The sequence below is a fragment of the Streptomyces sp. NPDC101160 genome, assembly GCF_044768205.1.
Lineage (GTDB): Bacteria > Actinomycetota > Actinomycetes > Streptomycetales > Streptomycetaceae > Streptomyces.
The window spans coordinates 687819-743099 of sequence record NZ_JBIWPJ010000003.1; the positions used below are offsets into that span (position 1 = coordinate 687819).

Below are 55281 nucleotides of genomic sequence, written 5' to 3' on the forward strand. Positions count from 1 at the left end.
GGCAACGGCGAAGGAACACATGGACCGGGTGCGTACGGAACTCCTCGGCGACATCACGGAGGAGGAGTACGCGACGGCAGTCTCCGTGCTCCAGCGCGTCACCGACAACCTCGCCCAGGGGCTGTCGTGAAGGCTGGTCACTGCCATTCGTTGATGGGCGAGACCAGCACGGTCGCCTCGTAGCGAACGGCAAGCTTGTTGTATCTCGTTGCCACCGCACGGTGGCGCTTGAGTCGATTGATCCCGCATTCAACCCCACGGCGCTCTTTGTAGTCGGCCTTGTCGAACGTGGGCGCTCGACCGCCGCGGTAGCCGAGTTTCTTGCGGTTGCGGATCTGATCGGCCTTCTCAGGGATGGTGCAGCGGATGCCACGTCTGCGCAGGTAGGCGCGGTTCGCGCGGGAGCCGTATGCCCTATCGGCGCGGACCTTGTCCGGCTTGTTGCGTGGCCGGCCCGGGCCGATACGGGGCACGCGGATGCCCTCCAGGACCGGCTGGAACTGCGGGCTGTCGTGCCGCTGACCGGCGGTGACAAGCAGGGACAGCGGCTTCTGCCCCTGCTCGACCGCCAGGTGCAGCTTCGTTGCCGGCCCACCGCGCGAGCGCCCGAGGGCGTGGTCGTCGGGTTCGCTGCCGACACCACCGGGAGGCTCCTGCTGCAGATCCCCCTATTTACGCGCCCGGGCGGCGTGCTGGTGGGCCCGGGTGATCGTGGAGTCCACGCTCACGTCCCATGTGATCAGTCCTTTCGTATCGACTTCGGATTGAAGCTGCTCGAAGAGCCGCTGCCAGGTGCCATCGCGCTGCCAGCGCCGGAACAGGTCGTAGGCCCGGTCCCACGGGCCGTATCGCTCCGGGAGATCGCGCCACGGCGCGCCGGTCCTGGTCCGCCACCGTATGCCGTCGATCAGCTGCCGCCGCGTCCAGACCGGCCGTCGGCCCGGCTTCCTGCCCATCGGCAACAGCGGCTCAAGCCGACCCCTGCTGGCCGTTCGTCAGATCACCACGCCTCACGGCCGTTGATCATTTACAACCTTGATTCACTTTCGCACAGCAGGTTGGACATCCAGTAACTGGTGGGGGCGGCCTTGCCGGCCGGTCATTCCACCAGCACGGTCCGGACCGGCAGCACTCCGACAACGACGGCGGCAACTGCCTCGAAGTCGCCGGCCACCTCCCCCTCGTCCCTGTCCGCGGCTCCAAGAACCCCACCGGCCCCGCCCTCGTCTTCGAGGCCGCCGCCTGGTCCTCCTTCGTCGCCGGGGCCAAGGGCGGGCAGCTCAACGCTGAACCGTCCGACCCGCCTCGGGCCGCCCCCATCGCGCTCGGCACGAGCGCCTCTCCCCTCGGTCCAGGTATGGACGGGGAGTTGGTGGAACGGGCCGCCGCCCGAGCTCGCACGGTGGGGGCCTTGATGATCGTGCTAACTTCCGTGGCGAGCAGGCCGCCGGCCATACGGCGGCCCAAGAGACAACGGGGACGATTCATGCGGAAGAAGACTGCCTTCATGCGCCTGGCCGGGGCTGCCCTGGCAGCGGGTGCGCTGGTCACGACCGTTCAGGTGCCGAGCGCGAGCGCCGCGAGCGGGTGGACGCTCCAGAACATCAACAGCGGCAAGTACCTGGAGATCGGCGGCTGGTCCACCGCCGACGGCGCGACCGCCAACCAGTGGGACGTGACCGGTGGCCCGAACCAGTCGTGGGAGCTGTTCTACGCCACGACGCAGACGGGGCTCACCATCAGGAACGTGCACAGCGGCAAGTGCCTGGAGATCGCCGACTGGCGCACGGACAACGGCGCGCCCGCCCGTCAGTGGGAGTGCACCGGTGGCAAGAACCAGCAGTGGGACCACGTATGGCTCAGTGACACCAGCAACCTCACGCTGCTCAAGAACCGCAACAGCGGCAAGTGCCTGGAGATCGCCGACTGGCGCACGGACAACGGCGCGCCCGCCCGTCAGTGGGACTGCCACGGTGGCAAGAACCAGCAGTGGAACCAGCAGTAGGAGCGCGATCGGGTTCGCCTCTGCCCAGCACGTCTTCTCCATGAGTAGACCGGTGAACGACCCGTCCGGACCATCACGACAAACACCGTTGCCGTACTAGGGCCTGTCCGGCCTGATCCGCCGGACAGGCCCTGGCCCGGACGGGCAACCAGAGACGCGAGCGATGCCCGTAACGCAGCGCACGTCCCCGCGGCTCGCCGCGCGAGCTGCGGGGACGTGGCTGCCACTCCTGAGTCGCGGACTCGACCGCTACGACCAGCCCCACATGGGGGGCGCCAGGCCGGGCCGAACCCGACGATCACGCGCTCGGCCGCTCCCGCGGCGGCCTGAGCACAAAGGTCCACCTCGCCAGTGATAGCCACGCACGGCCCTTGACCCTCCGCATCACCGCAGGCCAAGCAGGCGATGCACCGGCCTTCGAAGCCGTCATGGCAGGCATCCGTGTCCCACGAAGCGGTCCTGGCAGACCGAGGCGCCGACCCGATGCCGTCCTGGCAGACCGCGCGTATTCGTCCCGCGCGATCCGAATGCATCTCCGACGGCGCGGGATCCGCGCTGTCATCCCTCAGCCCTCGGACCAAGTCGGCCATCGACTGCGTCGGGGCCGTGCCGGAGGCCGCCCGCCCGCCTTTGATGCCGCGGCTTACAACAGCGGAATGCCGTCGAACGGTGCATCAACCGACTGAAGCAGTGGCGTGGCTTGGCCATGCGAGCGGACAAGCTCGCCATTGCCTACCAGGCTGCCCTTCACCTCGCTTCCATCCTCATCTGGGCTCGGCGGTAACCAGCACGAGAAGTCAGCCAGCCTGGAGCCGCTTCCTGCGGCGCCGCCGGACGTCACGCACGAGCTGCCATACAGTCGCGACCTGAAGCAGCGCCGCCCAAGCGAGGAACCATCCTGAATCGTCTCCGTTCAGATACGCCTGCATCGCTCCGGCGACGAGCATGAGGGAGACCAAGACTCCCACCATCGATATAGCCAAGCCGATTCGATCAGTCACCTGCAAAGTGTCATGGCCGATCTCCTTCCTGGCTACCCGTGCGACCAAGTTCCAAGGGCCTGTGTTGCAGCCCTACCTCAGGACATGGCCGGTGTCTCCTTCGATCACCTTGAAGTGCAGCGGTAGGCGGGCGATACAGTGCGCGCCGTGGACATACCTGACTGGTTCGACTGGATCGCCCTCGGCCTGGCCGTCCTGCAGTGCCTCTCCCTCGTCCCCGTTAGCCGTCGGCTGCGCGGACCCGACCCCTCGGTGCGCTCCAAGGCGCGTCTCGACCTGCTGGAGACCGTCGGCACCCTGCTGCTTCTCAGCGGCCTGCTGTTGAGCGTCTTCGTGGCGGAACCCTTGATCTGGCTCGCCCCCGTCGGCTTCGCGTTCCTGACCGCCGCCTACGCCGTGAAGGGCGTCCACCGGCTCCGCGCCCGCCGCCGCCCCACGGCGTGATCCAGGAGACAGGCCCTGGGTCCAAGGTCGTGGCCGTCTACGCCTTGGGCCTGATCATTCTGTGCGAGGCGACGGCATAGCGTGCTGCTTCCGGGTCGTCCGTCTAAGGGGAGAGAGCATGAGCACTGCTGCACCGGTTTCGCTGGTCACGGGCGGCAACAGGGGTATCGGCCGTGAAACCGCGCGCCAGCTCGCCGGACTCGGTCACGTCGTCCTGCTCTCCGCCCGCCGCCTGGAGGACGCCGAACGGGCCGCCGCTGATCTGGCCCCCGGCGTGTCCGGCAGGCTGCTGCCATGCCGGCTGGACGTGACCGACGCCGACGACATCCACGCCCTCGTCCGGCGCGTGGAGGAGGAGTTCGGACGCCTCGATGTCCTGGTCAACAACGCGGCCATCAACTACGACACCTCCCAGCGAGCTGTCTCCGCTGACCTCGACGAGGTCCGCCGGACCCTGGAGACCAACCTGTTCGGCGCCTGGCGGACCGCGCAGGCGTTCTTGCCGTTGCTGCGCCGCTCAACGCATCCCCGAGTGGTGAATGTTTCCAGCGAATCCGGTTCCCTGGAGTCCATGTCCGGCGGTACCCCTGCCTACGGAGTTTCGAAGGCCGCCCTCAACGCCCTGACCCGCAAGCTCGCCGACGAACTGCGCGCCGAGCGGATTTTGGTCAACGCTGTCTGCCCGGGATGGATCGCCACCGACATGGGCGGCCCGGGCGGTGACCCCGTCGACCAGGGCGCGGCCGGCATCGTCTGGGCTGCCACCGTGCCCGACTCCGGTCCCACCGGCGGCTTCTTCCGGAAGGGCGAACCCCTGGCCTGGTAAGGAAGTCCGGCGGTCCCGCCACGAAAGCCCCAAGAGATCGTCTTCACTGGCTTGGTGGCCGAGACCGTGGAGCGGACGGCGGCCTGGCTCGCCGGCTCGAGCGGCCGGCAGCGGGCGAGGCGCTGGCGGTGCACGTCGGGGACGGCGCTGACGCGCAGGGCGCACCGCTGCCCCCGCGCCGTACGCGCACCCCTGCTCGAGCGCGGCCCGCGCGGCGGGCTCCAGCTCGGCGGCGCGGAGGAAGTCGGCGACCTTGCCCGGCATGTCGAGGGTGACCGGAAGCTCCGGAGCCTGGACCCCTTCCTCGGTGGCGGTGTGGTCGGGCAGGAGGTCGCCGATGACCATGCGGATCGCGCCGCCGTCGGCGCCGTGGTCGCGGGTGGTCGCGGTGAAGGACGTCGAGCACGTCGAGGATGCGCCCGGTGCGGTCGACACTCGCTTGCAGAGCAGGTTGGCCACGTCGCTCCCGTTGTGATGGTCACCTTCGACCCTGCTCCCTGCTGTCAGCAAACCCAGTCATCAGCCGCCATCGGATCTGATGGGATCGGCCCCGCCGTCGGGCCCGGAAAGCTCCGGCCCCCAAAAGCTCTGGCCCCGGAAAGCTCCGGTTCATTGGACGGCCACCGCGTCTGTCGTCATTCATCGATTGCCGACAGGCAGCCGACGCGTCCGGGTGACGAGTCGGGACAGACTGCTGTCTGCCATCGGTGAACACCACGCCGAGCGGGCGCAAGGGTCACTACCGTCCAGTCGCATGACGACGGTCACCACCCGTACGGTCGAATACCCGGCCGACAACCTGACGATGATCGGATACCTCGCGCTCCCGGCCGGTGCCGAGCGCCGACCCGCAGTCCTGATCGGACCCGAGGGGATGGGGCTCAGTGATGTCGAGCGCCGGCGGGCCGAGGCTCTGGCCGAGCTGGGGTACGTGGCGCTGGCCTTCGACCTCCACGGCGGACGCTATTTGGAAGACCCGGAGGAAATGCTGGCCCGTTGCATGCCGCTGCTCGCCGATCCCGAACGCATGCGAGGAATCGGTCACGCCGCGCTCAACGTGTTGCGTGCCGAACCACGGGCCGATCCCGACCGGACCGCCGCCATCGGCTACGGCACCGGGGGCGCAGTCGCACTCGAACTCGGTCGCGCCGGCGTCGACCTGCGCGCGATTGGGACCGTCAACGCACTCACCACGGGCCGACCGGGCGAGGCGGCACGCATTCGCTGCCCGGTATGGGCCGGGGTCGGGTCGGAAGACCCGATCATGCCGCCCGCGCAACGGGAGGCGTTCACCGCAGAGATGCAGGCCGCGGGCGTCGACTGGCGCCTCGTCGTCTACGGAGGAGCCCTTCACGCCTTCCACCACCCTACGGTCGACCACGCTGTGCCTCCCGGCGTCGGCTACCACCCACGGCACGCACAGCGAGCCTGGCGCGAGATCGTCGCCCTGCTCGCCGAGTGCCTGCCCGTCACGGATTGATCCGATCGGCTCCTGATACTCACTCCTGCCCGCCGTCATCGTCTTCGTCCAGCTCCGGGGCATCCGGGTCGCGCAGCACGCGCAGGGTGCCGGCGGCCGGAGTCGAGGCGGTGAAGCTGCAGCGGCCGATCAGGTTCAGGTCGCGGTGCTCGAGCGGGGAGAGCCGTGCGATGTCCTCGTCCCGGATCTCGTGGTGCTCCGACTTCAGCTGGGCGACGGTGGCGTCGATGCAGCGGGTCGTCCGGAGCACGATGGCGTTGAAGACCAGGCCGAGCGCGCCGTCGCCGAGGTGGACGAAGGCGCCGAGGAAGCCGGTCCAGGTGTTCACCTCGAACAGCAGGTCGGGCCCCTCCGAGTGGGGCTCGTCCAACAGGCAGGCGCGCGGGGTGGACCAGCGGTCCGACGGGCGGCGAAGACGTCGCGGTTGTTCAGGGCCCGGAGCCTCTATACGCGACTCCAGAGCATGCGGGCATCCCGTCCGAGGCCGGAGTACTCCGACACCGGAGCGCAGCCTCTGCCTCCGCCTGGCACACCACCGTGTGCCGCGCTACGACCCGGACCAACGGCCATGTCGCCAGGGGGAACCGTCCGACCGGCGCAATCGTCGGTTACGGATGTGACTGAAGTGACGCCCACGCTGCCTGCCGACCACCGCGAACTGATCTCCGACCTGTCCGGGATTGTCAGCGACTACCCCTCTGCGGATCCCGAAACGACCCTCGCCGCCCTCGTCGACGACGCGGCGGAGGCGCTCGGCCGCGTAGCCACCCCGGAGGGCCGCCGGGAGCGGACCGGGTACACGATCCTCCTCCATGCCACCTGCTGGTACGTCTCGGCGCGCATCTTCAGCAAGTCCCTGTTCGCATCGTACGTACGGGCCTTGGAGGGGTTCCGTGCGCACTTGGACCGGGCCTCCTGCACGTGCCCGGCCGGCGCCCACCCCGCGGAGCTGGACTCGGAGTACGAGGTCGAGGCTGGGGTGAGCATGCTGACCGAGGCGGGACGGGTCGCATTCGCCGAAGACTACGGTCTCGATGACGAGGAGTCGGCGGCATTCGACTGCGAGGGGTTCCTCGCGGACCTCGCCGATGAGGCCCTGGGCCGCTTGCGCGAGGCACACGAGGAGCTCTTCGGCGGCATCGATGTCTCCCATCTGGACGCGCGGTTCGTCCGGGACGACGGCCGCGTCGACGTCGTCGCCATGCAGGAGGCGATCAGTCGTACCTGGGAGGACAACACCGGCCCGGTCGCCCTGTGGTCCGCACGCCGCTGGCTCACCAGGCAGGTGCGGGACGAGGAGCGGATCGGCGTGTTCCTGTGCCTGTGGATGGGCATCGCCCAGTCGTACGGGGGGCTGCCGCCCTCGTACGCACGCGACCTTGCCGCCGCGCTTGCCACCATCGACCTGGACGTGTCCTGCGAGCATCCGCAGCATCCCTGGTCCACCGCCGATTCCACCGTGCAGTCCCGGTACCGCGCGGTGGTCCACCTGTACGCGCCGGACGACCACCCCGACACCCCGGTCCCCGCTGAACTCTCGGCGCGCGAGCTGTGGGAGTGCCCTGTGCAGTACGCCCAGTTGGCGCGGAAGGCGTTGGATGACCTGGCGGGATGGCGCATCATGCGCGGCGGCGATGACGAGGACTGGGAGAACTGAGCGTACGGGCGCCGCTGCGGCGGCGCCCGTCATGCTTCCAGTTCAGCAGTGGCGTACGCATCCGCCGCCGGCGAGGTGGGTCAGTCAGGTGGGCCGTCTCACCGTCTCTGACTGGCAAAGCCGAGTGAATACCGAGCGCGACGACGACCAGCAGCGCCCCGACGCCCCACAAGCGGGGGACCCGTATGGGTGCCCGCAACCGGTCGCTGGGCAGCCGTCCATGGCTCCTTCCGCGCAATCACCCGCCGGTCCAGCTGACCCTGGATTCTTCGTGCATCTGGTTTCCGCGGAGTCCACGAGGGGCCGTGGTCACCAGGGGACGACGCCGTCGTCCTCGAAGAACGAACCGGTCGGGCCGCCGTCGGGCAGCGTGGCCAGCCGGATCGCTGTGGCCGCGCCCTGTTCGGGGGTACGGGATCCGTGGAAGCCGGTGAAGTCGGTGGCGACCAGGCCCGGGCAGGCCGCGTTGATCAGGATGTTCGTATCGGCGAACTGCCGGGCGTACTGCACCGTGAGCGCGTTGAGGAAGGACTTCGACGGTGCGTAGGCCGCCATGACCGGGCCGATCTCGGTGTCCGGGTCCGACTGCCGGGTCAGGGAACCGACGCTGCTGGAGACGTTGACGATGCGTGGCGAGGCCGAGCGCCGCAGCAGCGGCAGCATCGCATTGGTCACTCGGACGACACCCATGACGTTGGTATCCACGACCGTGCGGAACACCTCCACGTCGAGCGCGGTCGGGTCCTGCTCCCACCCCGGGCCCATCTCGCCCGAGATGCCGGCGTTGTTGACCAGGGCGTCCAGGCGCCCGGCCAGCCTTTCGATCAGTTCCGCGGCACCGGTGACGCTCTGGTCGTCGGTCACGTCCAGCGGGACCTCGAACGCGTCCACGCCGAGGGCGCGCAGCTTCCCGACGGCGGTTTCGCGTCGGGACTCGTCGCGGGCTCCCACGCCCACGCGGTACCCGAGGCTGCCCAGCCCTGCCGCGATCTCGTATCCGATGCCCTTGTTCGCGCCGGTCACCAGCGCGATCTTCGTTTCGTTCATGCTGATGATGTTGGCTCGCGGACGAGTGGCGCCGCCAACACCGATCCGGTGCCCTGTGATACCTGCCAGGTATCACCGCGTATGCTGCGGCCGTGGACACCCTGGACACCCTGGAAACCCTGGAGACCCGCGAGTTGAGGTATTTCGTGGCCGTCGCCGAGGAACTGCACTTCGGGCGCGCCGCCGAGCGCCTCGGCATGGCCCAGCCGCCGCTGTCGCGGGCGATCCAGCAGCTCGAACGGCGCCTCGGGGTCTGCCTGCTGCAGCGCAATCGCCGCGGTGTCCGCCTGACCGGTGCCGGAGAGGTGCTGTTGCACGAGGGCCGGGCTGCCCTCGACGCGACCGCTGCCGCCGCTCGCCGCACCCGGCGTGCCGGCGGTGCCGAAAGCCCTGGCGGCCCCCGCAATCGACTGGTCCTCGCGGTGAAGGCCGCCGCATCGCACGAACTGCTGCGGAAACTTCTCGACGCCTACGCGGCCGAGCCCGACAGCGCCGAGATCGAGGTGCTGCTGTGCAGTGTGGGCGAGCAGGAAGAGCTGCTGCGCAACGGACGTGCTGACGTCGCGCTCATGCACACGCCGTGGAACTCCCTCGCCGGATTCGACAGCGAGGCACTGACGACCGAGAGGCAGGTCGCCGTTCTGCCGGCGGGGCACCCCCTCGCCGCCCGCGAGACCTTGTCCCTGGCCGATGTCAGGGACATCCCGGGTCTCCCGCTCGCCCGCTGGCCCACCCGCGGCGCCTACGCGCCCGGCCCTGGCCCCGAGATCCACAACCAGACGCAACTGGCCCAGCTGATCGCCCTCGGACGCACCGTGGCGGTCGTCCCCGACTCCGCCCGCTCCTGGCTGTGGGCCGAGCACACGGCCGTCCCCCTGACCGACGCACCTGCCGTCGTGACCCACATCGCCTGGCCCGCGCACAGCCGCTCCCTCGCCCTGGCCGGCCTGGTCCGCACGGCCGCACGGCTATGACCAGGACCCGCCGGCCCTCATCGGCCACCACCCAGGACGCTCGGACACCATCGGGGCCTGCGGCTCGGACACCATCGGGGCCTGCGGCTCGGACACCACCGGGGGCTGCGGCTCGGACACCACCGGGGGCTGCGGACCGGACACCACCGGGGGCTGCGGACCGGACAGAAAACGGCCGGCGGCGGGCAGAACATGGCCTCGACGGCTCGGCCGGTCATGGCTCACGCAGTCGAGGTCGGCCAGACCACAGGTGAGCTCGGTCTGCCGTCCGCTCTGACTGTCCTCCAGCTCGAAGACGGAGCCGAGGTACAGGCCGCCGACGCAGGGAGGCGCCGCGTGGAGGCCGGGTTTCGGGAGGCTGCCAGCGCGCCCCGCGGTCTCACGACGGTCTGTGCGGTGAAATGCGAGCGTGGTCAGGTCCTCCGATGCCCAGTCGAGTGTCGTACGACGGCTTCACCGCGCTGCCCGGCGGGGAGCGGCGGCGCGCAGTCGGCGACGCCAAAAGGCCACCCGTATCGAAACAGGGTCGGCCGGCCGCCACAGCTGGGCCGGGCTGGCGGTGAGCGCCCTGCCCGGTCTGGCAGCGGTGATCGCGGTGCTCTTCACCTGGATCTCGGTCGGGCAGGCGAAGGAAGAGCTACGGATCAGTCAGGAAGGACAGATCACCGGCCGCTACACGGCAGCCGTGACCAACCTGGGATCACAGAGTGCGGATGTGCGGGTCGGTGGCATCTACGCACTGGAACGCATCATGCGCGACTCTCCGCGTGACAACACCACGGGCCTGTCGGTACTCGCCGCGTACCTGCGGGCCCACGCCCGCCTCCCTGCTGCCGGTGCTGCCGATATCGAGCGAGCCGAAACCACCCTCGCATCCGCTTCTGTCGAACCCCTGGCCGTCGACCTCCAGGCGGCCATGACTGTGCTGGCCAACCGCCCCGTCAACGATGAGGATCGGACGATCCTTCAGCTCCGCTACGTCAACCTGAGAGGGCTGGCCGACATGGGCGAACTCGACCTTGCCCGGGAAGACCGCACGCCCGGCGTGTCCAGTGGCCATGACCGGGTTCCGAGCGGAGTCAGAGCCAACCTCTCCGGGGTTGACCTGACAGGATCGGACCTGAGCGGAGCGCAGCTGTACAAGGCCACGTTCTCGCGCGCACTCCTCCCGGGCGTGGTTCTTCGCAGGGCCTACCTCGCCGAGACGATGTTCGTCGGGGCGGTCCTGACCGGTGCCGACCTGCAGGACGCTCACCTTCAGGGCGCCGATCTGAGCGCCCCTTCCGTCGGATCACGCGAGGGGTTGCTGCGGGCCGACCTGCGACGCGCCGACCTCAGTGGTGCCAAACTCGTCGGTACCAACCTGCGTCTCGCGAACCTCGGCAAGACAGAGGCCGAGGAGGCGGACTTCAGCGGCGCCGATCTGCGGGGCGCGGACCTCCGGGGCGCCAATCTGAAGAACGCGGATCTGCGCGGTGCGAACCTGGTCGGAGCCAAATTCAGCAGAGCGACCAACCTGACTGGAGCAGACCTCAAGGACGCAATCTTGGAGGAGACGGAGATCGCGGGAGGTGGAGGGCCGCAACGCTCCTTCAAACGGCGCTAGGAATCAGCGACAACTGCTGTGGTGCTACGCCGATCGGGCCCGTGCCAGATGAACGCCTCCTCCTCGTCCTGGTGCCCCCGTCTGTTACCCGTGTCCGCGGGAACGTCTTGAGTGGCCGAGCGCACCCGTTCGCGCGCCCCATGCTCCCGTGCCCGTGGGTGACCCCAGGAGCGCAAGTGCCCGCCACGCGGAACCGTCACGCCTCATTCGCACTCTGCCTAAGCGACAGCAGAGCATCGTGAAGGGGGGCCGCTATGAACCGGCGCGCACTGCTTGCGGCGGGTACCGGCTACGCGGCGGCCGTCGCCTGGACGGTGGATTGGGGCAGCGGTCAGGCGGGGGCCGCGCCCAGCGGCGGTTCTGCTCCCGCTACCAGTGGACAGCGGCACCCGGGCTCCGCATCCGCCGTGGTCGGCAGCCGCGCGGTCGCGCCTCGCGCCGCTGACTGGTCCGCGCTCGACCGGGGCCTCCAGGGCGGTCTGATACGTCCGGGCGATGCCGACTACGCCATCGCCCGCCAGCTGTACAACACACGCTTCGACGGTCTGCGTCCCGCCGCCGTCGCCTACGTGGCCAACACCGCGGACATAGCCGAGTGCCTGGCCTTCGCACGCCGCCACGGGACCCCCGTCGCCATCCGCAACGGCGGTCACTCCTACGCGGGTTGGTCCAGCGGCAACGGACGCCTGGTCATCGACGTCTCCGCGCTGAAGTCCATTCGTAGTGGCTCCGGCACTGCCGTCGTCGGGGCCGGCGCCAAGCTCATCGACGTCTACACCCAGCTCGGTGCTCGAGGCGTCACCATCCCCGGCGGATCCTGTCCCACGGTCGGCATCTCCGGCCTGACGCTCGGGGGCGGCCACGGTGTGGTCTCGCGCGCCTATGGGCTCACCTCCGACAGCCTCACCGGCGCCCGCATCGTCACCGCCGACGGCCGGACCCTCGACGTGTCCAAGGACCGGGAGACCGACCTGTTCTGGGCACTGCGCGGCGCAGGAAACGGAAACTTCGGTGTCGTCACCGAGCTCCGGTTCCGCACCCACAAGGCCGCCGACGGCGTCACCGCGCACATGACCTGGCCCTGGTCCAAGGCCGCTGCCGCACTCCGCTCCTGGCAGGAATGGGGACCCGCCCAGCCCGACGAGATCTGGTCGGCGCTGCACCTCTCCGCCGTGGCCGGCCGGACTCCCACCATCTCCATCAGTTGCTTCTCACTCGGCACGTACGGCGCTCTGCAGAACGCCGTCGACCGGCTCGCGGACCGCGCCGGCGGCCCCGGCGCCGCCTCCCGCATCACCATGCGGCGCCGCGGCTACCTCGACACCATGCGGATGTACGCGGGCTGCGCGACGCATACCACCACTCAGTGCCATCTGCCCGGTACGATCCCGGGGCGGCAGCCCGCCGGCATGCTCCAGCGAGAGACATACGCGGCGCGCTCGGACTTCTTCAACCGCTCGCTGAGTACCGCCGGCATCCGGTCGCTGCTCGACCAGGTCGAACGCTACGGGCGCAGCAGCGGCGGCGGCGCCGTCTCCGTAGCGCTCACCGCCCTGGGCGGCGCTGTCAACCGCGTCTCCCCGCAGGCGACCGCCTTCGTGCACCGGGACTCGCGCTTCCTCGCGCAGTACACCGCGTCCTGGCCCGCGGGTCATAACGCCGGGGCGGCGACGGCCTGGCTGGACGGCACCCACACCGCGATGCGCCGGTACGCCTCAGGTGCGGCGTACCAGAACTACGCGGACGCGAGCTTGAGCAACTGGCGCTCCGCGTACTACGGCTCGGCCGCATCCCGGCTGGCTGAGCTGAAGAGGCGTTACGACCCGGGCAGAGTTTTCGACTTCCCTCAGGCTCTGTGAGCCGACGCGGGGTGTCTTCACGCAGCGGCGGTGCGGAACACTGCTCCACGGTGGGTGCGCCGGGATCGTGGTGCAGGGTCAACCAGGGGTGATGGGGGCGACCGCCTGGTTGGCTGCGGGCGGCCACGCGGTCCTCAGGCCCGCCGTCAGTGCCTTGCCCGCATTGGCCCGGACCAGGAAACCGGCGCAGGTCGGTCCGGTCTCGTCGGGCAGGTCCTCGGTGTAGGCGATCCGGCTGTGGTCGTCGAGGGCGGTATGCAGACAGGCGTATCCGGCGCCGTTGGCCCGGTCCTTGTGCGGGCTGCCGGCCGCCCGCCCAGACGAAGACGCCCGGTCTCGGCCAGCGGGCCATCACGGTGGGGCACCAGGGCCTCCTCGGATCGGTGCGGATGTCGCGATTCACACCGAACCCGGAGGCTCTCACCCGTTCAGAACCCAGCACGCGTGTCACCAACGTTGCCGGACAGCACACCTAGGCCCCGTGGGTGACGGGCTGCCCGGCGGTGCGCTCGGACTCATCCTGCACAAGGAGGGACAGGAGCGAGGCGAGAGGAAGGCCGGCTTCGGCGGGATGCCGAAGGACCTTGCCCGGCTCGATCCGGTATGTATTCGTGCGCCCTTCCCGAGTATGGGAGAGGTAGCCGCCCACCTCAAGGTCGGCGATGATCCGCGAGACGGCGCGCTCGGTGAGCCGACAGCGGGCAGCGATATCCCGGATGCGGACGTTCGGGTTGTCTGCGATCGCGGCCAGGACACGCGCGTGGTTCGTGATGAACGTCCATCCAGTGTGCGATTCAGAGGATCCAGCCATGGCCTGGATTTTACGGGACCCAGGTTGCCAGACCATAAATGCATGACATAAATTTCCGGCATTAGATGTCGCATCTTCCCTCCTAGGAGGGATCGCCGGAGGGAGTCGAGCATGCCCTGGCCTCACACAGCCGCGCCCACGCTGCTGACCACGTCGGGTTGCGACCGAGCTCCGCGGCCGGCCGGCGAATCTCCGGCGTCGCAGAGCGCAGTGCTCCGGTACGAGCGCGGACAGGCGCAGGTCGTCGAGGCCCGCGGCGCCTACGACTTGCACACCGTCGGCCTCCTGGCCGACGCGCTGAAGGCCGCCGCCGAGACGCACCCCAAGGTCGTCCTCGACGCCTCCGGGGTCACCTTCGCGGACTCGGCCTTCCTGAACCTGCTGATCCTCACGCACCGGACGGGGAAGCTACGCGTAGCCGCACCCTCGGAGCGGGTCCGGCGACTCTGCGAGATCACGGGTGCCGGCGACGTCCTGCGGATCCTGGACACGGTCGACGCCGCCGCCGACTTGTGAGGAGACGCGTCGGCCTGCCCGACTGGCTGGCGTCTCTGGGCCTGTACCGGGCCGTGGCGCTGAGGATGTCGCAGAAGTCAGTGACGCGGGCATTCACCTATGCGTGGGGTGTCGAAGGCTGAGCCTTTGCGCGTGGAGACGTCCACGGGGTTGCGGATGCGGCAGTTCGAGCGGCTGCGGAAGGTCGTACGGGAGCGCGGCGGAAACGGCCTGGCGGTGGGCTGCCGTGGTGACTGCCATTGGCGAGCGAGGCCCGGCAGGTAGGGCTGCGGCTGCCCGTTCGAGTCCTCACCGAACTCGGCACGCTGCGGTTGCAGGCGCAGTTGGCTCGAGCTCTCCGACTCGAACAAGCCTCCGCAACCGTCTGTCCCCTCGCCACGAACGCCCGGGCCCTTTCGACCCTGCCTGTGAACCCCGGTACGCCCCGTCCCCCCTGTTCATGGCCCGCGGAGGACGGCGGACACCGACGCGATTCTGCCATTCCCCAGCTATGCACCGATGAGTGCAACTCTTGCACCAGGCAGTGCATGTGATGCACTATCGAGTGCATCGCAAGGCTCAGACTAACTCCCCCACGCGAGAACGGTGGTGGTCATGTCCGAGGTCAACCTCCTCTCCTTATCGGGCAGTTCGCGAAAGGTGTCGTACAACACCGCTCTGCTGCTGGCCGCTCAGCAGCCGGCTCCAGCGGGGACAGCGATCCGGCTGCTGTACGGTGAACTGCGGGCTCCTCCTCTCGTTGACCAGGACCTGGACACCGCATCGCCGCCAACTTCCGTGCTCGACCTGCGGCGGAGCATCGCCAAGGCCGACGCCCTGCTGACAGCCACGCCGGAGCACAACACCTTGACTCCGGCCGCCTTGAAGAACGCGATCGACTGGGCCGGCACAGGGCCGAACGCCGTTTTTGACCGACAAGCCGATCGCCATCGTCGGCGCCCCTCCCGGAGCCCTTCGGGTCCTCCCGCGCCCAGCTGGGACTGCGCCAGATCCTTGGCTCGATCGGCTCCGACCTCGTCATCAAGCCCGAGGTGGCCGTCGTCCGTCGCCACGAGCGATTCGACACGGACGGCACCCTCACGGACTCCTCCTCCAGCAGCTGCTGTCCGAGCTGCTCGAAGCCCTTGCGGCCAAGGTCCACAACACAAGGCCAGTGGCCTCCAGGGCCGCCCAGGGTGGGCCGGCGCGGGTCCGAGGTGATCCCGTCATGTGTTCAGGGAAAGGACTCTCACCATGTCCGGTGCGGTACCCAGTACGTCAGGCGGCCTGCCCGAGAAGCGCCGGGCGATCTCCCAGGCCGCGCGTCGAGTCTTCGGACGCGAGGGGTACGCCCGCGCCAGCCTCGATGTGGTCGCCGCCGAAGCCGACGTCGCCAAGCGCACCATCTACAACCACTACACCAGCAAGGAGCAGCTATTTCTCTCGGTGGCGATCGAGGGCGCCGACGCGGTCACCGAGGCTGTCCGTGTGCTGATGGAGCGACATCTCCGGAAGATCGTGGACCTGGAGGAGGACCTGACCGCCTTCTGCCTGGACCGGGCCAGAGCGGTGACGGAGTTCCCCGAGCACTTCGCTCTCGTCCGCACCATTCACGCGGAGGTGACCCGGCTGCCCGATGCCGTCCTGGAGAAGTGGATGGCCCACGGCCCGCCCTCCGCCCATCAGCGACTCGCTCCGTACCTCCAGAAGATCGCCGACCGCAAGCTGCTGGAGTTCGACGATGCGGAGAAGGCCGCGAACCGGCTCAACACGCTCACCATGAACGACGTACTGATCCGCTCCTTCTACGGAGCCGTCCCACTCCCCGAATCCGTGGTTGAAGAGATCATCACAGAGGGTGTCCAGGCGTTCTTGTGCCTTTACTCTCCGTCGTCGGCCGCACTCCAGCAACAGAACTGAGGAGTCCGCGTGTCTTTTCTGTCCCCCGACTATCCCGAGATCATCTACCCCGGCAACGAGGGCGAGGTATCCGCCACCTTCCGCTCTGCCGACACTCCGCCGGACTACACCTCGCCCGGCGGGGCCACCTACCACTACCTGTCCACCCGGCTCACCACGGACGGGCTCTTCGGCCTTTACCAGAACCGGATGGGGCCGGCCGTGGGAGGCACCAGCCCACACTTCCACAAGACGATGTCCGAGGCGTTCTACGTCCTGTCGGGCGAGGTCCACGTCTTCGACGGCGAGCGCTGGATCGACGCGACGCGGGGTGACTACCTCTACATTCCGCCAGGTGGCGTGCACTCGTTCGGTAACATCTCCGGCGAACCGACGGAGTTCCTGATGCTCTTCGCCCCCGGAGGAGCCCGCGAGGGCTACTTCGAGGGCCTCGAACACGTGGCGGGGATGACCGCCGAGGAACGGGCCGCTTTCTTCCTCCGCCACGACAGCTTCTTCACCGACATGTCCAAGGGCCCTGCAGCAGATTCCTGGGAGGACAGGGCTGCCCTGCGCAAGTCCTTCAAGACCCGCTGACTGCCTCCGCCGGGCACCCGGCCGTGCCGATCGTTCCCGGACGCCGGCGATCGGCACGATGGGGCGGCGGATGCGGCCAGAGCAGATCTGTCCAGTAGATCCCTGAAGCAGGCAGAACGTGCCGTGTGAGGAGAGGACCTCAAGAATGTTCGCAGTGATCTACCGGTGGCGGCTCCAGCCGGGCCTGGAGGAGCAGTTCGTCGAAGGATGGCATCGGGTGACGGCGGCGATCCGACTGCGGTGCGGCAGCTACGGGTCAAGGCTGCACCAGACGGACGACGGTACCTGGGTGGCCTATGCACGCTGGCCCGATGCAGCCACCCGCGACCGATGCGGGACAGTCGACGCCGAGGGTCTGACCATGATGCGGGAGGCGGTGGAGGAGCGCTTTCCGGAGATTCGTATGCAGATCGTCGACGACATGCTGGCCGAGCCGAATCCAGCGCCGGACGCCGCACTCCTTGGCGGGAGCTGAGATGGGCCAGTGAAGGGGGTCCCTCCGGAGTTCGACGTCGGTGCGGGAGCCAGGCCGGCCAGGTAGGAATTGCGGTCGGTGCGGGTTACTGAGGTTGAACTCGTGATGCTGTCTCGTTGTTCAGGCGGGCGTGACGGCCAGGCCGGTCTCGGGTCGCCGCCCACGCCGCAGCTCGGCGGCTTTGTGGACGGTGCGGTCGATCCGGGGCGCGGTACCGGTCGTGTCGACCGGCCCGTTTCCCCAGACCGCTTCCCGCACCCGGAGTTTTCCCGTTTCCGATCACCGGGCGCTCTGCAAGTCCCTTCACGACGCGTGTGTTGTCCTCCTTCCAGGCCCGGCCATGGAGTTGGGATGACTGTTCCCCGGTGGCGATAACGCGTGGTGGTTACGCTCGCCGGGTCGAGCAGCGCCCATTCCTCCGAGGCCGGCCACCATCCGACGGCGTAGGAGCGGTGGCCGAGGTCCTTCTAGGGTCTGTTGCGAAAGTTGATCTTGTTCGTTGATGATCACCTGCCGTGGGACGTGGAGATCTGACGGATGGCCAGTGGGCCCGGCTTGAGCCCTTTATGTCGACGGGCATCAAGCCGGGGCGGCCGCAGGTGTGGACGCGCCGGCAGCTGATAGACGGCATACGGTGGCGGACCCGGACCGGTGCTCCCTGGCGGGACGTGCCGGACCGGTATGGGCCGTGGGACCGGGTCTATGACCTGTTCCGCCGCTGGCAGCGGGACGGGAGCTGGGCCCGGATCCTCACCCAGCTCCAGGCCGAAGCCGACGTGAAGGGCCTGATCACCTGGGACGTGAGCGTCGACTCCACCGTCTGCCGGGCCCACCAGCACGCCGCCGGAGCGGTGAAAAGGGGGACCTCCAGAAGGAGCCGCCCGGCGGCGTCTTCGTCGAACCGGCCGACCACGGCCTCGGGCGGTCCCGCGGTGGACTGACCAGCAAGATCCACCTTGCCGTCGAGCAGGGGCAGAAGGCGCTGTCGGTGGTGATCACGGCCGGGCAGCGGGGTGATTCCCCGCAGTTTGAGCCGGTCCTGGAGGCAATACGGGTGCCCCGGGTCGGGCTCGGAAGGCCGCGCAAGCGCCCGGACCGCGTGCGGGCCGACAAGGCGTACGACTCCCGCCGTAATCGCTCTTACCTGCGCAGACGCGGGATCAAGGCCACCATCCCGGTTCCGGGGGACCGGGTCCGCAACCGCCTCAAGCGTGGATCGCGTGGCGGGCGGCCGCCGAAGTTCGACAAGGACGACTACAAGCAGCGGCACGCCGTCGAGTGCGGGATCAACCGGCTCAAGCGCCACCGGGCCGTCGCCACGCGGTACGACAAACTCGCCGTCCGCTACGAAGCGACCGTGCTGATCGCAGCCATCAACGAATGGCTCTGACCTCGGTAAATGCTTCCGCGGCACCCACTGTCGAGCAGTAGCGTGCCCCCATGGGGATCAGCGTTCAGGTTCGGACATTCACAGGCGCGGTCGAGGCCACGTGCGTACATCCATCCATCGCTGACCTGTGCAGACGGGCGGCGAGCCAGAACCTGCCCATGCTCAGATACGTCGATCCCTGCGACGACACCGTGTTCAACCGATCGCAGCTCAGAGTCCTCATCCCGGAACTCCGGGCCCTGGCGAACGGCTCAGCCGCCGATGAAGCCGAGGCGGTGCACGAGATCCTTGCGCTGACCGCCCAAGTCGAGCGCAAGGCCCACCGGTATCTCGTCTTCAACGGCGACTGACGACGCGACTTTCACAACAGGCCCTAGGGGCGTATTGAGTCGTGATCAAACTGCCTCCTGCATACGCCGGTGGCGGCCGTCTGTGGGGACTTGCGTGAGATCATCCGTTCATGAGTAGCGATCTGGAAGTAAGTGCTCTGGCGATCAATGTGGCGATCCCGCAGGCGCTCCGCTGGACGGACACTCGACGTGGTGAAACATTCACGCTGACCACACTCAACGTCCGGCTCCTGCCGGACGGTCACCTCGCCGTGAAGGCCTATGGCAGGCCCGTCGGTGGTGGTCGGGGCGCATACGTCTCGTTCCCTGTTCCCGATAAACCCGAACTGGCGGCCCTGGTCTCCGACGCTGCGAGCCGTGCCGGGGCGTTGTGGGACGCTCATCGTGGTCTCGGCTGATCTCAGGGGCTCAATGGGGTCGTGATCAACCTGTCGGCCGCCCCGCACCCCGCCCGGGCGCGGTCGCCGGTGACAAGGCCCGCTCGTCCCGCGGTGATCGGCCCCATCTGCGCAAACGCCACATCAAGGCAGTTATCCCCGAGAAGAAGGCCCAGGCCGCCAACAGAGAAGGTCTCCAGGGGCGGTCGGCCCGTCAGTCACGACGTCGACCTCTGTAAGGAGAGCAGCACCGTCGAGCGCCTGATCAACAAGCTCAAGGCCTGGCGAGGCATCGCCACCGGTTTCGGGAGCCGGCTGCGTTCCCGGTCCTGGCTGTCCGTTCTGTGGATCCGCACCGGGCGTAGCGGACCCTGAAGAGTCCCTGCTCGTCTGGAGGCCTGCTTGTCGCTGGTTGGTATGTTGCGGTCGGTCGACGACTGAACCGCCTGTCCGCTCGGGCCTTCGTCTTCTGTGTGACGTGTCAGCGGCCCTCGGCCTCAGGTGATTCGCTCCGCACCGATCGCGAGAGCGACCGAGCCCTGACAGCGATGGCGGGTCGATGTTTCTGGGGACAAGTCAAGGCGGCCCTGGCATTTTTGGTCAGTCTGATGACGTCGCTTATGCAGGGAGCCTCTGGGTTCTCCGAGGTTGACGGCTTTCGCTTACGGGTGGCTCTGCTCCCGGTCAGAGTGAACCGTCGACGGTTGGCTCGTGATCACGCCGCCCGTGACGCCAGGACCTTCCTCTCAAATGCAGAAGAAGAACGGAAAACATCATGCGCGTAATGAGAAACGCCCATGCTCAGGTCTCTGCCTCTGCGCAGGGCTCACGACGCAGGTGGGCTCGAGCTGCGGGGCCTCTCGCCGCTGCGGCGATGATCTCGGTGCTCGTGTCGCCGGCCGCTGTCGCTGCGCCCATGGCCGACACGGCCAGTGCGGCCACGGCCGTGACGTGTTACGACGACCCGTGTGTCACAGGCATCCGTGCTGCGACGCACACGGACTACGACCGGCTGGTCTTCGACGTCACGTCATCCACCCGGATAGACGGGACGTACACGAACACGACCGGCGAGTACGTCCCGATGAGCGGTGAGACCCGGTATCTGAACGTCCCGGGCACGTCGTACCTGTTCATCACGATGGACCCTGTCCACCTGGCCTCAGACCTGAACCTGAACCAGGCTCTGAATCTGCCCACGATCAAGGGCGTACAGCTGACGAACTTCCATGCGGCCAGGGCCGAGTTCGGCATCTCGCTGGGCCCCTCGACACGCTACTCCGTGTTCACGCTCACCCAGCCGGACCGCGTGGTCGTCGACGTGTATCGCTAGTCCGCGCAGTTCCCACCGGTCCCGGCGACCACGGGGGGACAGTTGATGCCGGGCAGCATGGGCAGATCCGAAAGGCAGAACCAGTGGCCCACCCGGGGGCCCGGTGAGACGACTGCGGGCAGGCATACGTCCTGGCCGTGGTCGCCTGCGCGGTCCTGGCGGAGCGGAGTTCCTCACGATCGTCGAGCAGCCGCCGACTCCTCTGACCGGCTCGATCACAGTGTTCCGTCCACTGCTTGCACGTGCCCGTCACCCGACTCCGGCACGGTGCAAGGCACTTCACGCGGTCAGGGTGCTGTGACCCGCCCGGGTCGACCGCGGTGGCGGGTACCCGGACCCGGTGACGCGGCCGGGTGGCCGGGAGCAGCCGAACGGGCGTACTCCACCTGCCACCGCGCCCGCGCCCCCCTCACGGTGGGGAGTTTCCTGTGGAGACCACGTCGGTCCCCGGCGACTGTGTGAGTGTGTCCGCGGCAAGGCCGTCTGCTCCGTGCCCGGTGGTGGCTGCCCCGCGACGGTGGTGTACGCGCCCGAAGGCGCTGAGACGCCGGTGAAATGGGCCGTGCCCACCACGTAGCAAGGCCAGAGGCGCCCGGGGAGTGTCCGCGCCCTGACTGGCGGGGTGCGCAGAGTGCTGTGTCGGGGCCGTGGGAGAGACGGTTCGGCCAGTGCCCCGTTGTACCGCGCCGCACCGCGTCTGACCATGCTGCGCGGAGGGACGCGGATACGTTGCAGCCGGCGTGGTGTCAGGCCGCAAGACCTGGCTGCCTTTGAGGGCGGCACCGGCGAGGGGGCGTGCCAGCGGGCTTGTCGGTCTCGGTGTGGGCGAGGACGGCGCCGTGGTGATGTCCATGAGGAGGCCGGAGTGGCCGCCGGTGGCACGGGCGTCCGGTGAGCGTCCGGACGATCTCCTGGACCGCTCTGGGCCCTCAGCAGTGCCCGGGCGTGTGTTGCGTGTGGTGGTACCTGGTCAGGGCCACCCCGCCCCCGGCACTTCGACGTCGATGGCCAGTACCTGCCCGGATCCGGGCGCGACCAGTTCTTCGACGCCCATGCCCCGCCACTCGGCGGCTGTCACGAACAGGGTCCTTCGCCCGGGCCCGCCCAGGGCGCAGGCGAAGGCGCCGCGGTCCAGGGCGACTGTCTGCAGAACCGCGCCTCCTTCCGCGACCCGCACGCACCGTCGGTTCGGCACGTCGGCGTACCACACCGCGCCCTCCGCGTCGGCGCAGATGCCGTCCGGAGCTGCGCCGTCCAGGGCCGCCCAGACCCGACGCCCGGACAGGCCGCCGTCGGCGCCGATGGCGAACGCCACGAGTTCGCTGCGGTGGGAGTCCGCCACGATGAGCATTGAGCCGTCCGGGGTCACCGCCATCCCGTTGGGGAACGCGAAGCCGCCCGCGGCCTCGCGCGCCGTCCCGTCCGCCGTGACCAGCGTGACCGAACCCGGCCGGAACTCCTCGCCGGCCATCGGGTTGTAGCCGATCCGGTTCACGTAGGCGTTTCCGCGGCCGTCCACGACGATGTCGTTCCAGCCGGGCTGGCCGAGGTCGGCGTAGGTGGACAGCGACCCGTCGGCGTCCCGCACAAGCAGTCGACCGTCCGGTGAGGAGACGATGAGCAGCCGACCGTCCGGGAGCCAGGCGCTGCACAGGGGCAGCGACTCCACTCGCGCGATGACCTCACTCGTGCCCGCGAGGTCGACGGCCAGGACCTCGCCTGCCGACCAGTCGGAGAAATACAGCCGGCCGTCGTGCCAGCGCGGTGCCTCGACCAGCCCGCGGCCGGCGAGGAGGACTCGGGGCTCGCTCATCTCGGATGCTTCCCTTCTGGCCACGATCTGGCCGATGATCCGGCCAGGTCAACGCTAGCGTCGTACGGCGCCGAGGACGGTGATGACCCGTCGGGCGTTGTCCTTCGCTTCCTCCCGGAAGGTGTTCGCGGCAAGGCCGTCTTCCCTGTGACCGGCGACGCCCGACCCGCGACCGTGGTGAACGCGCGCACGGTGGAGCGCGGATGCGTTGCAGCCATCATGGCGTCAGGCTGAACCGCTCTCCGGTCAGCGGCGGTGCGCCCGACGGTCGGCGCAGCTTGCTTCGAGCTGATCGCAAAACCGGCGCCCGACACGACGCACACGCTCATCGGCCTGACTCTCGACGTCCACCACACTGAGCTGCTGATCGCGGCCATCTTCGCGGGCTCTGTCGTGGACGAGATCGACCTTGGCCACCATCGAGGACGGCTTCACCCGGTGGGCCGCCGAGTTCAACGCCTCCAACCCGGACACCGCCGCAGGCCTTGCCCCCACGCCCACTGCCGCAGCTCTGGCCCCCGTGCCGTGACCGCCGGAGAGTATCTCCAGCAGGGCCTGGATGAAAGGGCCCCGAGTCCCCCTAGCGGCTTCTCCGTCACCGGGCGGCGGTGAACCTCTCAGGGTGCGCAGCGCGGAAGGATCCGCTGAAGGACCGCGTCCGCCACCTGGGCACGCAGGCACTCCTCGATGTCTTCCCGGACGGTCCTCCAGGGAGCATCGCCGAGCCGGCCAAGCCAGTACGGCGCGGGCGGACTGCCTGCCGCCCGGGCGTCACCGCCCACGTACGGTCACGCCCTGCGCAGTCCCACTCGTGGTCGTCGATGCAGGATCGTGACTACCAACTGGTGCGAACACGCGTACGAGCACGTCTACGATTCCCGCATGATCACGTTGTCCGTCGACACCACCTCGCAGAACTTCGCCGACGGCCAAGCGCTGGGGGCGCTTCTCATCACCGCCGTCGCCATGGTCGTCATCTGGCTCGCTACCAGGAGCTGGCGACGCGGCCCAGCGCCGAGGAGCGCGGTCGAGGCCGAGCGTGCTGTTTCGACGGCCCTGCGCCGACGCAACATCGTCGTCGGCGTACTGCTGGCCGTTGCCGCCGCGGGTGTGGTGCAGGCGTCCAGCTACGAGGGAGAACCGCCGACCGCCAACGCCGCCCCCGCCGTCGAGGAGCGCGTCATCGATGCTGCCCCGCGCGTCGGCGCGTACCAGCTGCTCACCGGCGAGGAGGCAACCACGTACGAGCAAGCGGGAAAGAAGCCCCACGGCAAGCGCTGGTTCTACGACGGCCCCGGCCAAGGACGGGTAGGCGCCGTCCTTCAGATCAATGCCGTCGAATGGGACACGGGACTGGCCGAGGCGAAGCGCTCGAGCACCATGACGCAAGAGCTGCGCAACTTCTTCGCCGGGGCGAGGGCGACCGAGGTCACCGCCTTCGATGCAGGCCCCAGGGGTGGCCAGTTGAGCTGTGGCTTCATGGCGTCGAATGCCGGGGCGCGCCCGATCGTGTGTGCGTGGACAGACGCGGGTACGTCCGGCAGCGTGCTGTTGGGAGACGAGAAGAGCCTCGCCGAGGCTGCCAGGGTGGCCCTGCAGTTCCGCACGACCTCGGAGAAGCGCACCTGATGCATCGGCCGCCCGCACGCCAGAGGGCCGAATGCACCGGCACACGGCAACTGGCCTGCGGGATTGCAGAGGGCTGGCCGCCCCATGCCGCCTCGCCACGCTGGCGCGCAGCGTGGCGCGGTCGTACCTCACGGTGCACGGGGACCATCCCGCTGTGACGCTCAACGACTGCTGCCGCAAGGCGCGTCCGGCCACGCTGAGCCGATGTTCGTCGTACCGCCCTTTTCCATGATGCCGAGACTGGCTGCGCGGCAAGGACCGGGTCCTGCAGGTGGAGACCGGCCGTTGCGTCGTCTGCTCACGGGTCTGCGAGCAGTGCGGCCGCCCGGTTCGCGTCGAGGGGAACCGTCTGTGCCGGGGCTGTCGTGTCGGGGCGGAGCGCGAGGCCGTGAAGACGCTGTGTCCGGGGTGCGGCAGGGCCGGACTTCTGCGTGAGGCGACCGGTTGGTGCGGCTCGTGCTCCCGGCCCCGGCAGCAGAAGTAGCCGCCGCGGGCCTGCCGCGAGTGCGGCCAGCTGCGTCTCCATGTCGGTCTGGGACTGTGCTCTCCGTGCTGGCAACGACAGACAGGCGGCCCTTCATCCGGGGCGAAAACCTGCGCGACCGGCTCGCGCCCCCGCCGGAGTGGCTCGACGACTTCGTCGGCCATGACGCCGCCCGGCACTGGGTCGCCCCAGCCGGCACACACTCCGATGCCGGATAACTGGAGGGCGTCTACCCTCCGGTGGAAGCGCCCCTGACCAGCACCACCTGCCGACGAAGCGAGCGATCATGGATGATCAGACGAGCCCCCAGCGACTGTATTCATGGGGACGTTCCCGGTTCGAGAGCCAGCCCGCTCCAGTCGCCTGGGCCAGCCGGGTACTTCGCTCCGCGAGTCGGAACCTCGGGAACTTCCAAGAAGTCGACGACGCTCTGCTACTGGCCGAGACTGAAGAGCGGTGGCCGCAGGCCCGCGAAGTGTTCGACCGACTGCGGCGACGAAGCCTCGATCAAAACGCGCCGCTGAACGAGGAGCAAGCCCTGCTGTTCACCCTGGCCGAGCTGGTTGCCAAGGTCGCCCACAACGCTGCAGGCATACGACCTCCGTTCGACCATGACTCGGGATGGCGCATCGGGCCCGTCGCCCACCGGCTCATTACGCCGACAGACGACCCCAGGGTTCAGGTCAAGCTCACAACAGCTCTCGGCGGACGGCCAGAGGACGTCTGACACCGACGCAGCGACGAGGCAGAACCCGTTGAGTTTCGGCACCGCCTCGCACGGGTTCGCCGGAGCATGTGCGCTTTGGAAAAGGATTCGTTGGAGGCGATGGCGACGCTGGCGGTACCGGTGAAGGCCGGCGCGCACCGACGTTGCCTGCAGGACGGCCTCGGCCGGCGGGTCTAGTCTGCCGCGTAGCAGCCTGTCGTGTAGTCGAGCCCGGGATCGGGTGGCCCACACTGCAGGATCGCTTCCACGGCTGGCCACAACTCGATGGGCACGTCGTAACAACTGAACATCCAAGGGTCGTCCGCGTCGGGAGTGATCAGCTCACGGAGTTGCATGATCTGTTCGCGGCTGATGGGAAACTCCGTGCGCAGGAAATCGTCGACCTTGCTGAACCCCTGAAGGACCCACACAGCCCCAAGATCTTCCGAAGACACCCACGGATCGTACCGACATCGCCCCGAGCCTGCCCTGTCCGCGCAAGCGCCGCTGGCTGCACGCAAACAGCGACTGCTACCTCTCACCACATAGGACACGGCCTTAGGGGAGGGCTCCGGCAGCCGTTTGTGAACGGGAGTTGGCGGGTTCGTTGCCAGAAGGGCGCCTCCCCTTCCCCTTTCTTTCGATTCGGCATATGACGGTCAGTAAGCCCTCCGTGCCTCCTCCGGACCGGTCGAACCCTCAGGAAAGGCTTCCATGCCCCGCCGCCTGCGCACCCTCATCCCCGCTGCGACGGCCACCGTCGCTCTTTGCGCGCTGCTCGCCCCGACGGCCGACGCCGCGCCCGCCCCTGGGGACCAGGCCTGCTCCCCGTACATGTCCGTCGCCGGCTACTCCGACGCGCTGGACAAGGCCCAGCTCGACGAGAAGCTTGTCGGTGGGATCTCCGGGCTCGCCCTCGACCGGGACGGGACGGTCGCGGCGGTCTCCGACAAGTCGGCGCTGTACCGGCTGAAGGTGGCCGACGGGGACACCCCGGCCGCCACCGCCACGGCGCGGCTCCCGCTCACCGACGGTGCCGGGAAGGTCCTCGACTCGGAGGCGGTGGTCGTCGACCGCGACGGGACGTACCTCGTCACCGACGAGACCGCGCCGGCTGTCCGCCGCTACGACCGCACGGGCCGGGTCCTGGCGGCCCTGCCGGTCCCGTCGGCGTTCCGCATCGCCCCCGAGGGCCGGGCCACGGCCAACCAGACCTTCGAGTCCCTCACCCTCCTGCCCGGCGGGCACACCCTGATCGCGGCGCTGGAGGGCCCGCTGGCCGGGGACGGCAAGGACGAGCGGGGGCGCACTCTCCAGCGGATCCAGACCTGGGAACGGCGCCGGGACGGGGAGTTCGTCCTGGGCCGCCAGTACGCGTACCCCGTCGACGCGGGCCACGGCATCGCCGAGCTCGTCGCGACCCGGGACGGGCGCCTGATCGTCCTGGAACGGGGCTTCACCCGCGAGTTCAAAATCACCGCCCGGCTGTACGCGGCCGACCCGCTGGGTGCGAGCGACACGTCGAGGACCGAGACGCTGACGGAAGGGCCGGGGCTCCGGCCCGCGCGCAAGACCGCGATCGGCGACTTCGACGCCTGCCCGACGCTGGGCGCCCCGTCGAGGCTGCCGCAGAACCACCCCCTCGTCGACAACATCGAGGGCATGACCGCCCTCGGCCACGACGGCGCGGGCCGCGTCCGGTTGCTGCTGGTCAGCGACGACAACGAGCTCCCGCAGCAGATCACCCGGCTGTACCGGGTGGACGTACGGCTTCCGGCGCGGCACGGGTAGGAAGGGCGGGGGCGGGGCATGGCTCCGTGCCCGTGGGCCTCAGAGCCGTCAGCGGGCCAGCAGGGTGCGGGGGTCCCGCGGTCTGCCGGCCCGCTCCACCAGCAGCGGCAGCAACCTGTGCCGCCACGTGTCGAGATGGACCATGCCGCCGGACATCCCGCCGTGGGGCTCGGTCAGGACCGCCCACCAACGCCTGGTCAGATGGGTCGTGGACGGCACCTGGGAACGAATTCTCGCCGCAGTCCTGTCATCAGCGGACGACAGCGACGATGTCGGCTGGACCGTGTCGGTGGACTCCACCGTCTGCCGGGCACACCAGCATTGCGCCGGAGCCGGAGCCGGAGCCGGAGCCGGAGCCGGAGCCAGGCACCTTGTCGCTAGTGGCCCCGTCAGGTCCGGTCGCGGAATTCCGTCTGCACATCAGTGACGAACGCGCTTGCTTCAGGTGGAGTGACGAACCATGCCAGGTTCGTCAGCCCGCAGCGCAATCGAGTGGACCGAGGCGACGTCTATCCGCCGCTCAACCAGGACAGACACATTCCCCCCCCCGGCCAGAGCTGGTCCTGACTAACGTCGCCGTTCCACGGCCGACAGTGCCTGCCGTTCATGGTCTACGCGATAGGACTTGCCCCGTTCCAGCTGGTGATAGGGAACGCTGAGCACGGCGAGATCAGCCGCTTCGTCTTCCCTTGCCTGAGGGGAGACGTAACTTAGAGCTGTCTGCTCCATCTGTTCGCGGCTGGGGACTTCTGCTCCGGGTAGATTGACTACTCGATGGACGTGATGAATCACCCCGCTGCCTCTGTTGTAGACGACAAACACATACTGCGATTCGGGCTCTACGGGCCCGTCGGTTCCTTGCGACAGCATGATCAGCTCCAGCGGAAGATGTTGCAGACGGCGGTGCCTTCTTGCCCTGAGCCGAGCGCGAGCGCGAAGGTGACGCTGGTCAGGTGCTGATCCAAGACGGTGTTCGGCCAGTTGTAGAAGTTATCGCCGAAATCCGTCGTATTCTCCGGCCCTGCGGGATCTGGGCGCGTCCGAAATCCGCGAATGCCTGAATTACAGAGGCCGGCGCCATCGGCCTGCCCCAGGCTGACCTGTCCCGCGGCTTTCTGGGCCGCGATGTTGATTTCCAGCGTGCCCCCTCCGGTGCTGGACCAGAGAATATCCCAGTTCATATGAGCGATCGGCATGGGTGCCCTCTTTTCGCTGGAGTTCAGGCTGGGGCAGCAGCCTGCACGGAGGCTCCTGTGCGCAACAAACAGGCTCTTCCTGCGCTTTGGGAGCGTATTGGCATCATCACCCTCGGTTAAGAGGCTCGCAACTCCGTAGGACACCGGGTCCAGACAATGGGCTTGCAGCGGTTTCAATGAGACGCGCGCGTTCTCGGCTGGGCGGGGAGAGCGCGAGGCTGAAGGTCCTGCCCCTGGCCGGCCGGGCTGCCCGTGGAGTCCGGGCAGGAGCCAACCAGGATCGTAGACCGTGGGGTGTGGCTTTGCGGCGGGTCGTTGCACGACTCGTGGCAGGAGTTGATGGTGGGGCGTTTCCGGTGGTGCTGCCGTCCGGTCAGAGGTACTGGACAGTCTCTGACGATGGTGGCCTGGAGGTCGTCCCGGTTGTTGATCAGTGGCTGCGGAATCGGTAGAGCGCCAAGCTGCCGGCATACGCCTTCGTCGTCAGCTCCGCCCAGTCCCCGAGGAACCGCAGAACCGGGTACTCGTCGCAGTTCGGGGGCTGCTGTCGTACGCGGTGTCGGGGAGCGAGGTGCCGAGGTCGGTGCTCGGGCAGATCTACGAGCTCGCTGACAGCGGGGACCTTCCGGCCGAGGCGCAGGGTGAGGCCGGGGGCCTGTTCTACCGGCTGCGGCCGGTGCACTGGCCGCGTGAGCCGCAGACCGAGGTGGACCGGGTTCGGCTGGAGGAGGTAACGGACCCAGCCGCCGATGCGCACAACCGCGAGCAGGTCACGACGATCCGGGCCAGCCTGGCAGAGAGCTCTGCGACCGCTCACCGCGACGCCGGAGGCCGAGCGGGTCAAGGACGTGTGGGACATGGCGGTCTTCGGCTACAGCGGCCACGTGTCCCTCGCGCCGGTGCTGCAGGAGCCGCTGCGGGTCTGGCACCTACTCTCTGGTTATCTCGTCGCTTCCGCAGCAACGCTCGGCTGCGGTCGGGTCCGCATGCCCCAGCGGGCAAGAGATGGGCCAGCAGCGCCCAGCGCCGCGAAGAACAACGCCAGCAGAAGCCAGCCCGCCGTGCCGAGGCCGAGTACCACCGTGGTGAGGATCGCGGGGGCAAGTGCCTGGCCCGCGTTGAAGCCGAGGCCGAGGACACCTTGGTACTGGCCCTGGGCGTGGGCGGGGGCAAGACCGAAACCCAGGGCGAAGCACGCCGAGGACTCCCAGACCTCTGCCAGGCTGTGGACGAAGATCGCGGCCAGGACCAGGCCTGCTGCCGCCCAGACCGGGGTGTACGCCGCCAGCGCCATCATCGGACAGCTGACGAGGAAGAGGAGTCCCGCAGTGCGAAACGCCCTGCCGCCGTCGTGCAGGGTCTCGATACGGGAGCCGATCCTGGTCTGCATCAGCACGCAGAAGGCGGAATTGACTGCGAACAGGGCGGCCACCGACCAACGCGGCGCTTCGGTGTGCTGGGAGATCCAGATCGGCAGGAGCAGGGAGACCACCGGGTACTGCAGTCCCATGGCCCCGTAGAGGGCGGTGAACGTCAGGAACGGTCGGTCCGCGAAGACGAGCCAGCGCCGCTGCTGCTGTGGCGCTGCCGGCACCGGATAGCGGGGCAGCAGAAGCAGAAGCACCGCGCAGAGGGCGAAGCTCGCCGCGTTGCCGAGAATCAGCGTGACATAGGCGCCGCGGGTGTCCGCGGCCAGCGCCAGCCCGGCACCCACCGTTCCCATGATGACGCCCAGGTTGACGAAGGTGCGCAGCTTCGCCCGGAACATGGCCGGTCGCTCACCCCCGACCCGGGCCACCAGAGCCCCCCACGCCGCCCCGCCGACCGCCGCGGCGATCTGGTCGACCGTCGCGATGATCGTGAGCGCGGCCCAGCTCTCGACGAGGACGAGGGCCGCCATCGATACCGCCTGGACCGCGAGGGCCAGCATCATGATCACGCGTGCGCCGCGCCGGTCGGCGAGATGACCCCCAGGTATCCCCGCGCACAAGCCGATCACTCCGGCGATGGTGAGCGCGGCGCCGACCTGTACCGCAGGCAGGCCCACGACCAAGGTGAAATAGAGCGCCGACGCCGCGTTGAACAGACCGTTGCCGACCCGGTTGACGAAACTGGCGGCGACCAGCACGCGCTCCGGCCCGCTGTCCCCCGCCATCCGGCCTATTCGACCCGCTAAGCCGCCCTTGATCATGGACCGCAGGCTAGCAGCGCCGCAGAACCCGCCGCAGTCGTACGAAGATCGCGTGCCCTCACGGCGACGCAGGCCCCGACGCGTGTTCCATCCCCTGAAGGCCGGTGTCGGCAAGCGGTGATCGGCGGAATCGGCACCCGCACGGGTGTCCACCAGGCCGTGGTGATCGACTTGGTAGCCAGATCAGCCCGGCGATCGCCGAGGTGCTCGCGCGGTGGCCGCCGCAGTCCGCCGCCGCCTGGGACTGCCTGCAGACGCTGAGCTGACGCCGGCGGGGAGGGCGACGGCGCCCGCCCCTCGCCCCGCACCCAACGACTCATCGCGCTTGTGCAGGCGCCGCCGCCCCGCCCGGGGCGGCGGCGGCATGGCGTCCGGTGACCACGGCCAGTACCGAAGCCGACAGGAACGCCACCGCGGCAATGACCGCCGACACGTGCAGTCCGCCGGTGATTCCGTTCGTGGTGCCGGCGAGCGTACCGAAGAGGGCCACGCCCATCGTGTTGCCCACCTGCCGGGACACGTTGAACACCGCCGACGCCGTGCCGGCCTTCTCCGCGGGGCTCGCCTCCATGACGGCCACGGTCGCCGCGACCACGGTGACCGGGGTCGCGAGCCCGGTCGCCATGAGAGCGAAGAGCAGGACGGCGTAAGGGGTGTCGGGACCGGCGGCCAGCCAGCCCAGAAACCCGACGCTCCCGAGCAGCAGCGCGCCGGCCATGGGCATGTACGGTCCGCTGCGGACCGTCAGGCGGCTCGACAGCGGCGCCGCGACAAAACCCATGCAGACCGACGGGAGCAGGGCGAAGCCCGTGCTCATCGCGCTGAGTTCACGCTCCTGCTGGAAGTACAGCGTGGCGACGAAGAGCAGCCCGTAGTAACCGAAACTGAGTAGCAGGCCGATGAGGTTCGTCACCGTGAGCCGCGCCTCGCGGAAGAGCGACATCGGCAGCAGCGGCCGCCTGCCCTCCGGCCGTACCGCCGCGTTCTTCTCCAGGCGCCGTTCGACTGCGACGAAAGCCGCCAGGCACACGACGCCGCCCGCGAACATTGTCAGGACTTGCGGCGAGGTCCAGCCCGCGGACCCCGCCTCGTTGAGCGCACCGGCCACGCCGAGTAGCCCGAGCACACCCAGCAGCAGACCGGCCGGATCCGTCCGGCCCGGCCGGTCCTTGCGGCCTGAGGCGGGTACGTGGCGCAGGGTGAGCAGCACCGCCACCGCGGCCACAGGCAGGTTGACCCAGAACACCGCACGCCAGTCGAACCCGGCGACCAGCAGCCCGCCGACCGCCGGTCCGGCACCGAAGGCGACCGCCGAGACGAGCCCCCAGTAGCCGACTGCCCGGGCACGCTGGGCCCGGTCGGGGTAGGTCGCCTGCAACAGGGCGAACGACGCCGGAACCAGCAGCGCGGCCCCGGCGCCCTGAGCCAGCCGGGCACCGGTCAGGATCCCCGTCGAGGGCGCCAGCGCGCAGCCCACGGACGCGGCGGCGAAGCCCCCGAGGCCGAAGAGGAAAAGCTTCCGGTGCCCGAAGCGGTCACCGAGCCCGCCGCCGACCAAGAGCAGCCCGGCGAAGAAGGTGCTGTACCCGTCGACGATCCACTGCAGGTCCGACGCACCGGCGCCGAGCGAGTCCTGGATGGAGGGCACGGCCACGTTCACCACTGTGACGTCCAGCATCACCAGGAAGTAGCCCAGGCTCAGTGCGATGAGCGGTGGAAGGGAGAGGGAAGGCCGGTCGGCCGGCGGGCCGGCCACGGCGCCGGCTGCGAGCGCGGGGGAGGGCGAGGCATCTGTGGACGTCATGCGATCCAGTCTCGGGTCGAAACATTTAGTCACCCGTCAAAGTGTGTCCGGACTACGCTGGTTGCATGGCAAGGACGACGACCGGTGGACGCCGGAACCAGGACCAGGTACATCACCAGCCCGACATCGCCCGGGCCGCGCATCTGATCGCCGACCCCTCCCGCGCCCGGATGCTCAAGGCGCTCAGCGACGGTCGCGCCGTGGCCGCCGGCCTGCTCGCCACCGAGGCCGGCGTGAGCGCCGCGACGGCCAGCGTCCACCTGGCCAAGCTCGTCGACGCGCGACTGGTCGTCATGGAGAGTGTCGGCCGCTGCCGCTACTACCGCCTGGCCAACCCCGACGTCAGCCTCGCCCTGGAGGCGCTGGCCGTCATCGCACAGCCTCTCCCGGTCACGTCATTGCGCGAGAGCAGCATCGCCGGCGCCCTGCGTCGCTCCCGCACCTGTTACGACCACCTCGCCGGCCGACTTGGGGTGAGCCTCCTGGAGTGCATGCTCAAGGACGGCCTCCTCACCGGGCACGACGGCAGCCACCGCCCCGAGGAAGCGGTGCGCGACGGCACGTACGGCTACGGGCACGACGTCGACTACCGCCTCACCGACACCGGCCGGAACACCCTGGCCCGCTTCGGAGTCGACCTGGACCGGCTGCCTGCCCGCCGCCCTCCGATCCGCTACTGCGTGGACTGGAGCGAAAAGCGACACCACCTCGCCGGCGCGGTCGGCGCCGCGCTCACCGCGCGGCTCTTCGAACTGGGCTGGCTGCGTTACGGCTCCAGCCCCCGGGTTGTCCACGTCACCGAAGACGGCGCCGACGGCCTGGCCGACGCCTTCGGCCTGCGGCCGGTGGACTGACCACCTCACCGGCCGACGGGTCCCGCCACCCGTGCGGGCTGAGCCCGAGCCGAGCACACCGAAGCCGGCTGGCTGGAGTTCCCACCGGTCCCCAGCGAGGTGCACTTCGACGCGGCCCAGTACGACGCCGAACTGGCCAGGGCAGGCGTAGACGTCAGCTGGGAGGGGTTGCGGGAACCAAGTGCGATCCTGCATGTCTGAACCGTCTCGGCGACGCGCGCCTGCACACTTGGACGCTGCGCTTTGTGGCCCTCCTCGCAGCCGACACCCAGGATCAACTCGCCTGGTTGGGCGAGAGTGAGCTGGACACGAAGGACGTCGTCGAAGAGGTGGAGCTCCTCTGTCGCGTCGCCGAAGGACTCGCGGAGCGCGGAGCCTTCGGGCCCGAGGATCTGCGCACTCTTCGGGCCATCGGCTGCCGCCTCGGCGAGATCGATGCCGCCTGCCGCGTCGGCCTCTGGGACAACGCCCTGGCCACAGATTCGGCGTGGGGCCACATACGTTCTCTCGCCCGCCAGTCTCTCGTCACGAGACTGGGCGACTGGCGTCAGCCGCCCCGTCCCGTGCGCCCGCCCACGGGCGACCATGGAGCCGTCCAGGCGCCGTCTGCGCGACTCTGACGCAGTCGGCGCCCGCACACCACCTGCCAGACTTCGGCACCTGCCTTGGGTCGAAACTCAAGCAGCGTTCGAATCCTCAGTCCGCTCGGGTGCCTCGCGAAGTCGGGTTCTGGCACAGCTTCCGTGCAACGGCCACTCTGCGTAGTTGCTGCAGCCACTCGGCCATAATTCCCGGGCGGTCATGGTGACGGGTCTCGTACGGTGCCGAGATGTTGACTGTACGAGCTATGACGGAATCCGATGTCCCGGCTGTATCAGCGATACGAGTGACCGGCTGGCAGGCCGCGTACACCGGGATCGTGCCCCAGTCCTTCCTCGAAGGCATGACGGTTGAGGCAGATATTCAGCAGCGCCGTCGGCACTTCGAGAGGTCGAAGGAGGGCATGACCAACCTGGTGGCGGTCGACGCCCATGGACGAGTCGTGGGTTGGGCATGCCTCGGACCCTTTCGCGGCAACGGAAGGAGTACGGCTACTGGCGAGCTTTACGCCCTGTACGTTCAGCCCTCACTCATTGGGTCCGGAATCGGTCGCACGCTCCTCGAAGCCGTGCACGCGCACGCCCATGCGGATGGCTTCGGCCTCATGCTGTTGTGGGTCCTCACCGACAACACTCGGGCCCGTCGCTTCTACGAGCAAGCGGGCTATACCGCTGACGGCGCTGCCCAATCTGACGACTACGACGGAACATCCGTACCCGAAGTTCGTTACCGACGCGCCCTGCAGGAGCGTCCTGCTTGAGACCTCCGGAAGGTCAGGCGAGGAGAACCCGTTTCGGCCGGGCCTGGGGCGACAAGGGGTTGGGCTCGGCGAGGTGCTTCGTCCAACGAGGGCCTTGAGTGCATGCCGCGCGCTGGGCCGACGACGGCATGCATACGGTGCTCTTGTCATACCTGCTCGGTAGAGTCACGACCATGACTTTGGACCACGGCCTGAACGGCCGCATTACCACGGGGCCCGTACTCACGCGCGGTGGCGAGGCCGAGACCTGCGCCGACCCCAGCGCTGTGATGTCACTCTTCGCTGATTCAGCCCAGACGGCGGGCGCGTTCACCAGCTACCGCTCGACCTTCGTCGAGGGTGCGGCCGGCGCGCCTGCCCACTTCCACACGCGCGCCTGGGAGTTGTTCTTCGTTCTGAGCGGCTCGCTCCAGGTATTGCTCGGTGAGGAAGTGAGCGTCCTCCACCAGGGCGACTTCCTCGCGGTACCACCGGGTACCCCGCACGCCTTCCGCGCCGCCCCAGGCTCGGGCGCCGACGTCCTGTGCGTCTTCACGCCAGGCATGGACCGCTTCGACTACCTGCGCCTGCTGGGACAGGTCACCCGCGGGGAGGAGCCCCCGACCCGACTCGCCGAGACCTCGGAGCAGTTCGACAATCACTACGTCGACAGCCCTGTCTGGCGCGCGACACTGGAAGCCTCGGCGTAATCACCCCGATGGCGTCCGCCAGCCGCCGCAAGAGGGCCGGAACGCTATCGCAGCCGGGCCCAGCAGGGTTGGCCTGGGAGAAATGGCGCACGATCCAAGGCGCCGGGGAGTCCCGGTCGTAAGACCTGTCGGTCACGAGGGTTCTTCTTGCTTACGGTTTGGTGGGGCGGCGGCGGTGGCCTGGTCGACCTCCATGCCTTTGAGGCAGCGGCTGCGTACGCCCGCCGCGCGGGTCAACGTCGGTTGACTACTCCGGCTGCGGCTCGCTGTCGTCCATGCAGCACGAGTGGGCGGAGCTGGTGAGGCTGACGACAGCCGCGTTGCCGGTGGAGGCGGTTGCCTCGATGTTCTGGAGCTTCAGGACGCTGCTCATGAGTGTCTCCTTCGTATGCGAGTGGACATCGGTGCCGTTCGGCCGACCGTTCGGCATGTGCCAGTCAACTCGGCGTGCGTCACTCACACATGGGGGATCCGTCCCCATAATGCGCGGCGGCCGCCCCCAGGCGCACGATCCTCGGGGCGGCGCAAAGAATGGTGTTCGAGCGAGCTGCTTGCGGTCGGGAGCCGCATGTATCCAGCATCTTCCCCCTCACTTCTCGGCCATGTCGTCTCAATCTGAGGGGCGAACCGGCGGTAGACCGTGGGCCGGGCCGGGCCGAACACTGGCAGCAGCTGCCGCCCGGTGCAGCCCGAAGTCGCCATGAAGATGATCGCCGCCAGAGCCTCACGGTCACCCGCCCTACATCGACCACTGCCCTGCGGACGTATGACAACCGCCGGTGGCACCCTCCTCCTGAACAGCACCCACAACTCGTCCGGCACCACTTGCGGAAGCCCTCACTGGACGGCTTGGAGCCGGGGCGAGGGCTTCGCACATGGAGATCACCACCAAGTGCAACGACTCCTGCCCCTTGTGCGGCCTGGGTGCCCTGCCGCTGGCGCAGGGCATCACCATGACGGCCGAGCAGCACTCCCGCCTGGTCGACGAGTTCGCCTCCATCGGGCTGCCGTCGGCGGCGGTCACCGGCGGGGAGCCGTTCGTCGAGATGCACGCGCTCGTGCCGCTGATCAAGGCGCTGCGCGGCAGCGGCATCGACATCTCCCGCTGTATGAGCTGATGCCCGTCTACCCGAACAACGAGCGCCTGCCCGAGCAGCGCAAGGCCGAGCGGCCCGGCCACACCACGGTGAAACGATGGATGGACCGCTGCTTCGACTGCTTGGCCCCCACCGTCGGCACCTACATCCTGCCCTCCGGCCTGATCAAGCAGGACGGCCGCGTCTACGCCTGCGCTTTGTTCGACGTCCCTGAGCCACTCGGCTTCGGCGACGTCTTCACCGACAGGCTGCGCACGATCGTCCAGCGGGCGAACAGCGATGACTACCTGCGGCTGATCGCCGACGGCGGTGGGCTGAAGGGCCTGCACGGGGCGGTGTCGGCCGAGGTCACCGAGCAGACGACCTGCGGCGGGTTCTGTGCGTCCTGCACTCCGCTCAGAGGCGAGTACGGGCAGTTGAACGGGCTGCCCGCTGCCCAGCCGCTGCCGGTGATCCTTGCGTAGACGCTGACGGCGGGGCTCCGCGCCGAAGCGATGGCCGGGAAGTGAAGAGGAGGGTGTCAATGTCGGAGTGCACAACGACCGCCCGTCATCTCCGTGACGCGCTGTCACGGATCACCAGCCGCGACGTCGATACGATCTTCGAAGACGGGCGGCTGAGCACGACGTCCAGATCGACAGTCTGGCCCTGGCCGAGTTCGTGACCGACTTGGAGCAGCGGCTGTCCGTCACCATCCTGGACGAGGAGACCGGCCGCCTGCGCACCATCGCGGACTTGCGCGCTCTCCTCGGCCGCCTCCACCCGAGCGGAACGGACGCGACATGAGCATGCGCCAGATCGAGCCGAAGCAGCGCGGATTCCTCATCGTGAACTCCCACCCCGAGGGCGCCGCCGCCACCGTGCGCCGCATGTGGGAGGACATCCCCGCGCGGTCCGACGGTCGCCGGCCGGTCGCCCTCGTGCTGGGCCACTCCGCCGGATACGGCCTTGCCACCCTCCTCGCCGGCCTGCGGCAGCATGGCATCCGGGGCGTCGGCGTCGCTTTCGAGGGCGCGGACAACGGACGCCGGACCGCGACGGCCGGCTGGTACCGGACCGCGGCCGCCGCCGAACTCGCCCGCGACAACGGCGGCGACTTCGAGTTCGTGAACACCGACGCGTTCTCGGACGAGGGCAAGAAGCAGGTCCTCGACCTCGTCGCAGAGCTCTACGGGCCGGTCGACTACCTGATCTACAGCCTTGCCGCTCCCCGCCGCACCGACCCGGCCACCGGCACCGTGCACCACTCGGCGATCAAGCCGCTCGGTGTCGCCTACGAGGCGCCCGCCCTGGACTTCTCCGGCACGGAGCCGAAGGTGTCTCGGATGCGCCTGGAGCCGGGTACCGAGGAGGAGAAGCAGGCCACGGTCGCGGTCATGGGCGGCGATGACTGGTCCCTGTGGGTCGCTGCCCTGGGTGAGCGCCGGCTCCTTGCACCCGGCTTCACCACCGTGGCACTGACCTACGTCGGATCCGAGGTGACGGCGCCGGTGTACCGGCAGGGCACCATCGGCGCGGCGAAGGAGCACCTGGAGGCCACTGCCCGCGACCTCGCCACCGCACCCGCCCTCCACGCGGTCGACGGCCGGGCGTTCACCGTCGTCGCCGGCGCCGCAGTCACCCAGGCGTCCAGCGCCATCCCCTCCATCGCCCTCTACACCGCCTTCCTGCGCACCGTCCTCGACGGCGACACGTTCCGCAGCACCGCCCACCAGGCCACCGATCTGTGGGACCAGCTGGAGGGCCGCACACCGCTCGTCCTCGACGAAGCCGGCCGGATCCGCCTCGACGGCTGGGAACTCGACGACCAGGTCCAGCAGAGCGTACGGGAGCTGTGGGCGGACCCGGAGACCGGGCTGCTCACAGCACGTTCCGGCGCGGACTGGTTCATGAACCAGGTCCGTGAGCTCTACGGATGGGGAGTCGACGGGGTGGACTACGACCAGCCGGTCGAGACCGACATCGCATGGCCGACGACCCGCTGAACCACATCGAACATGGCGAGGTAAGCCCCGATGGGGGCGAACCTCGCCATGTCCTCCTGTGGATGCACCGGACGGCGACTGAAGTGACAGCGCCAGCTCGTCACCGCGCCAGCTCGTAGGATGATGGCTGTGACAACTCGCCGCCGGGACCTCGGTACTGGCCCCCAGGATCTTGCGACCGTGCGCGCCGCCCAGGCTGATCTGCTCGACGAGCTGCCCGGCATACGCCTCCCCGATCTGGAGGAGCTGCGGACTCGCGGCGTGCTGGGGCCCCGTCCCTCGGAGCAGCAAGGCCGGCGCCGTGTCCTCGGAGAGGGCATCACCCCGAGCACCGAAGCGGTCGGCCCTACCGGCTGACGCCGTCAATTTCGGTTCCGGGACCACCAGCCGAGACGGACCGCCCCAGCGACGGTGCGATCACTCGGGCCGGGCAGAGGTGCCGCTACTTCCTGCGCCAGACCGTTGTCGGTGACGGCCGTCGCCCGGCGCGTACGCCGCTGCGTGACGCTCAGCAGGAGGCTGGTGTCCCGGCAGGCAGATGGATGGGCCGCGGCCTTGCCGTGCTCGGTCTGTGGCCGGGTCAGGAGGTCACCGAGACGCAGCCGCGGAGCCTGCTCGGCGAGCGGGCCGTCACCCGTACGCGGACCGGATCGCAGCCGATCAGGTTGGCCGAGGGCGACTCGCCGAAGAAGACGTTCACGGCTGACGCCCTCGTACGCCGGGTGATGGTGACCGGTGTCGAGTTCGTCTCCGGGCCGCAGCCGACGATCTCCCTGTTGTGGGCGCTGGGGGAGGAGGAGACCGGGTGGGTGATCGAGGCCGCGCGCACGAGCGCGCGTTCGTACGGGTGCTGGAGTCGAACGAGGACGAGGTCGCGGTGATCCGGTACGGCGCAAGGACGGTATCTGCCGGGGTGCGGCCGTCCGACGGCCCGATCGCCGCCGCCCCCGCCATCACGAGGCACCGGTCGGCGACCTGGGCCGCCTGTGGTGCGCCGGCGGTCGCGCCTTGAGCGAAGAACGGTGGACCACCTCAATCCCCGGCCGCTTCACCAGCCAGGCTGCGAGGCTGGCCGCTTCCCGGTCCGGCCGAAGGTCGGCAGGCCGCGACATCCTTGAGGACGGTTCCGTAGCGGCGTCCCTTGCGGGTCGCGTACTCGTCGACACCGAACGCCCGCAGGGCGGCCGGCTCTGTCTCCGAAAGTGCTTCGACCAGGCGCAGGACAGTGCACCGGCTGACACCGACGCCGCCGAGCACCCGGGCCAGGCGGGCGCCCGCTCTGCCTGCCGGTGCCGGTCCGATGTCGGGCAGCGTCGAGCGAAGGCGCTCCGTCCGCCGGCCGTGGCGACGGATGCGCACTATCGCGACGTGCACGTCCAATGACAGCACCACCACGTCCGCCACCGACGGAAACAACAGATCCTTCAGCCGAACCGCAAGGTCATCCACGGCCCCGAACTGTTGGCCCAACCACCCGACCAGAGAGCCGTTTTCGGGCAACCTCACTGACCCGTCTCGCAACCCCCGCCGTCACTCCACGTGGCCAGTCCACAGAAGCTGAGCCAGAACCCGTTCCCATGCAAGTCAGCAGGCGCATGCGCCCGTTCGTGGTCACCGAGACCGGTAGGCGGTGGCCAGCACTGAGACGGTGACCTGATCGGGCAGGGCGCCGCCGTCGCTCAGGTCTGCATGACTCACGTGGCGTGCACTCGGCGTCATCGCTACCAGGTCCAGCAAATCCAGCCTGGCCAGGGTCGCGGAGTACTCAACCTGTTCGGTGACGACGGCCTCGAAGAAGGGGTTGAGCGCGCGGTGCAGGCGCTGTTCCTTGGCTGGGTCGATCGCGACCATCCCAGGCACGTGGCCACGCAGCTCGGCCAAGTGTCGACCGGTGGGTCGGACCACGATCAGCCGGCCGGTCGGGCGCAGCACGCGGTGGAACTCGGTGGGGTTGCGTGGGGCGAACACGTCCAGCACGACATCGGCCGCCCCGTCGGCCAGGGGGAAGGGGCGGAAAACGTCCCAGGCCACCGCAGCGGCTCGGTCGTGGGCACGGGCTGCCAAGCGCAGTGCGCGCACCGATGTGTCCAGCCCCAGACCACGGGCGCCAGGCAGCTGGTCGAGTACGCCGGCCAGGTAGTAGCCCGTGCCACACCCCACGTCCACAACCGTGCCCTGCTCAGACACGGCGTCGGCTGCCACACGGGCCGTGACTTCGCGGATGGGCGCGTAGGTGTCGGTGGACAGGAACCGGTTCCGGGCCTGGACCATGGCTGTGTCGTCGCCGCTGGTGGCGGGGGTTCCCGTCAGCAAGCTGGCATAGCCGTGGCGGGCAATGTTGAAGGTGTGGCCTATCGGGCAACGCAGTGCACCGTAGCCGTCGTGCAGGCGGCGCGTACGGCACGCCGGGCAACGCAGCAAGTCGAGGGACAGATCGAGGGCAGGGGGGAGCAACGCGGGCACAAAGCACTCCTGGCAAGGGGTGAAGGGAAGGGATCGTGCCTGCGCGCTCAGAGCGTCACTGCCTCAGAGAGAGGAACGGTCAGAGAGGACGTAATCCACGCAGCAGGCACACCAAGGAGGGCGACGCCGTCTGGCATCGCCCTCAGCGCCTTCCGATCACAGGAAGCAGCAGTGCGGGGTGCTCATGAATGCCACGCCGTAAGTCTACGAGCACGGCCGTATCTACTGCTTCCTGTTGGTGTGATCAGGTCACGTTGGTGTCGCGTTCGATCGTTGCGGGTCCAAGACCCCGGTCAGCCGCCCTCCGCCACCCGTCTCAGGCCGGCAGCAGACCGCCCACGATCAGGCTCTGGTGCGTCAGGAGGCTGATGGGCTTCTGCTCAAGGCGGATGATGGACATGATTGGTAGCGGTCCTTCACGATGAGCAGATGCTCAGTACTTTTCTTGCCTTTCTCGGTGCGTGCACGCTGATAGCCGCCTCGCCCGGCCCCAGTACCATGCTGATCATCCGGCAGTCCCTGCACAGCAGGCGGGCCGGTTTCTTCACGGTGCTGGGGAACGAGACCGGCGTCTTCGTGTGGGGCGTGGTTGCTGCTCTCGGGCTGACGGCGCTGCTGGCGGCCTCGCGGCTTGCGTATGACGTCATGCGGATCGCCGGGGCGGTGATGCTGATCGTCATGGGTGTCAAGACTCTGCTGGATGCCCGGCGCAAAGTCGTGTCCGAGAGCGGCGAAGGGACGGTTCCGGTGCGCTCGGCCTGGCTTTCCTACCGCTCGGGTCTGCTGCTGAACCTTGCCAACCCCAAGGCTGCGGTCTTCGCGATGTCCTTTCTTCCGCAGTTCGTTCCCGCGGGCGCTCCTCACTTGCTGACCATGGTTGGCCTTGCGACTGTTTGGGCGGTGTTCGAGGTCGGCTACTACGGCCTCTACGTGTGGTTCGTCGGCCGGATGAAGAGGATCATCTCCCGCGCCGAGGTCCGGCGGCGCCTCGAGCAGATCTCCGGCGGTGTGCTCCTTGTCCTCGGCGTCCGGATGGCCGTCGAGGGCTGAGGAGGCTGCTCGACGTTCTCGCTCGGGGCTTTGGTGGCAGGTCCTGCGTGCCGGCGATTTCGTAGATCTGCCCGGGGACCCGTCCAGGCGCCGTCTTCGTCGCCGTGGCATGTGTCAGAAACCCGCGTACCCGGGTCGCAACGTCGGCTGGGACTGCCTACCAGTGGAGCGCGATACTGCCGTCGGCGTTGATCTCCTCGCGTACCGTCTGGACGTGCTTCCACGCGGGGATCTCGGCTTCGGCAGTCGCGGAGCCAGTCGGTGCAGGACGGGTAACTGAGGGTCGCGGGCTGCCGCCCCGCGTCCGGCGCCACCACCCCTCCACCCTCTGTGTCGGGAGCTTACGTGTGCTCCGGTCCGGCCCCGATTCCGAGAACGGTACCGGCGCGATCGCTACCCGGCTTGACGGCCTAATTCCGTGAGGCGTCTTCGCCAGTGATGGCCGAGGGGGGTGACCTTCTTCGAGCGGGGGCGTGGCTCTCGGTCAGGGGCTGGCGAAGGTGTCGTGCCCGTCGATCCGGTGTCACACGATGTGACAGGCGACGCCGACTACCCTCCCAACCGTAGGGCCACGTCTGGCGCCCAGGTGAGTTCGTAGATGCCGCGGGCGCAGCGGACGCTTTTGATCCGCAGGCTGGGGCGGAACTGGTGGCCGGGGTTGCGATGCTTCAGCGGCCCTCGGACGATTGTCGAGCGGGCCGCCGATGCCTCTGACCGGCTCCATCACAGCGTTCCGCCCAGTGCTTGCACTTCCCCGGCCACCCGACGTCCCCCGCCCGTACGATCCCGGCCTACGCCCGTACGATCCCGGCCTACGCCCGTACGATCCTGCCCCGCGTTCCCCAGGTCCTGGCCCTGCTCGACCTCCAGGCCGTTCAGGCCAGCCCCCCGCAGGCGCAGCGCACGCTCCTCCAACTGAGTACCTGGCTCACGGACAAGGACAGGCGAGAGCGGCTCCAGCCCAAATCCCCGGACCCCGTACGCACATACCGGCAGACCACGTTCCCCCAGCTCGGTCCGGACGCCGTCCCCACCGTCGCCTACGTCATCGACCGCCTCGGTGCGATCATTCGAGCCGGGCAGAGGTGCTACTGCCTGCGCCAGACCGTTGTCGGTGACGGCCGTCGCCCGGCGCGCACGCCGCTGCGCGACGCTCAGCAGGAGGCCGGTGTCCCGGCCGGGAGATGGATGGGCCGCCGTGCTCGGATTGACGGCAGGGCAGGAGGTCGCCGAGACGCAGCTGCGGAACCTGTTCGGAGAGCGGGCCGCCACCCGGCTTCTCCAAGCCGTTCCGCCCGTGCGGGGCAAGCGCGGCCGGCCCCGGCGCCGTCCGGACGTGGTGCTGGGCGACCGCGGCGAAGACTATGACAAGTACTGTCGTCTGGTCTGGGGCCACGGCGTGAAACCGCTGATCGCCCGTTGTGGCACCGGGTACGGATCCGGCCTCGGCACCCAACGCTGGGTCGTGGAGCGTGCGTTCGCCCATCTGTAGTGATTCCGCCGGCTGGCGGATCCGCCGGGAGATCCGCGACGACATCCACGAAGCCTTCCTCTCCCTGGGATGCGCGCTGATCTGCTGGAGGAGACTCCGCACTGCGCGATGGGCCTTTGAGGCGGCGCTGCGGGTGGAGGTCAGGGCTCAGTGGCCCCCTCCGCCAGATCCTTGATCGCGTTGAGGCGGTGTTCCCACTGGTTGGTGAGGGTGTCCATCCACCGCGTTGTCCGCCTCAGCGGTTGCAGGTCGGCTTCGTAGCGGACCTCGCGTCCGGCCCTGTGGGCGCGTACCAGTCCGGCGCGGTCGAGGACGGCCAGGTGTTTTGCCACTGCCTGGCGGGTGACGGGCAGGTTTGCCGCCAGGGATGTCGAGGTGGCGCCGCCTTCGCGGGCAAGGGTGGCCAGGACCTGTCGGCGGATCGGATCGGCCAGTGCCACCAGGACGTCATCGGGAGCCTGTTCGCCGTCGTCGGTACGAGTCATGCCGTGGTCTGTTCGCAGTCCGCGCGCAGTTGGCCGAGCTTGCCGGGCCAGTTCTGACTGTTGGCGCGGTGCCGGTCGATGACCTCCTCGGTGGGCAGCCCGAGGTGCGTAAAGCCGCTTTCGACCATGGTGAGCCGGGTGCCTCCCGTGGAGTCGTCTTCGGTCAGGGTGAACTCGACCAGAGTGGCGTTTGAGTCGTCCGGTTCCTCGCCTGCGACGCCTTGGGACCACCGCCACGACAGGAGGCGCGGAGGCTCGACTGTCTGGATGCGAGCGGGAATGACGCCGTGGATGCCGTGGTCGAAGACCAGGAGGCCGCCGGGACGCAGGTCGATCTTGACCGGCTCTCCATTGCCGAACCAGCGGCCGAGGAAAGCGGGCTCGCTCAGCACGGACCAGACCCGTTCCCTGGAGGCATTGATCAGGATGGCGCGTTCGATCGTGTCGGGGATCACTGCAACCTCATCTCATCCGGATGCGCTACCCAAAGGTTGCACATTCGGAAGCAAACACGCAACCAATTGGTTGCGCACGGGTAAGTGGCCGCTTGGGTCCCACCAAGCCTCGAACTCCCGCCACGTACTCATTCCGCCAGGAGTTCTAAGCGTCGGTCACGTGGTGGGCGGTGTGCGGGTTTCGACCGCTACGACACGGGAATGGGGGTCGCGGGCAGAAAGGCCTGCCGGTCAGGCGACCTCGTGGCGCTCGGGCGCCTTCCGTATCTTCATCCCCGCGACGATGAGCATCAGCCCCACAACGGCGACGCCGAGGTAAGCGGTGGGCGGAAGGTGGACGATCTTGTGCATCCAGCCCCACTCCGCGCCGAAGAAGGTCTGCGAAGCGAAGCTGACAAGCCCTTGGGCTCCTATGACGTAGCCGATGCTTTCGACGGTGTATCCGATGGTTGTTCGCACGGATCAACCTTCTCGCGACGGTGCCGCAAGATGCTCGTCCACAGGGACGAAACCGCAGTAGGTCAAAGGATGCAGTCGCGTGCGGAGAGCACCGGCGCAGCACCCCGCCGCGGCACAGAAGTGGTCGACATGGGACAACTCAAAGATCACGCCCTGCGCCCAGCGCATGGCTGTCGATCTTCCAGATCAGCTTGCCTCTGTTGTGGCGCACCGTGTCAGCATCAGTTCGCCCGCCGTCCGGTCGTACGATCCCGGCCTCACCTGCGGTGGTCCGGGCGCCGCGCTGGATGCTGCGGTCTGCGGCGTGAGTGCCGGGTGCAGACCTGCGCCGCGGACCCAGTCAGGCTCTGCCGGCGCTGAGGTGGTGGTTGTTGAGCCAGTACGTCGCCCGGGTGCCGCCTCGCGCATCAGCGTCCCGCCGGGCCACTGCTCCCTGGAGGGCAGCTCCAGCCCGCCCGCGCCGGAGGAGAGCGGCGGGCGGTACTGGGTCCACCACAGATCCCGCGTATCCGCCATGGTGACCAACCTGTGAAGGTCACCTGCGAGGCCGTGCAAGGCTCGAAGGGCATGGAAGCCCAGAAGGTCCAGGTGATCTAGACGAATACGTCCGATGTCTGACGGTGTGCTGATGGCGCCACCGCATAATGATCAGCGGGCGCTGGCGCGGAACGCCGGTGCCATAACGGGGAGTTGATATGCAGAGCGCGAGTGGTGAGGCCACCCTCGTCTGCTCACCCAGCTCCAGGGCGACCAGCTCCCACAATGGATCAAGGCGGTCCGCTGACGACCTGCCCAGCCTCCACACCTTCGTCAACGGCCTCGAACGCGATCTCGCCGCCGTCACCGCCGGCATCACACTGCCGTGGAGCTCCGGCATCGTCGAAGGCCACGTCAGCCGGATCAAAATGATCAAACGCCAGATGTACGGCTGGGCCGGCTTCGGTCTCCTGCGGAAACGAGTCCTGCCGGCATCCTGACGGGACAGTCACGAGCTCTGCTGGAGTCGCTCCGCAGCCTGAGCAGGGGTGTCGTAGTAGCCAGGTCGTGCCAGCAGGACCGAGCTGAAGTAGTAGCCCTGTTCTGCTTCCGGCTCATCGTCGGCTGCGAACGGACGCCAGAAGCTCAGCAGCAAGTCCGGGGCAGTGAATGAAGCATCGTCGTCTGGATCTCCCTCGATCGAGGTGAGCTCACCGACGCGCCGGACAACCTCGCGGGCGGGAAGCGCGAACACGTCCACACCCTGGAACAACACTCGATCCGCTTGGGACGGGGGCCTTCCCAGCTCGATAGCTTCGAGCGTGTCGCGCATGCAGTGGATGCTGATCATCAGCCCGCTGGGACGGAACACGTGCTGTCCCGGCCGGTCGGACTCCGAGATAGCAGAAGGATCGCGGAGCGAGTCCAACGCGGTGTTGGCCACGTGTCGAGTCATACCGATCCGCAACGGGCCAACGCCGTTTGGTGGGGCGAGGTCGAAGTCCATGCGGGCATGATCCCAAACAGGTCTGCCAGCGGGTGACAGAAGGCCATCCAGTCCCGGCAGGTTACAGAGTGTGAGGGCTCCACAGAAGTTGGACCAGAACCCGAGAACGGGAGTCGTTTGTCGACGGCTTCGGGAGTCAGCGCGTCACTCACCCTGTCGCTTGATCCTGTTGATGAGTTCGGGAGTCACTGAGCGCCTGCGTCTGAGCGGTCCATGACAGAGTGCGCGCCTGCTGCTCAACGGATCACGCTGGCAAGCCGCTCGCTGAGCGGGCCATGACTGGATCACCGGCACGACCGTCTCGGCGCCGGAGCTGGCCCGCCGCCCGCCCGGTAGGGCCGTTGTCACAGGCAGCGGCTACCTTGCAGCTCAGCACAGAACCAAGGCAGGTTGCAGGAAGAGGAGCGGCAATGGTCGTCGAGGTGGGGCACGCGCAGGCGTGGGACCTGGAGGCTTGTGCGTCCTGGCGGCCGATGTCCGCCGAGGAGGCCCGGGAGCGGGATGCCGCCGGGCTTCCGTACGTGGTGGTGTACCGGGAGCCGGGTCGGAAGGCCCCGCTTGAAGTCCGGCTCGTCTCCTGGCGGGACCACTACGTCGGGCTGTGGGTCTACGACGCCCAAGGCCGCCGCACCTACGACCTGGACATGCGGCTGCTGGACGACCCGTCGCGGCTGCTGCGGCGGTACTCCGTCGGCTGGTACTACACAGGCCCACAGATGGCGGAGTTCGACAAGGCGTGCCCACGCATCACCGTGGACCTCTTCCCGGACGGGAGGGGCCGACGGACGGAGGAGCGGCAGGGGCAGGGCGGAGGCTCCTATGCCACATCGCCCGGACTCGGGGACGACGAGCGCTGGATGGACCGCCCCGCCTTCGGCGCGTGGCCGCTGCTCTCGGCCCAGGTACACGGGCTCAGTGAGCCGCCGGCCTTCGAGGCGGCTGAGGTGGCCAAGGCAGCCGAGCCGGGTGACAGAGACGCCCCCGCCACCTGCTGGCGTCCGCCGCGCCCCGCGCAGCCCGGGCCGATCAACGAGTTGTTCCGGCCCGGGGTGCGCGTTACCGACGGGTACCACCCCGAGATGACCGTCGTGGAGCCGCGCCGGGTCGGCACCCTGCGCGTACCCAGCGGGCTGCTGGCCGTCTCCGGCCCGGACATCGACCACGGCGACGGGCCGCGCATCACGGTCCCCGTCCCGCCCGGGGAGTACGTACTCGACGAGGCGCGGGTCCGCTTCAGCTACCACTGCGAGTGGCGGGACGCCGAGGTCACGACCACGGAACCCACGGCCGTCCGCCTGCTCGTCAGCGATGCCCCCGCTGCGACCTGGGAGATGGCCCTCGGCCCGGACGACGATCCCCGGCTGTTCATCGAGCAGCAGATAGCCGGCTTCGACACCGACGGCGCCACCGGCTGCTTCGCCGACGCCGGGTCCTGGGAGCCCCTCATCGCGCTCTTCGAGCGGGGGCTGGTCCGAGGGGAGTCGGACCTGGACGGGTACGAGGACATCGACGACGGTTCCATGTTCATGCAGCGCGCCTGGGACGAGGCTTCCGGCGGCGAGCTCATGTCCTTCGCGACGACCGGGGACGGTACCTACCCGGTGTGGGTCGGCCGTTCCGAGGCCGGTGAGGTAACCGGCGTCGTGGTGCTGGTGGAGGGGATGCCCGAGCTGCTCCCGGAGTGGGATGGAATCCCCACCGATGCGGCTGTGCAGGCAGGGTCCTGCCTGCGTGCGCAGCTGGTGACGATCTCGGTAGCACGGTTCACAACGCTCGGCGCCTGGAGCCCGGGGTACATGAACCCATCAGGTCAGCGGCGGGTGCTTCCCGAACTCGGGTTCTGGCACAACTTCTGTGAACTCACGCCAGTCCGGTCCGGAGGTGTCTTGGATCATGACGGCGACCTGCCGGTTCACCGGGCCGCCAGCTCCGGGCGCTGAGGTTCTGGCTCAACCTCACGGAAGTTGAGCGAGAACCGGTTCTCGTGAACAACGCCAAGGGGGTCATGGGCCACGCAGCGCTCCTTGTTCAAACTCTGGGCAGTCGCGCGGACCCGTACAGCTCCGACGCCCTCGACCGCGTCATCGCTGCTCTTCAGCGAGCGGTCCTGGCCGCCTGACCTCAGGGCGGCCGGGGTGTCGGGCCGGTTAGAGGTGGCGTGGGGAGCGGCGGCACGCGCTCGGACGGGGGCGGTGGTCCGGGTGGGGTGCCGTCGCCGAACGGCCGGCCGCCGAGCGCTTCGCGCCCGTGCGGCGAGAGCCAGGCGCGGGTGTCCGGGCCTCGGGGGATGATCCCGGTCGGATTGATGTCGTGATGGACGACGTAGTAGTGCGCCTTGATCTGCGCGAAGTCGATCGTGTCACCGAAGCCGGGCGTCTGGAACAGGTCCCGCGCGTAGGCCCACAGGGCGGGGAGTTCGGTCAGTTTCTGCCGGTTGCACTTGAAGTGGCCGTGGTAGACGGCGTCGAAGCGCACGAGGGTCGGGAAGAGGCGGACATCGGCCTCGGTGATGGTGTCGCCCACCAGATAGCGCCGGCCGCCGAGCCGCTGCTCCAGCCAGTCCAGCCGCTCCCAGAGGCGGCGGTACGCCGTGTCGTACGCCTCCTGGCTTCCGGCGAAACCGCACTGGTAGACGCCGTCGTTGACGTCCCGGTACACCTTGTCGGCCACATCGTCGATCTCGTCGCGCCACCTGTGCGGATAGAGGTCCGGCGCGCCGTCCCGCTGGTGGGCCGCCCACTGGCTGCCGAGGTCGAGCGTGATCTGCTCGAAGTCGTTGGTCACCACTTCGCCGGTGGGGACGTCGACGATCGCGGGCACGGTGATGCCGCTCGGATAGCCTGGTTCGCGCCGGAAGAACGCCTCTTGGAGCCTTTCGATGCCGAGGACGGGGTCCCGGCCACCCGGGTCCAGGTGGAAGCACCAGCTGCGCTCGTCGTGCAGGGGCCCGGCGATCCCCATCGAGAGCACGTGCTCCAGGCCCATCAGCCGCCGGACGATCGCGCTGCGGTTCGCCCAGGGACAGGCCCGGGCGATGATCAGCCGGTACCGCCCGGGCTCCACCGGATAGCCGTCGCGCCCGTCGGCCGTGATTCGGGTGGTGATGTATGTGCGGTCGCGCTCATAGGCGCCGTCACCGGTCATCGGTCCGAACCTTCCTCACGGCCCTGGCTCGGGAGCGTCGAGACAGCCGGTCGGCCAGTCGGCTGCGCGCTTTTCCATACACACCGGCGCGTACCCGCGCCCGCTCGCACCACGCCCGCCTGAGGGCGCCCGCCCGCCACCCTTCCGGCGTCGGCCGGCTCCGGGCTGCCTCACCGGACAGGGCATCGCGCAGCGCCTGCCAGACGTGGGAATCGCCGCGCAGACCTCATCGGCCGGGTGCTGGATCGAAGAACTCGGACATCTTTGCCACGGCAGGGTGGTCATGTGCCATGGCGTCCGTCTCCCAGGGGATCAGGGTCGGACAGGCCCGCCGCACAGGCCCTGGGGCGCTAACCGTCGTCTCCCACAGGTAGCCGCTGGTCATGGAGGTCGCAGACACGCCTGGCTGTAGAGGTGAGCCCCCGGGCAGCACTGCGGGCATCGCTTCGCCTTGAGGGAACGCCGCTGAGAGCCGGCAGCACCCGAGCCGTGTCGTGCCGGCAGATCGACCATGATCGTGCCGGACTCCACCGTGCGTCGTGATCGACACTTGGTGACAGTGGATGACAGGTGACGCACCACGCGTCACCTGCATGCGGAGATCGGAGTCGTACCGTGAGCAGCAAGGATCTGGTCCTGAAGGCAGCGGGGGAACTGTTCGGGGAGAAGGACCCGAGCGCGGTGGACCGCTGGGTGTCCGCCGCCTACCGTCAGCACAGCAGCCTGGCGGCAGACGGCCCCGAGCCGTTGCGCCAACTGGTGGCGGGCCTTTCGGAGGACTTCCGCTACGAGAGCGCCCGGGTGATCGCCGACGGGAACCTGGTGGCGCTGCACGGGACGTACTACGGCTTCGGGCCCCAGCCGCTGGTGGCCTTCGACCTGTTCCGCATCGATGCGGACGGCAAGCTGGCCGAGCACTGGGACGCGCTGACTCCGGTCGCCAAGGAAACCGTGTCCGGCCGCTCCCAGACCGACGGCCCGACCGTGCCGAGCGACCTCGACAAGACCGAGGCCAACCGCAGGCTGGTCAAGGACTTCGCGGAGAAGGTGCTCAAGGGCGGTGACTACTCCGTCCTGACCGACTACATCTCGACCGAGAACTATGACCAGCACAACCCGGAGGCCGACGACGGCCTTGACGGCTTCGGCGCGGCCGCCGCGAAGTGGGCGGAGCAGGGAAAGAACCTCGTGTACAAGACCGTCCACAACGTCGTGGCCGAGGGGGACTTCGTGCTCCTGCAGTCCGAGGGCGAGTTCGGTGCGCCCGTCGCCTACTGGGACCTGTTCCGCGTCGCCGACGGCAAGATCGTCGAACACTGGGACGTCATCGCGCCCATTCCTGACGAACTCCCGCACACCAACGGCGTGTTCTGAGCAGTAGACCGTGAGCACCAGGACCTAGGCAGGGAAGACCTTCCGCTTCAGCGCCGACAACAGCGTCGTCTTCCACAACACCTACACCCCGGCCGGCACCGGGCTGCACTACGAGACCGGCGCCGGCCGGCTTCGTGCAGGAGACGCTCGGCTTCGGCTGACGCGGCCGGGGTGCACGTACCCTCGACGACATGGGTGACGTTGTTCCGCTGCTGGCGATCTTTGGTGGTTTGGCCACAGTGCTCGCTGCCCTGCTGTGGCTGGCGCGCCACGTTCGGCGCCGGGGCACAGCGGGCGCGGCAGTCGGCGCGGCGTTGGCCTCGTGGGAGGAAGCGTGGCGTGTGACTGCTCACGAGTCCCACTGGGAGATCAAGGCGCAGGCGGAACGTCAGGCCCCGGTGTTGTCGCCTGACGGCTACGGGCCGAACAGCCGGCACGAAGCGAGGCCGAGTGCGCGGACCCGCGGACGTTCTGTATCCGGACCCCGCAGAGGAAGCATGGGGCTGCGCCGCCGGGTACAGCGATGGCGCCAACGCGGCTGACCGGGTCCGACGTCACTTCAAGGGATCAATGGCACAACACAGCCGGCCGGTGAACACCAGGCGCTGCCGGGGCCCGGCTCCGGCGGCCCGCCGCCGGTCTTGACCGCGCCGTTCACGCAGTGCTTCTCTGCCGGGCCGCTGCCCGCTTCGGGGCGGGTTCTTCGAGCAACTCGCCGACGTGTACGCGACAGACCCGGCAGGGCAGCATGGGAGCAGGCCGCACGGGCCCGGGTAAGCGTCACAACTCACTCAACCCGTGCGGTCTTTGCCCATGTCTTGGGCCGAGCGGAACTTCGGCTCCTCAAGCGGGTGGCGTGCCTGTCATGATCCGTGTCATGCGCACACGGATCGCGTCGGCCGGGATGGCCGACATCCATCAGGTTCTTGCTGACCACCATCGATACTGGGCAGAACGCGACCTTCGGTCCCTGCACCTTCTGGCGCTGGTGCAGGAGTTCGGTGAAACCTGTCTGGTCGTCCGTGCCGAGGACGGAATCCGCGGGTACATCATCGGGTTCGTCACCCCGGCCGGCACCGGGTACGTACACCTGATCGCCACTCGGGACGACGCCCGCGGCACCGGTCTCGGGCGCCGTCTGTATGCGGCGTTCGCTGATGCTGCCCAACGCCACGGCGCGCTGCGATTGAAGGCGATCACGTCACTCGGAAACACTGGCTCGATCGCGTTCCATCGCCGCCTCGGATTCGACGCGAAGACCGTCGATGACTACAACGGTCCCGGCCAGGCCATGGTCGTCTTTCATCGCGTTCTGCCGTTCGACGCCATGCAGCCCTGAGCGGCCGGCCGTCCCATCACCGGCAACCGCTCCCCAGGTCGTCAGCGGGGCGCAAAGCCGGATCGGCACCATAAGCCAGCCGAAGGTCCGCTCGACGACCCAGAATCACCTTGAAGCCCTTCTGGGCAGGGTCGCGGCGGGGGATGCCGATGCCCAAACGGGCGCCGTGCTCGACGACCTTGGTGTGGTAGCCGGTGTCGGCCCAGACTTTGGTGATGCGGGAGGGAGTGGTCGGCGGCGATGTCCGAGAGCAGATGGATGCCGCCGGAGTTGTCGGAGACGCTGTGCCGGTCCTGGTGAGACAGCTCAATGACTCTGTCATAGTGCCCGCCCGGGACGCCTCTGCTCCGCCGCTGCCCACGGTTGCGGTCAGTGCAGTGGGAGTGCTGGTACGCCATGAGCCGGTCTCCGCCGTGAGCGTCGGCTCAGTGCTGCAGACCCGGTGGCTGGGCAGAGCTGGGGGGATTCCGACACGGGGCTGTCGGAGTTCTCAGTTCGGGACCAGAAGCTCCCAAGCCGGCGTGGGGGATCAGCGTGGTGAGGGTGCGGGCGGTGTATCCGTGGAGGTTTCCCTCGTTGAACTCCCTTCCTGGCGCCGGCACCGGGCTGGCGGCGGCCTGCGTGAGCACGGCGGTGATCCGCTCGACCCGCTCGCTGTCGCCGCTGAGGCCGGCCGCTGCGGCGTGAGCGTGGGTACGAACAGGTAGGCGGTGCGGGTGCGGACCTCGGGGTCTGGGCCGTCGAGCGACGGCCTGGACCGCGTGGTGGAGGCCGTTGCCGCGTTGGCGGCAGTCGCGGAGGATCTTGTAGTGCTTCGTGCGGGCGAAGGCGTGCTCGACGCGGGCCCTGACCTTTCGGTGTTCGGCGTTGTCCTCTTCCTCGCCGGGCAGCAGGGCTCGGCCGGGGCGTTTGCGGTGCGGGACGAGGAGTCCGGTGTTGATGTAGGCGCCGTCGGCCAGCACGGTCACGCCCTTGCAGACGGCGGCCAGGCCGGAGTCCCGCCAGGCCTTCGCGTCTGCGGTGTTGCCGGGCACCGGCCGTGCCGCCGCGACCACCAGTTTCGTGTCGGCGTCGATGATGACCTGCACGTTCGCAGAGAACCGGTAGTTGCGCGAGGACGCGGCGGTCTTTCGGTCGCGGACCGGGATCAGGGTGCCGTCCACGATCCACAACCGATCGACCACATCGGCCGGACGCGCGGCCGGCTCGATCGCGAGCAGCGGCCGCAGTCGCTGGATCACCCGGCAGACCGTCGCCGGCGAGCAGCTGAAGAGCGGGGCGAGCTGCCGCATCGTGAGGTTCGTGCGGTAACACACGGCCACCAGCAGCACCCGGTCGCCAGCGGCAGGCACCACGGCCTCCCGCCACCGGGCCCGTTCCCGCCCCTTTCCCGCACGACCTTCAGCAGCCGCTCGAACTGCCGCATCCGCAGACCCGTGAACGTCTCCACCCACAACGGCTCAGCCCTCAACACCCCACGCATACAAGGAAAATGCCCGACCCGAAGCCTTCTGCAACACGCTTTAGAGCCGTGCCACGACCGCCGCTCCCGGAGCCGGACCCCGACACCATCACGATCCGGCTCCCCGACGGGACCCTCGTCATCGCCCGTCTCGACCCCGCCCACCTGGCAAGCGCCAGCCCCCTGCAGCGCGCCCTGCGCGACCTCCGCACCCGGTACGCCCTCACCGGGGGACAGCATCTCAGACAAACGCCCGATGGCCCGTCACGATGGTTGTGCACAGGGCAAGGACCTGGCCCTCCCCAGCGCGGTCCGCCCCGACCCGCATGGCGCTTTGATCAGGGCCGCTCCTGAGGACTCGTCCGGGAGAAGCCGGAGGCGTCGGCCGTCTGCGGTAGCGCATCCCGACGAAGAACAGCTATTGGTGCCGGACGGCAGCGAGCCGCTCCGGCACGTCTGCCCCTTCCGCCAGCTGGCCTTCGACTGTCTTCGCGTCGAGGCGGGCCTGGCACCGGCACAAACGGCAGTAGGCCCACTCCAACCTTCACGCGCACCGTCGGCTCGCTGGGACTGCGCGGACTCACCCCTCTCGTGGGCGGTCACCCATCCAGGGCTTCCGCGACCTGCTCGACCTCGTCACTCCGGTCAGCGTGATCGTCACCAGTGCTCGCCCCGGCTCACTCACGCCGCCCCTGATCAGCGGGGCCGCCCGAACCGGCCGGGTTCGGGCGAGCGGTCCGCGTCCTGAGGCCCCCATTGACATCACGCGCACCCGCCCGCGGGGGACGGCTCGTCACCTTGCTACCCTCGCTGCGATTTGATCATGAACACAAGGGGGCGCGACGTGAGGATGCGAGCAGCGAGGGCGACGGCCCTGGCCCTGCTCACCGCCGCGGCGATGACGGGGTGTGGCGGGTCGCAGGGTCCTGCCGCCAAGGGCGAGGACGCCAAGGCCACGGACGGGGCGCAGCGGCCCGCCGCGATGAGCCTGCCGCCGGCCTACGACGGGACCCGGGGCTGGGACGAGACCCTTCCTTGGGTGCCCGGGACCGATCCCGTGGCCCCGGTGGCCGTGGTGCCCGGAGCCAAGGCCGTGGCCCTGCTGACCCAGGACGGGGCCGGTTTCGCCGTACGGTCCAGGGCCGCCGACAGCGGTGAGGTGCGCTGGGGCTCGGCCATCTGGCGGCCGCCGGTGTTGAAGGAGGGCGCCAAGGAGGCGAAGGAGATTCCCGACGTCCTCGCCATGGAGCAGGACGGCCGCAAGTTCGTCGTCGTCTCCGCGCACGGCATGGCCGGCAAGGACGATCTGCACGACGGTACCGAGGTGGTACGGCTCGCGGTGTACGACGCCGAGGGCCGGGGCTCGGGCCAAAAGCCGCTCCGGGAGATCGACGTGCCGGTGACCGCGGACGCGGGCGACTGGCGGGTGAGCGCCGACGGCGGCCGGCTGCTGGTGGGTTACGGCGAGTTCGGCCGCTACCCTCAGTGGTCGTCCGCCGTGGACGTGGTCACGGGCAAGGTGACGCCGTACGCGAACCCGGCCGAACTGCTGCCGCAGTGCGCCGGCAAGACGCTGGAGTGCGGCTGGGCCCGGGTGGTCGCGGCCGGACCCAACGGCCCGCTGGTCGGACTCGGGCGCGGGTTCGGCGTGCCGGGCGGCTGGTTCGGCGACGCCGTGCGCCCCGAGGGCGTGAACGCCACCGTGTCGAACGGCCTCACCGACGAGTGGAACGGCGACGTGTACGGCGTGGCGGCCGGACGCTTCCTCGCGCAGTGGCACCGCACCGACAAGGACGGTTCGAGCGAGCCGACGGCGTGGTCCGTGCACGAGGTCGCCTCGGGCCGGCTCC

54 protein-coding genes and 12 pseudogenes (2 of these 66 running past the window's edge) are annotated in these 55281 nt (G+C 68.8%); 43 read left to right on the plus strand and 23 right to left on the minus strand.

Annotated elements, in window-relative coordinates:
* A protein-coding gene (locus ACIRSU_RS12640; RefSeq protein WP_403791337.1) for a MarR family winged helix-turn-helix transcriptional regulator crosses the window boundary here: on the plus strand, positions 1-130 show its final stretch. 332 nt of this gene lie to the left of the window's left edge; 130 of the gene's 462 nt are visible here — the last part of the coding sequence; its start codon lies beyond the left edge, outside the window; the stop codon is at positions 128-130.
* Between the two features lie 7 nt (positions 131-137).
* Here ACIRSU_RS12640 and ACIRSU_RS12645 read toward each other — a convergent pair.
* A pseudogene (locus ACIRSU_RS12645) lies at positions 138-1014 on the minus strand (IS5 family transposase).
* A gap of 127 nt (positions 1015-1141) precedes the next feature.
* On the opposite strand from ACIRSU_RS12645, the pseudogene ACIRSU_RS12650 reads away from it, so the two are divergent.
* The 7 genes and pseudogenes from ACIRSU_RS12650 to ACIRSU_RS12680 form a co-directional block, all read left to right on the plus strand.
* Positions 1142-1258 (plus strand): annotated as a pseudogene (locus tag ACIRSU_RS12650) (DUF397 domain-containing protein); the annotation flags it as partial.
* A gap of 228 nt (positions 1259-1486) precedes the next feature.
* Positions 1487-2005 (plus strand): RICIN domain-containing protein, encoded by a 519-nt coding sequence (locus tag ACIRSU_RS12655; protein WP_403791339.1) that lies wholly within the window; start codon positions 1487-1489, stop codon positions 2003-2005.
* 287 nt (positions 2006-2292) lie between these two features.
* Positions 2293-2789: pseudogene (locus ACIRSU_RS12660) on the plus strand (IS5 family transposase); the annotation flags it as partial.
* Between the two features lie 364 nt (positions 2790-3153).
* Positions 3154-3450, plus strand: a complete 297-nt coding sequence (locus ACIRSU_RS12665; protein ID WP_403791341.1) for a hypothetical protein — start codon at positions 3154-3156, stop codon at positions 3448-3450.
* Between the two features lie 118 nt (positions 3451-3568).
* On the plus strand, positions 3569-4276 hold the full coding sequence (locus tag ACIRSU_RS12670) for an SDR family oxidoreductase (protein WP_403791343.1): 708 nt from the start codon (positions 3569-3571) through the stop codon (positions 4274-4276).
* Positions 4277-4613: 337 nt separating this feature from the next.
* On the plus strand, positions 4614-4751 hold the full coding sequence (locus tag ACIRSU_RS12675; RefSeq protein WP_403791344.1) for a hypothetical protein: 138 nt from the start codon (positions 4614-4616) through the stop codon (positions 4749-4751).
* Positions 4752-5030: 279 nt separating this feature from the next.
* Positions 5031-5756, plus strand: coding sequence for a dienelactone hydrolase family protein (locus ACIRSU_RS12680; RefSeq protein ID WP_403791346.1), 726 nt, complete (start codon positions 5031-5033; stop codon positions 5754-5756).
* Positions 5757-5775: 19 nt separating this feature from the next.
* Here ACIRSU_RS12680 and ACIRSU_RS12685 read toward each other — a convergent pair.
* Positions 5776-6036 (minus strand): annotated as a pseudogene (locus ACIRSU_RS12685) (Tn3 family transposase); the annotation flags it as partial.
* Between the two features lie 288 nt (positions 6037-6324).
* Here ACIRSU_RS12685 and ACIRSU_RS12690 point away from each other — a divergent pair.
* Positions 6325-7413, plus strand: coding sequence for a hypothetical protein (locus tag ACIRSU_RS12690; protein WP_403791348.1), 1089 nt, complete (start codon positions 6325-6327; stop codon positions 7411-7413).
* 309 nt (positions 7414-7722) lie between these two features.
* Here ACIRSU_RS12690 and ACIRSU_RS12695 read toward each other — a convergent pair whose 3' ends face one another.
* Complete coding sequence (locus tag ACIRSU_RS12695; RefSeq protein ID WP_403791350.1) at positions 7723-8460, minus strand: SDR family oxidoreductase; 738 nt, start codon at positions 8458-8460, stop codon at positions 7723-7725.
* Positions 8461-8570: 110 nt separating this feature from the next.
* Between ACIRSU_RS12695 and ACIRSU_RS12700 the strand changes: the two genes are divergently transcribed.
* From ACIRSU_RS12700 to ACIRSU_RS12710, 3 genes are all read left to right on the plus strand, one after another.
* On the plus strand, positions 8571-9434 hold the full coding sequence (locus ACIRSU_RS12700; protein WP_403791505.1) for a LysR family transcriptional regulator: 864 nt from the start codon (positions 8571-8573) through the stop codon (positions 9432-9434).
* A gap of 559 nt (positions 9435-9993) precedes the next feature.
* Positions 9994-11040, plus strand: a complete 1047-nt coding sequence (locus ACIRSU_RS12705; RefSeq protein ID WP_403791352.1) for a pentapeptide repeat-containing protein — start codon at positions 9994-9996, stop codon at positions 11038-11040.
* A 254-nt stretch (positions 11041-11294) separates the two neighbouring features.
* Complete coding sequence (locus tag ACIRSU_RS12710; RefSeq protein ID WP_403791353.1) at positions 11295-12899, plus strand: FAD-binding oxidoreductase; 1605 nt, start codon at positions 11295-11297, stop codon at positions 12897-12899.
* Positions 12900-13058: 159 nt separating this feature from the next.
* On the opposite strand, the pseudogene ACIRSU_RS12715 reads toward ACIRSU_RS12710, so the two are convergent.
* Positions 13059-13217: pseudogene (locus ACIRSU_RS12715) on the minus strand (IS481 family transposase); the annotation flags it as partial.
* 154 nt (positions 13218-13371) lie between these two features.
* Positions 13372-13710: a helix-turn-helix transcriptional regulator gene (locus ACIRSU_RS12720; RefSeq protein WP_403791355.1), complete on the minus strand. Its 339-nt coding sequence runs from the start codon at positions 13708-13710 to the stop codon at positions 13372-13374.
* 210 nt (positions 13711-13920) lie between these two features.
* Here ACIRSU_RS12720 and ACIRSU_RS12725 point away from each other — a divergent pair, with 210 nt between their 5' ends.
* From ACIRSU_RS12725 to ACIRSU_RS12775, 11 genes and pseudogenes are all read left to right on the plus strand, one after another.
* On the plus strand, positions 13921-14226 hold the full coding sequence (locus ACIRSU_RS12725; protein WP_403791356.1) for an STAS domain-containing protein: 306 nt from the start codon (positions 13921-13923) through the stop codon (positions 14224-14226).
* A 99-nt stretch (positions 14227-14325) separates the two neighbouring features.
* Positions 14326-14448 (plus strand): annotated as a pseudogene (locus tag ACIRSU_RS12730) (IS5/IS1182 family transposase); the annotation flags it as partial.
* Positions 14449-14820: 372 nt separating this feature from the next.
* Positions 14821-15426 (plus strand): NADPH-dependent FMN reductase, encoded by a 606-nt coding sequence (locus ACIRSU_RS12735; protein ID WP_403791357.1) that lies wholly within the window; start codon positions 14821-14823, stop codon positions 15424-15426.
* 33 nt (positions 15427-15459) lie between these two features.
* Positions 15460-16125, plus strand: coding sequence for a TetR/AcrR family transcriptional regulator (locus tag ACIRSU_RS12740; RefSeq protein ID WP_403791359.1), 666 nt, complete (start codon positions 15460-15462; stop codon positions 16123-16125).
* Positions 16126-16134: 9 nt separating this feature from the next.
* The gene (locus tag ACIRSU_RS12745) at positions 16135-16701 is read left to right on the plus strand and encodes a cupin domain-containing protein (protein WP_403791361.1); all 567 of its coding nucleotides are present in this window, start codon (positions 16135-16137) and stop codon (positions 16699-16701) included.
* A 145-nt stretch (positions 16702-16846) separates the two neighbouring features.
* On the plus strand, positions 16847-17176 hold the full coding sequence (locus ACIRSU_RS12750; RefSeq protein WP_403791363.1) for a hypothetical protein: 330 nt from the start codon (positions 16847-16849) through the stop codon (positions 17174-17176).
* A gap of 515 nt (positions 17177-17691) precedes the next feature.
* Positions 17692-18566, plus strand: a protein-coding gene (locus ACIRSU_RS12755) for an IS5 family transposase (protein WP_403791365.1) whose coding sequence is annotated in 2 segments (ribosomal slippage) — positions 17692-18085 and positions 18085-18566 — 876 coding nt in all. Because the reading frame shifts where the segments join, the coding sequence is not laid out codon by codon here.
* A gap of 50 nt (positions 18567-18616) precedes the next feature.
* Positions 18617-18916, plus strand: coding sequence for a hypothetical protein (locus ACIRSU_RS12760; protein ID WP_403791367.1), 300 nt, complete (start codon positions 18617-18619; stop codon positions 18914-18916).
* Between the two features lie 110 nt (positions 18917-19026).
* Positions 19027-19314, plus strand: coding sequence for a hypothetical protein (locus tag ACIRSU_RS12765; RefSeq protein ID WP_403791369.1), 288 nt, complete (start codon positions 19027-19029; stop codon positions 19312-19314).
* 29 nt (positions 19315-19343) lie between these two features.
* A pseudogene (locus ACIRSU_RS12770) lies at positions 19344-19668 on the plus strand (hypothetical protein); the annotation flags it as partial.
* Between the two features lie 541 nt (positions 19669-20209).
* On the plus strand, positions 20210-20626 hold the full coding sequence (locus ACIRSU_RS12775) for a hypothetical protein (RefSeq protein ID WP_403791371.1): 417 nt from the start codon (positions 20210-20212) through the stop codon (positions 20624-20626).
* Between the two features lie 970 nt (positions 20627-21596).
* On the opposite strand, the gene ACIRSU_RS12780 is transcribed toward ACIRSU_RS12775, so the two are convergent.
* The gene (locus tag ACIRSU_RS12780) at positions 21597-22439 is read right to left on the minus strand and encodes an SMP-30/gluconolactonase/LRE family protein (RefSeq protein ID WP_403791373.1); all 843 of its coding nucleotides are present in this window, start codon (positions 22437-22439) and stop codon (positions 21597-21599) included.
* A gap of 246 nt (positions 22440-22685) precedes the next feature.
* Positions 22686-22913 (minus strand): hypothetical protein, encoded by a 228-nt coding sequence (locus ACIRSU_RS12785; RefSeq protein ID WP_403791375.1) that lies wholly within the window; start codon positions 22911-22913, stop codon positions 22686-22688.
* 408 nt (positions 22914-23321) lie between these two features.
* On the opposite strand from ACIRSU_RS12785, the gene ACIRSU_RS12790 reads away from it, so the two are divergent.
* Positions 23322-24068: a hypothetical protein gene (locus ACIRSU_RS12790; protein ID WP_403791376.1), complete on the plus strand. Its 747-nt coding sequence runs from the start codon at positions 23322-23324 to the stop codon at positions 24066-24068.
* Positions 24069-24838: 770 nt separating this feature from the next.
* Positions 24839-25279, plus strand: coding sequence for a hypothetical protein (locus ACIRSU_RS12795; RefSeq protein WP_403791378.1), 441 nt, complete (start codon positions 24839-24841; stop codon positions 25277-25279).
* A gap of 173 nt (positions 25280-25452) precedes the next feature.
* On the opposite strand, the gene ACIRSU_RS12800 is transcribed toward ACIRSU_RS12795, so the two are convergent.
* Positions 25453-25713 (minus strand): hypothetical protein, encoded by a 261-nt coding sequence (locus ACIRSU_RS12800; RefSeq protein WP_403791379.1) that lies wholly within the window; start codon positions 25711-25713, stop codon positions 25453-25455.
* Positions 25714-25972: 259 nt separating this feature from the next.
* On the opposite strand from ACIRSU_RS12800, the gene ACIRSU_RS12805 reads away from it, so the two are divergent.
* Positions 25973-27049 carry an esterase-like activity of phytase family protein gene (locus ACIRSU_RS12805; RefSeq protein ID WP_403791381.1) on the plus strand — a complete coding sequence of 359 codons (1077 nt, stop codon included), beginning with the start codon at positions 25973-25975 and terminating at the stop codon, positions 27047-27049.
* 48 nt (positions 27050-27097) lie between these two features.
* On the opposite strand, the gene ACIRSU_RS12810 is transcribed toward ACIRSU_RS12805, so the two are convergent.
* Positions 27098-27268 carry a hypothetical protein gene (locus tag ACIRSU_RS12810; RefSeq protein WP_403791513.1) on the minus strand — a complete coding sequence of 57 codons (171 nt, stop codon included), beginning with the start codon at positions 27266-27268 and terminating at the stop codon, positions 27098-27100.
* Between ACIRSU_RS12810 and ACIRSU_RS12815 the strand changes: the two are divergent.
* Positions 27222-27383, plus strand: a pseudogene (locus ACIRSU_RS12815) (IS5/IS1182 family transposase); the annotation flags it as partial. The gene ACIRSU_RS12810 and the pseudogene ACIRSU_RS12815 sit on opposite strands and share 47 nt — an antisense overlap.
* 538 nt (positions 27384-27921) lie before the next feature.
* Here ACIRSU_RS12815 and ACIRSU_RS12820 read toward each other — a convergent pair.
* The 3 genes from ACIRSU_RS12820 to ACIRSU_RS12830 form a co-directional block, all read right to left on the minus strand.
* Positions 27922-28245: a hypothetical protein gene (locus tag ACIRSU_RS12820; protein WP_403791382.1), complete on the minus strand. Its 324-nt coding sequence runs from the start codon at positions 28243-28245 to the stop codon at positions 27922-27924.
* A gap of 940 nt (positions 28246-29185) precedes the next feature.
* On the minus strand, positions 29186-30436 hold the full coding sequence (locus ACIRSU_RS12825; protein WP_403791384.1) for an MFS transporter: 1251 nt from the start codon (positions 30434-30436) through the stop codon (positions 29186-29188).
* 316 nt (positions 30437-30752) lie between these two features.
* On the minus strand, positions 30753-32240 hold the full coding sequence (locus ACIRSU_RS12830) for an MFS transporter (protein WP_403791386.1): 1488 nt from the start codon (positions 32238-32240) through the stop codon (positions 30753-30755).
* Positions 32241-32305: 65 nt separating this feature from the next.
* On the opposite strand from ACIRSU_RS12830, the gene ACIRSU_RS12835 reads away from it, so the two are divergent.
* From ACIRSU_RS12835 to ACIRSU_RS12850, 4 genes are all read left to right on the plus strand, one after another.
* Positions 32306-33094, plus strand: a complete 789-nt coding sequence (locus ACIRSU_RS12835) for an ArsR/SmtB family transcription factor (protein WP_403791387.1) — start codon at positions 32306-32308, stop codon at positions 33092-33094.
* 245 nt (positions 33095-33339) lie between these two features.
* Positions 33340-33714, plus strand: a complete 375-nt coding sequence (locus ACIRSU_RS12840; RefSeq protein WP_403791389.1) for a hypothetical protein — start codon at positions 33340-33342, stop codon at positions 33712-33714.
* A 266-nt stretch (positions 33715-33980) separates the two neighbouring features.
* Positions 33981-34454, plus strand: coding sequence for a GNAT family N-acetyltransferase (locus tag ACIRSU_RS12845; protein WP_403791391.1), 474 nt, complete (start codon positions 33981-33983; stop codon positions 34452-34454).
* 173 nt (positions 34455-34627) lie between these two features.
* Positions 34628-35143 (plus strand): cupin domain-containing protein, encoded by a 516-nt coding sequence (locus ACIRSU_RS12850; protein WP_403791393.1) that lies wholly within the window; start codon positions 34628-34630, stop codon positions 35141-35143.
* 247 nt (positions 35144-35390) lie between these two features.
* Here ACIRSU_RS12850 and ACIRSU_RS12855 read toward each other — a convergent pair whose 3' ends face one another.
* Positions 35391-35516, minus strand: coding sequence for a class III lanthipeptide (locus ACIRSU_RS12855; protein WP_403791394.1), 126 nt, complete (start codon positions 35514-35516; stop codon positions 35391-35393).
* Between the two features lie 251 nt (positions 35517-35767).
* Positions 35768-35968, minus strand: a pseudogene (locus ACIRSU_RS12860) (IS5/IS1182 family transposase); the annotation flags it as partial.
* Positions 35969-36006: 38 nt separating this feature from the next.
* Between ACIRSU_RS12860 and ACIRSU_RS12865 the strand changes: the two are divergent.
* From ACIRSU_RS12865 to ACIRSU_RS12885, 5 genes and pseudogenes are all read left to right on the plus strand, one after another.
* Positions 36007-36261: pseudogene (locus tag ACIRSU_RS12865) on the plus strand (hypothetical protein); the annotation flags it as partial.
* A complete protein-coding gene (locus ACIRSU_RS12870; protein WP_403791396.1) occupies positions 36261-36704 on the plus strand; it encodes an SPASM domain-containing protein in 444 nt (147 codons plus the stop codon). The pseudogene ACIRSU_RS12865 and the gene ACIRSU_RS12870, both read left to right, overlap by 1 nt.
* Positions 36705-36900: 196 nt before the next feature.
* A complete protein-coding gene (locus ACIRSU_RS12875; protein ID WP_403791398.1) occupies positions 36901-37026 on the plus strand; it encodes a hypothetical protein in 126 nt (41 codons plus the stop codon).
* Positions 37023-38225 (plus strand): enoyl-[acyl-carrier-protein] reductase FabV, encoded by a 1203-nt coding sequence (locus ACIRSU_RS12880; protein WP_403791400.1) that lies wholly within the window; start codon positions 37023-37025, stop codon positions 38223-38225. Before ACIRSU_RS12875 ends, ACIRSU_RS12880 begins: the two co-directional genes overlap by 4 nt.
* 449 nt (positions 38226-38674) lie before the next feature.
* Entirely contained in the window at positions 38675-39106 is a 432-nt protein-coding gene (locus ACIRSU_RS12885; RefSeq protein ID WP_403791507.1) for a relaxase domain-containing protein, read from the plus strand.
* Positions 39107-39257: 151 nt separating this feature from the next.
* On the opposite strand, the gene ACIRSU_RS12890 is transcribed toward ACIRSU_RS12885, so the two are convergent.
* Positions 39258-39674, minus strand: a complete 417-nt coding sequence (locus ACIRSU_RS12890; RefSeq protein WP_403791401.1) for a hypothetical protein — start codon at positions 39672-39674, stop codon at positions 39258-39260.
* A 162-nt stretch (positions 39675-39836) separates the two neighbouring features.
* Entirely contained in the window at positions 39837-40688 is an 852-nt protein-coding gene (locus ACIRSU_RS12895) for a methyltransferase domain-containing protein (RefSeq protein WP_403791403.1), read from the minus strand.
* Between the two features lie 429 nt (positions 40689-41117).
* Between ACIRSU_RS12895 and ACIRSU_RS12900 the strand changes: the two genes are divergently transcribed.
* On the plus strand, positions 41118-41738 hold the full coding sequence (locus tag ACIRSU_RS12900) for a LysE family translocator (RefSeq protein ID WP_403791404.1): 621 nt from the start codon (positions 41118-41120) through the stop codon (positions 41736-41738).
* A gap of 1198 nt (positions 41739-42936) precedes the next feature.
* Positions 42937-43230 carry a hypothetical protein gene (locus ACIRSU_RS12905; RefSeq protein ID WP_403791407.1) on the plus strand — a complete coding sequence of 98 codons (294 nt, stop codon included), beginning with the start codon at positions 42937-42939 and terminating at the stop codon, positions 43228-43230.
* 140 nt (positions 43231-43370) lie between these two features.
* On the opposite strand, the gene ACIRSU_RS12910 is transcribed toward ACIRSU_RS12905, so the two are convergent.
* From ACIRSU_RS12910 to ACIRSU_RS12920, 3 genes are all read right to left on the minus strand, one after another.
* Positions 43371-43715 (minus strand): ArsR/SmtB family transcription factor, encoded by a 345-nt coding sequence (locus ACIRSU_RS12910; protein ID WP_403791408.1) that lies wholly within the window; start codon positions 43713-43715, stop codon positions 43371-43373.
* The gene (locus ACIRSU_RS12915; protein WP_403791410.1) at positions 43712-44170 is read right to left on the minus strand and encodes an SRPBCC domain-containing protein; all 459 of its coding nucleotides are present in this window, start codon (positions 44168-44170) and stop codon (positions 43712-43714) included. The genes ACIRSU_RS12910 and ACIRSU_RS12915 overlap by 4 nt, the downstream gene beginning before the upstream one ends.
* Before the next feature lie 231 nt (positions 44171-44401).
* Entirely contained in the window at positions 44402-44629 is a 228-nt protein-coding gene (locus ACIRSU_RS12920) for a hypothetical protein (protein WP_403791412.1), read from the minus strand.
* 695 nt (positions 44630-45324) lie between these two features.
* Between ACIRSU_RS12920 and ACIRSU_RS12925 the strand changes: the two genes are divergently transcribed.
* Complete coding sequence (locus ACIRSU_RS12925; protein ID WP_403791413.1) at positions 45325-45606, plus strand: transposase; 282 nt, start codon at positions 45325-45327, stop codon at positions 45604-45606.
* A gap of 8 nt (positions 45607-45614) precedes the next feature.
* Here the strand turns inward: ACIRSU_RS12925 and ACIRSU_RS12930 are convergent, their stop codons facing one another.
* The gene (locus ACIRSU_RS12930; protein WP_403791415.1) at positions 45615-46112 is read right to left on the minus strand and encodes a hypothetical protein; all 498 of its coding nucleotides are present in this window, start codon (positions 46110-46112) and stop codon (positions 45615-45617) included.
* A 410-nt stretch (positions 46113-46522) separates the two neighbouring features.
* On the opposite strand from ACIRSU_RS12930, the gene ACIRSU_RS12935 reads away from it, so the two are divergent.
* The gene (locus tag ACIRSU_RS12935) at positions 46523-48052 is read left to right on the plus strand and encodes a DUF4241 domain-containing protein (RefSeq protein WP_403791417.1); all 1530 of its coding nucleotides are present in this window, start codon (positions 46523-46525) and stop codon (positions 48050-48052) included.
* Between the two features lie 181 nt (positions 48053-48233).
* Here ACIRSU_RS12935 and ACIRSU_RS12940 read toward each other — a convergent pair whose 3' ends face one another.
* Positions 48234-49256, minus strand: a complete 1023-nt coding sequence (locus tag ACIRSU_RS12940; RefSeq protein ID WP_403791419.1) for a glutathione S-transferase family protein — start codon at positions 49254-49256, stop codon at positions 48234-48236.
* Positions 49257-49871: 615 nt separating this feature from the next.
* Here ACIRSU_RS12940 and ACIRSU_RS12945 point away from each other — a divergent pair.
* On the plus strand, positions 49872-50630 hold the full coding sequence (locus ACIRSU_RS12945; RefSeq protein WP_403791420.1) for a nuclear transport factor 2 family protein: 759 nt from the start codon (positions 49872-49874) through the stop codon (positions 50628-50630).
* Between the two features lie 877 nt (positions 50631-51507).
* Positions 51508-51969: a GNAT family N-acetyltransferase gene (locus tag ACIRSU_RS12950; protein WP_403791422.1), complete on the plus strand. Its 462-nt coding sequence runs from the start codon at positions 51508-51510 to the stop codon at positions 51967-51969.
* A 36-nt stretch (positions 51970-52005) separates the two neighbouring features.
* On the opposite strand, the pseudogene ACIRSU_RS12955 reads toward ACIRSU_RS12950, so the two are convergent.
* Together ACIRSU_RS12955 and ACIRSU_RS12960 are read right to left on the minus strand one after the other, a co-directional pair.
* Positions 52006-52253: pseudogene (locus tag ACIRSU_RS12955) on the minus strand (IS5/IS1182 family transposase); the annotation flags it as partial.
* 456 nt (positions 52254-52709) lie between these two features.
* Positions 52710-53452, minus strand: a pseudogene (locus ACIRSU_RS12960) (transposase family protein); the annotation flags it as partial.
* Positions 53453-54275: 823 nt separating this feature from the next.
* On the opposite strand from ACIRSU_RS12960, the gene ACIRSU_RS12965 reads away from it, so the two are divergent.
* On the plus strand, positions 54276-55281 hold the 5' portion of the coding sequence (locus ACIRSU_RS12965; RefSeq protein ID WP_403791423.1) for a hypothetical protein. 410 nt of this gene lie beyond the right edge of the window; only the first 1006 of its 1416 coding nucleotides appear in the window; the start codon lies at positions 54276-54278; its stop codon lies off the right edge, out of view.

Excerpts from the sequence above, each read along its gene's own strand:
- ACIRSU_RS12780 (WP_403791373.1), bottom strand. The coding sequence starts at position 22,439 with ATGAGCGAGCCCCGAGTCCTCCTCGCCGGCCGCGGGCTGGTCGAGGCA.
- ACIRSU_RS12735 (WP_403791357.1), top strand. The coding sequence starts at position 14,821 with ATGTCCGAGGTCAACCTCCTCTCCTTATCGGGCAGTTCGCGAAAGGTG.
- ACIRSU_RS12680 (WP_403791346.1), top strand. The coding sequence starts at position 5,031 with ATGACGACGGTCACCACCCGTACGGTCGAATACCCGGCCGACAACCTG.
- ACIRSU_RS12710 (WP_403791353.1), top strand. The coding sequence starts at position 11,295 with ATGAACCGGCGCGCACTGCTTGCGGCGGGTACCGGCTACGCGGCGGCC.
- ACIRSU_RS12675 (WP_403791344.1), top strand. The coding sequence starts at position 4,614 with ATGACCATGCGGATCGCGCCGCCGTCGGCGCCGTGGTCGCGGGTGGTC.
- ACIRSU_RS12850 (WP_403791393.1), top strand. The coding sequence starts at position 34,628 with ATGACTTTGGACCACGGCCTGAACGGCCGCATTACCACGGGGCCCGTA.
- ACIRSU_RS12695 (WP_403791350.1), bottom strand. The coding sequence starts at position 8,460 with ATGAACGAAACGAAGATCGCGCTGGTGACCGGCGCGAACAAGGGCATC.
- ACIRSU_RS12855 (WP_403791394.1), bottom strand. The coding sequence starts at position 35,516 with ATGAGCAGCGTCCTGAAGCTCCAGAACATCGAGGCAACCGCCTCCACC.
- ACIRSU_RS12690 (WP_403791348.1), top strand. The coding sequence starts at position 6,325 with ATGTCGCCAGGGGGAACCGTCCGACCGGCGCAATCGTCGGTTACGGAT.
- ACIRSU_RS12900 (WP_403791404.1), top strand. The coding sequence starts at position 41,118 with ATGCTCAGTACTTTTCTTGCCTTTCTCGGTGCGTGCACGCTGATAGCC.
- ACIRSU_RS12925 (WP_403791413.1), top strand. The coding sequence starts at position 45,325 with ATGCAGAGCGCGAGTGGTGAGGCCACCCTCGTCTGCTCACCCAGCTCC.
- ACIRSU_RS12830 (WP_403791386.1), bottom strand. The coding sequence starts at position 32,240 with ATGACGTCCACAGATGCCTCGCCCTCCCCCGCGCTCGCAGCCGGCGCC.
- ACIRSU_RS12835 (WP_403791387.1), top strand. The coding sequence starts at position 32,306 with ATGGCAAGGACGACGACCGGTGGACGCCGGAACCAGGACCAGGTACAT.
- ACIRSU_RS12930 (WP_403791415.1), bottom strand. The coding sequence starts at position 46,112 with ATGGACTTCGACCTCGCCCCACCAAACGGCGTTGGCCCGTTGCGGATC.
- ACIRSU_RS12760 (WP_403791367.1), top strand. The coding sequence starts at position 18,617 with ATGGGGATCAGCGTTCAGGTTCGGACATTCACAGGCGCGGTCGAGGCC.
- ACIRSU_RS12765 (WP_403791369.1), top strand. The coding sequence starts at position 19,027 with ATGAGTAGCGATCTGGAAGTAAGTGCTCTGGCGATCAATGTGGCGATC.
- ACIRSU_RS12795 (WP_403791378.1), top strand. The coding sequence starts at position 24,839 with ATGGATGATCAGACGAGCCCCCAGCGACTGTATTCATGGGGACGTTCC.
- ACIRSU_RS12880 (WP_403791400.1), top strand. The coding sequence starts at position 37,023 with ATGAGCATGCGCCAGATCGAGCCGAAGCAGCGCGGATTCCTCATCGTG.
- ACIRSU_RS12655 (WP_403791339.1), top strand. The coding sequence starts at position 1,487 with ATGCGGAAGAAGACTGCCTTCATGCGCCTGGCCGGGGCTGCCCTGGCA.
- ACIRSU_RS12750 (WP_403791363.1), top strand. The coding sequence starts at position 16,847 with ATGTTCGCAGTGATCTACCGGTGGCGGCTCCAGCCGGGCCTGGAGGAG.
- ACIRSU_RS12870 (WP_403791396.1), top strand. The coding sequence starts at position 36,261 with ATGCCCGTCTACCCGAACAACGAGCGCCTGCCCGAGCAGCGCAAGGCC.
- ACIRSU_RS12935 (WP_403791417.1), top strand. The coding sequence starts at position 46,523 with ATGGTCGTCGAGGTGGGGCACGCGCAGGCGTGGGACCTGGAGGCTTGT.
- ACIRSU_RS12790 (WP_403791376.1), top strand. The coding sequence starts at position 23,322 with ATGATCACGTTGTCCGTCGACACCACCTCGCAGAACTTCGCCGACGGC.
- ACIRSU_RS12720 (WP_403791355.1), bottom strand. The coding sequence starts at position 13,710 with ATGGCTGGATCCTCTGAATCGCACACTGGATGGACGTTCATCACGAAC.
- ACIRSU_RS12805 (WP_403791381.1), top strand. The coding sequence starts at position 25,973 with ATGCCCCGCCGCCTGCGCACCCTCATCCCCGCTGCGACGGCCACCGTC.
- ACIRSU_RS12950 (WP_403791422.1), top strand. The coding sequence starts at position 51,508 with ATGCGCACACGGATCGCGTCGGCCGGGATGGCCGACATCCATCAGGTT.
- ACIRSU_RS12940 (WP_403791419.1), bottom strand. The coding sequence starts at position 49,256 with ATGACCGGTGACGGCGCCTATGAGCGCGACCGCACATACATCACCACC.
- ACIRSU_RS12775 (WP_403791371.1), top strand. The coding sequence starts at position 20,210 with ATGGCCGACACGGCCAGTGCGGCCACGGCCGTGACGTGTTACGACGAC.
- ACIRSU_RS12910 (WP_403791408.1), bottom strand. The coding sequence starts at position 43,715 with ATGACTCGTACCGACGACGGCGAACAGGCTCCCGATGACGTCCTGGTG.
- ACIRSU_RS12820 (WP_403791382.1), bottom strand. The coding sequence starts at position 28,245 with ATGCCGATCGCTCATATGAACTGGGATATTCTCTGGTCCAGCACCGGA.
- ACIRSU_RS12740 (WP_403791359.1), top strand. The coding sequence starts at position 15,460 with ATGTCCGGTGCGGTACCCAGTACGTCAGGCGGCCTGCCCGAGAAGCGC.
- ACIRSU_RS12825 (WP_403791384.1), bottom strand. The coding sequence starts at position 30,436 with ATGATCAAGGGCGGCTTAGCGGGTCGAATAGGCCGGATGGCGGGGGAC.
- ACIRSU_RS12670 (WP_403791343.1), top strand. The coding sequence starts at position 3,569 with ATGAGCACTGCTGCACCGGTTTCGCTGGTCACGGGCGGCAACAGGGGT.